The following is a 57671-nucleotide window of genomic DNA, read 5'->3' as shown; positions in this document are numbered from 1 at the left end:
GAGTGCGGTATCGCGGATCGCCGAAAAGAGTTGGTTTAATTGATACAGCGATAGTGCGCCGATATTTTTCCAATGTATGACTTTATTATTTTCATAGAAAAAGGATGTTGTATTTTCCAGCCATTGGCGCAGCTCTTTATCCGTTACTTTCGCGCAGTCGATCTCATACCAAGTGTCGTTTGGATACAGGCTTTGCCGGTGCACTAATTCTGCTACATAATCGATCCCTGTTCCTCTTTCACCAGTAATGAAGACGATGTCGTCGCGCACACTATAGGAAGCGATCATATTAAAAAACGGCTCCGTTTCTGTGATTCGATAAAACAAATCAAAGGAAGAAAAAGAAGCATGTTCGGTCTCTCGTTCGGCAACCGCCCCGGAAATACTTAAAAAGGGTTTCTGCGTAATAATAAGCAAACATTCTGACTCGGAAAGTGGTTGTTTTTCCACGATATAAATTTCTTCTGCGTCCTGGATCACCTGTGTTTTCATTGTTTCAAAATGAATCTTTCGCTGCAGTTTTTGAACCGCGGCATGATGAATATCTGAGAAAGTTACTTTCCCTGTATGATAGTGATAGAGCAACAAAGAGTATTTTTTATGCTGCAGCAGTGCTTGATAATAAGCGATCATTTGCTTTTTTTGCTGTAGTTGATGACCGAGCAGACGTGCAAACATCAAGCCACGCTCAATGCTTTCGCTACTTGAAACGACTTGTACGTAATTGAGTCCGACTTCTTTCGCTGCTCTAGTGGTGATCATATCGCCTAAGACCGTATCAAATCCTTCACTTTTAAGTACTTGTAGTAACCCGCGAACTTCATTTTGCTGATGGATCGTAAAAATCGCGATGTCGTCTTGCAGAATCTCAGCGACTACTCCGGCACTCGTCGTGATACTTTGAAATCCGACTAGTGCACGTTTCCCCATATACTCCCGGCTGGACTGCAACATTTGCATAATATCATATTGGGAAACGCCGACATCGATGACCGGTAGCGTCATATGTTCCTTCAATAAGGTTGCCGTCCCGCCTCGCGAAATGATGATATCAAAGTCGTGCTGCTCGATTTCCCGAACGGCAATATCGAGCCCTGCCTCTAAATCCCCGACAAAGCATGTCAGCTGAATATCCGGTTGCTGTCTGGCTGTTGTTTCCAATAATTTTTTCAATCCTAAATAAGGTGCAATACCGAGAACTTTGATGGCTTTCATGGATTTATCCTTTCCGTTCAAATTTGAAACATTTTTATGAAAATCTGTACTTTTATTTTTAATTTTACTATTAACTTCCAAACGTTTCAAATTTAAACGCTTTTCTTTTTATAAAGCGCTATCATTATCTAGCTAAAATCTTTATCATCAGTTTTGTAATCGATAACAAAAAGGAGAGAATACAAATGAAAAAACCAATTATTGCGATCACCATGGGAGATCCTGCCAGCATCGGACCGGAAATCTCGATCCGCACTTTATTAAATCCTACTTTATACGATACGACAAAGCCACTCATTATCGGTGATCTAAATGTACTGGAAAAAGTGCAACAACTTTTAAAAATCGAACAAGTCACTTTTCATCGAATCACCTCTGTTCAAGATGCCTTATTCCAACCTGGAACGATCGATGTTTTTGATATGGAACTCGTCGATATCGACAAACTTACTTTTGGAGAAGTTTCTGAAATGGCTGGAGAGGCTGCTTTTCAATATGTTGTAAAAGCAATTGAACTGGCAAATGAGAACGCTGTAGATGCGACGGTGACAAATGCGATCAATAAAGAATCAATTAATTTAGCGGGACATCATTTTGCCGGCCATACCGAAATCTATGCGCATTATACAAATTCTGCCAAATACACGATGATGCTCGCACACGATAATATGCGGGTGGTCCATGTTTCCACGCATGTTTCCTTGCGTCAAGCTTGTGATCTGGTAAAAAAAGAACGGGTTCTTGATGTTATCCGCATCGCAAATGATGCGTGTAAACAACTAGGCATCGAAAAGCCAACTGTCGCAGTCGCTGGCTTAAATCCGCACAGCAGTGAAAACGGGCTGTTCGGAACAGAAGAAGCTGCCGAGATCATTCCAGCGATTGAAGCTGCCGAAGCGGAAGGTATTTCTGTCGCTGGGCCTGTTCCTCCCGATACATTGTTCCCGAAAGCGATGGGCGGTTGGTACGATATTGTGGTCGCTATGTATCATGACCAAGGTCATATCCCGCTGAAATTAGTCGGTTTCCAATATGATCAGGAAGCGCAAAAATGGAATAATGTTTCCGGCGTCAATATCACACTTGGGCTACCGATCATTCGTACTTCTGTCGACCACGGTACTGCGTTCGATCAAGTAAACAAAGGCACCGCCAACCCGATCAGCTTGGAAAACGCGATCGACTACGCAGCTACATTAGCCAATCATAGACTCGCACAATAACAGAGAAGAAGGAGAAGATAACATGCAAATTTTAAAAACGATTCAAAAAGTCCCAGGTGGGCTGATGGTAGTTCCTTTGTTAGCCGGTGCTGCGGTCAACACCTTTATCCCCTCTGCACTTGATATCGGCGGATTCACCTCCGCCCTTTTCAAAACTGGAACCACTACGATGCTTGCCTTTTTCTGCCTATGCAACGGCGCGCAGATCAGCATCAAACAAGCTGGCCAGCCTCTACTTAAAGGTGGGGCGCTGACCTTATTCCGGCTTATCCTCGGAATCGTACTTGGCTGGCTGATCGGAACATTGTTTGGCGAAGCAGGTATTTGGGGTATCACCCCGCTGGCTTTGATTGCAGCGATGACAAATGCGAACGGCGGTCTGTATGCCGCACTTGCCGGGGAATACGGTGATTCCAGCGATGTCGGTGCGATTTCGATCACGACATTGATGGATGGTCCTTTCTTTGCGATGGTAGCACTTGGTCTTACCGGAACAGCCAAGGTTCCGGTGGAATTATTTATCGCTTGTCTTGTTCCGATTGTAATCGGTTTCATTTTAGGGAACTTAGACAAAGATATGCAAACTTTTTTGGAAAAGGGAACCGTGCTTCCGATTCCATTCTTCGCTTTTTCATTAGGCGCAGGGCTTAATTTTGCGCAAATCATCAAAGCTGGTCTCCCAGGTATCGTACTTGGCTTAGCGGTAACCGTCATTGCTGGTTTCGGTGGCTATTTTATCATGAAATATTTGATTCGATCAAAAACACCAGCAGTTGGTGGTGCGATTGGAACAGTGGCCGGCAATGCCGTGGCTACTCCAGCCGCCATTGCCGCTGTGGATCCAAACTTTTCAGCCATTGCTGCTGGATCAACGGTGCAAGTTGCTGCTTCGGTCATCATCACCGCGGTGCTTTGTCCGATATTAGTCAGCTTTTTGGTGAAACGGGAAAACAAAAAACAACTTTTGAGTAGTAAGGAATGAGCCGTTATGAAACGATTTTTGATTATTGCCGATGATTTTACCGGTGCGAATGATACTGGCGTACAATTAAGCAAACGGGGGATCTCGACAAAAGTATTTTTAAAGACGCTGACAAACCAGACGGCAGATTCTTATGTCATTGATACTGAATCACGCAATATGCCCAGCGAAACAGCTTACTCACATCTTGAAAAAATCATTGCCCCGATCGATTTTGAGCCATTTGATTTTGTCATCAAAAAAGTAGATTCGACATTGCGGGGAAATATTTTGGAAGAGCTGCAGGCAGTAGATGCCGCCTATCAAAGTGAATTGATCTTGTTTATGCCCGCATTGCCAGACCTTGGCCGGACAACTGTCGATCAGATTCATTATATCAATGGCCAGCGCCTACTCGACACGGAGATCGCAAACGATCCTGTCAAGCCTGTAACCACAGATAATATCCAAACATTGCTGCAAAATGCGTTTCCGGATGAAACGGTACATGCCCTTTCCCTTGATGCTATTTCTGCTGATGCAGAAGTCTTTCAAAACGGGCGTCTCTGGGCTGTGGATGCCCAAACGAATCATGATATGCAGACGATCATCCAATTGGCCCTGCAAACGCAGAAAAAAATCTTGTGGGTCGGTTCGGCGGGAATCGCGGACAACCTCATGGCACTTGAGATGCCGACCGCTCCTGCTTTGGCGCTAGTTGGCAGTGTCAGCGAAGTTACCAAGAAACAGATCCAATATGCGGAAAAACATAATATCGCTGTCATCCAAGTACCGATCCATGAGATCCTGCTTCATAAAAACCGTAGTCAATATGCAGCCAAAATCGCTCAGTCGCTAGCAGCAGGCAAAGATACGATCGTCCTTTCTTCTGCGAGTTATCACCGTTCTGAACTGGGAAAAACGATGGAGACCTGTGCTAAGTTGGGGATCAAACCGGAAGATGTCAATTTTACAGTACAGAGTATTTTAGGCGATATTACTAGACGCGGCATGCAGGATCAGAAGATCGCCGGTATTTTTCTGACTGGCGGTGATACCGCGATCGGGTTCCTCGATCAGCTGGCATGTAGTACTGTGGAGATCTTAGAAGAAGTGTTGATCGGAATCCCGCTCATGCGCGTTTGTGGGACTGAAAATGATGGTCTAAAAATCATCACAAAAGCCGGTGCATTCGGGAATGAAGATGCCATTTATTTTGCCATGAAAAAGTTGAAATCCTTATAAAAAAACGTTGAAAGTAGGTCTTGAGCCAACTTTCAACGTTTTTTTTCTATTCTTTTATCACTTCATTTTCCAGATACACCCGTCTCGTTAAAATACTTGTAATGATGAAAACAGCGCCGACAAAGAGATAAATAAAAATCATCGAGCCTACACCTGCGATCATTAGTATGTTGCTTGCCCGTTGATAATATCCTTTAAATAAATAGACCGTGCCGACAATCAAGAATAAGTAAACCACGAAACCAATAATTAAAAGTGTTACATGAACGGCATTTAGTTTGCCCTCTTCTTTTAATTTTAATATGTTCATTACCGTGAAGATTTGGATCAGCAAGCCAAAAACCAGACCAGCCGATGCCGCTATTTTTGCCCATAAAGCAATTTTCATCTTAAACTCCCTCGTCTCTACTTTGACTCATTAAGATCAGCCCGCTTTGAAAGGAAAACTCGCCTTCCGTACCTAGAAATTCATTACTGGATAAAGCGACTCCAAATGGAAACGCGGCGTCAGTCAATGGATATTTAAAGCCTTTCAGTGTCAGCCCGTCTACATTCCCCATTGTTGTAAAGGCGACATATTGCATATCTTGGATTTTAGTAATGGTATGAGTGCCAGGTGCATACATTTTCAAAAAATTATAACGATCGATCAACTCTACCTTTTCGATTGCTTCGCGAAACTGCGGTTTTGTCAACATCATCAGGTTAGCAAGCAAGTGATCGATTCGACCGCCGCTTGTTCCGAAGATTCGGATCACATCCGCGCCTTGATCGATCGCCCATGTTAAACCTAGCTCCGTGTCTGTCTGGTCTTTTTCGGCTGGAAACTGTTCGATAGTTGCTACCTTCGCACGTACCATTTCGAGTTCAGCGGCAGTCAATGAATCGAAATCTCCTAACGCATGATCAGGTACGATGTCGTTTTCCAGCAACCATTTTGCGCCGCCGTCTACACCAAGCCAGATGATCGTTGGTTGATTGTATGCCTCTAGATCCGGTATTTCTCGCTGTGGTCCGCCGACCATGATATGAATAACCTTCATTTTCTCACCTGCCCTGACCTTTTAGTCCCCGACCACATTTCGCAGTGTCTCGATCGGAATGCTGCGATCTTTGCTTCCATATACATAACTTCCGGCAACAAAAATATCTGCGCCAGCTTCCTTACATAATCTAGCGGTCTTTTCATTGACGCCACCGTCTACTTCAATTTTGATATCCAGACCTCTTTCAGTGATCAGTTGCTTGAACGCTTTGATTTTTTCTAAGACTTCTGGAATGAATACTTGACCGCCAAAACCTGGATTGACTGTCATAAACAGTACCATATCAAGCTCATGAAGGACATGCTGAAGGGTATCGATCGGTGTTGCTGGATTCAATACTGCAGCTGCTTTGACGTCATAAGAACGAATCAGCTGCAGGGAGCGGTGGAGATGCCTAGTCGCTTCCACATGTACGGAAATGAAGTCGGCACCTGCTTTGGCAAAAGCCGGGATATATGCATCCGGATCCTCGATCATCAAATGGACATCCAGCGGTAGTTTTGTAATCGGCCGGATCGCTTCCACCATAAGTGGTCCAAATGTGATATTCGGTACAAAATGCCCGTCCATTACATCGACGTGCAAGTAATCTGCTCCAAGTTCTTCTACTTCCTTAATATCTTTTGCTAGATTCGCAAAGTCTGCGCTTAAAATAGATGGTGCGATTTTCCCCATTTTTTAATACCTCGGCTTTCTATTTTTGATTTCTGCTAGGATCTGAAGATAGTGTTGATAGCGAAATCCTGCGATCTCGCCAGCTTCTACAGCTGTTTTCACGGCACATTTCGGCTCGGAATCATGCAAGCAACCGCGGAATTTACAGCTGCTGCCTGCTGCTTCGATCTCAGGAAAATAAATCTCGACTTCCTCTGGTTCCATTTCTTGCCACTCGATGGAGCTGAATCCCGGTGTATCCGCCACAAAACCATCGCCGATCGGTAAAAATTCTACATGTCTGGTCGTATGCTTGCCTCGTCCCAGACTTCCGGATATCTCCGCCGTTTTAAGACTGAGATCCGGATTCAGCCGGTTTAGGAAAGTGGATTTGCCGACACCGGATTGCCCCGCGATGACTGCCGTTTTTTTGCTGACAAGTTTTGTCAACTCACTTAAACTATCTGGCTCATCCAACAACAGGAATGGATACCCGATAGTTTGGTATATTGCCTGATACTGCCGAACCTCTTTTTGCACATCATTATCTGCCAGATCCAGTTTACTTACGCAAATGATTGGCTGGATCGTCTCTTTTTCGATCGCGACTAAAAAGCGGTCCAATAGATTTGTCGAAAAAGCTGGTTCCACCGCGGAAAACACCAAAATCGCGATATCTACATTGGCGATCGGTGGTCTGACCAGTGCGTTTTTGCGCGGTTCTATGTCAAGTACATAACCATCTGTCAGATTTTCCGCTTGGAATTCAACCTCATCCCCGACGAGCGGTGTGATCTTGCGTTTACGAAAGTTCCCGCGGGCGCGGCATTGATAGGTGACGCCGTCCGCATAGACATAGTAAAAACCGCTTAATGCTTTAATAATTTGTCCCTTCAGTTGAAGCCCTCCTTTACTCTGGATAATCTACTGTTCCTTCATCGACCGTTTCCTTTTCCCGTACGATCCGATATTTTGCTTTCGAACCTTCTTCGATATCAAAATTGATGGTTACCGAAGTATCTTTTGTGATGTCTAGCTCACGGAATACGGAGGAATACGTGTGATTCTTATCCTCAATGAAAATTTGGACATGCTCTTGTTTTGGTTGATCGTCATCTGCTTCGTCATCGCTGTTATCTTCCTCTTTGTATGGGATCGTAAAGTCCTTGCTCACAGTCTTCACTTGTTTTTCCTTCTCGCCTTTGGAGATCACGACGGAAATGTTATCGCCTTTGGCCATAGATGTTCCGGCAGAAGGTTTTTGTGAAATGACTTGTCCTTCTGGAACAGAGTCCGAGTATTCTTCTGAACTGGAGATTTCCAGCTGATTGGTTTTGGCATAGTCTTCCGCCGCTTTTTTCGTAAAGCCGGATAAGTTGGCAAGCAAGACAGGTTCAGGCCCTTTGCTGACAACGAAAGATATATCTGTATCTTTTGCCACGACATCTTGGTTTGCCAGTGGATTTTGCGAAATGATCATTCCTTTGTCTTGTTCATCGCTGTATGCTTCCTGGCTGGAAACCGAGCGGAAACCCTGTTCATCCAATGTCTTTTTCACCGTATCGTAAGACTTGCCTGTATAATCTTCTAGTGTGATCTTTTTCGAGCCGACACTGATATATAAATTGATCCGGGAACCTTTTTCTACTTTCTTGCCTGCTTTTGGATCGGTACTGATAATCTTGCCTTCCTCGATCTTATCACTGTTTTTCTCTATTGTTTTATTGACGTTGAAGCCTTGTGCTTCCAGATTGGAGATCGCGCTGGACTCCGTTTGATTGCTGACATTCGGAACTTCCACTGTCGTAGGTTGTTTGCCTAGATACCAAAGCACACCGATCAGAGCGGCAAATAGGAGAATCACGATAAAGGTGATCCAGAAAACTTTTTTCCGGTTCTTCTTCTTTTTCGGCTTTTTCGGTGGTGTTTTAGCAGCTTCCGGTTCCGAAACCTTTGTATCCTCGATATTTTGCATGATGTTTGCAGGGATGATCGGGATCGTTTTTGTCACTTCGTTATCTTCTTTGAAGACAAACGGTGCTTCGTTCTTTCGCTCTGGGTCAAGTGCCGTCCGCAAATCTTTTTCCATTTCTTCAATGCTTTGGTAGCGAAGGAACGGATCTTTTGCAGTGGAGCGTAAAATAATATTATCAATACTTTGCGGAATGTCGGGATTTTGTTCTTTCACAGAAGGAACGGTAGTCTGCAAATGTTTGATGGCAATCGATACGGCTGATTCTCCGTCAAAAGGAACTTTTCCCATGATCATTTCATAAAGTACGATACCAAGTGCATAGATATCTGATTTCTGCGTAGCCATTCCACCTCTGGCTTGTTCTGGTGACAAATAATGGACAGAACCAAGCAATGAATTGGTTTGAGTGATCGATGTTTCCGATAATGCCATTGCGATTCCGAAATCCGTGATTTTGACGTTGCCTTGTTTATCGATCAGGATATTTTGTGGTTTCAGATCACGGTGAATGATTTGATGTTGATGCGCCACTTTTACTGCGGAAAGAATCTGCAGCATGATGTCGACGGTTTTTTCATACGGGATCGGATAATGTTCGTGTATGTATTGCTTGAGGTCCATTCCTTCCACATATTCCATGACGATATAATGCAGGTCATTTTCTTCCCCGACATCATATACGCCTACGATATTCGGATGAACTAAACTGGTAGCAGATTGAGCTTCTCGCTGAAAACGTCGAATCAAGTTGCTTTCATCCGCAAGGTCGATACGCAGGATCTTCACTGCTACATCTCTATCTAAGATAATGTCATGTGCTAAATAAACATTTGCCATGCCACCACCGCCAATAGACTCTAGGATCTTATAGCGATTACTGATCCGTTTACCAATCATCATATGGATTCACCCCTTCCCGTCAACTTTCGCTTCGCCAGCAAAACCGTGATATTGTCTTCGCCGCCTTTGTCGTTTGCTTTCGCAATAAAGATATTCGCTTTTTCAGCAAGTGTCCGTCCACTTGCTAGGATCGCTTCGATCTCTTGTTCGGATAACATATTCGTAAGTCCGTCTGAACACAGTAGCAAGATGTCGCTCGTCTGAATCGGAAATACAAAGGTATCAGTCACAACATCCTTTTCCACGCCCAGAGCACGTAATAAAATATTTTTGCGCGGATGGTTGAAAGCATCTTCTGCCGTTATTTCTCCTTTGCGCATCAATTCATGAACAAGTGAATGATCTTCTGTCAATTGAGTCAGCTTATTATTTTGGAACAAATAGCCCCTGCTGTCGCCAATATTGGCAACTACGAGCTGAGAATCGATCACGATCGCAGCAACGAGTGTCGTTCCCATTCCTTTTAAATCTATTTCTCTTTGCGCACGTTCCAAAATCGTTTGGTTAGCTAGCTCGATATGCGTTTTGAGCCATTGTTCGATCTCTTGCACCGTAAACAGCGAATCTGTCTGCTGCCAAGCTTCACTCAATGTGTGGACCGCCATTTCGCTAGCGATATCACCGGCCTGATGACCGCCCATACCATCTGCAACGATGACGATCGAGATCCCATTTTTATTTTGAAAAACGCCGCCGTTATCTTCATTATGTTGTCTGATCCTACCTCGATCTGTACGAAACTCTACTTGCATCTGTTTCACCTCTTTTAGATTCTGCTATTTTTCCGAATACTCGAAACGAAGAAACCATCGCTTCCGATCGCAGTCGGAAGCAGCTCTAAGTAATCTTCTGTCAATAGCTCCGCAACTGCTTTCGGCACTTGTACACGCTCTAGCTGAAATTCGGGATGATTGGCTAAAAAGGTTTTTAAAACAGTCGCATTTTCTTCTTTATCGATTGTACAAGTACTATATACTAATATACCATTTTCTTTTAATAACTGGCTAACTTCTTCTAAAATTTCTAGCTGGATCGCAGCAAGCCTTTGAATATCATTTTCTGTCTTGCTGTATTTGATATCCGGTTTACGGCGCAGTACGCCAAAGCCGGAACAAGGTGCATCCACTAAGATCCGATCAAACATTTCCGGTTCAAAGACTTCGCTTGCTTTTCTCGCGTCATAAGCTTTGGTCCGAATATTCATCAAACCAAGCCGGTCAGCTGCCTGCTCGATCAGTTTGGTTTTTTTCTCATGGATATCCAGGGCATAGACGATCCCGGTACCGTTCATTTTTTCAGCGATGTGGGTGGTTTTCCCCCCTGGAGCGGCACAAGCATCGAGAACGGTCATTTGTTCTTCTAATTGGAGCGCGTATGCTGGCAACATCGAACTTTCATCTTGGATGCTGATGATCCCCTTTTGATAAAGTTTTGTCTGTGCGACTGTTCCTTTTTCGACAATCAACGCTTCATCAAGATAGGGACTAGGGGTCGTTTCAATGTCGATTTGGCCTAATTCCTTCGCAGTCTGTTCGCGTGGCTGTTCCAAGCGGTTGACGCGGATCGTTTGATGCGGTGGCACTAGAAATGCCAGACCGATTTCCCGAAGCTGAGTCAAGCCAAATTGTTTTTCCCATCGTCTTGCCAGCCAAAGCGGCAGACTTGTCTCGATCGCTACTTGTTCCACTGGATCGGCAATATCAGTAATCGCTGGGATGCCCTGACGGATCAAATTACGAAGCACGCCGTTGACAAATTTCGTTACTCCTTGGTGACTACGTTGTTTGGCGATCTCGCCTGCTTCATGCAGAATCGCGTGTTCAGGGACTTTGTCTAGATAGACAAGTTGGTAGACAGACATCCGCAAAAGTTCCAGCACCCAATCTTCTGGCTGTTTTTTTAAGAAAGGTTGCAAATAGTAATCCAATGTCAAGCGACGTTGTAATGTCCCATAAACTAGTTCTGTCAATAGATTACGATCCAGTGCTTCTAGTTTTGTTTTTTTAAGTGCGTCATTGATAAGTAAATGACTGAAAGATTGATTTTTTTCGATTTTGAGTAAGATTTCAAGTGCTGCTTCTCGGACACTTTGTGTTTTTTTCATTTATTCACCAAACCTTGCTTCATTTTTCAAACTCGCCAGCGCACCCGCTAGATAAGATTGGATCGTCATTTTCGGCTTACCGGCCGGTTGGATCACTGTTGGGAAAATCACTGTACCGTCTCCGGCTGATATCCCCAGCTGATCTTTTTGAGCAATGACGATCGTACCAGCTTCTGCTTCCACATGCTGATTATCATCGATCGTCGCTTCCCAGATCTTGAATGTCTTTCCAGCCAGCAGCGTGTAAGCGACAGGCCAAGGGGATAGACCGCGGATCTGGTTGAAGATCGTTCTTCCCGATTGCGACCAATCGATTTTTTCTTGTTCCCGGCTGATATTGCGGGCAAAGGTGACCTGTGATTCGTCTTGCGGGATCGCTTTCGTGCGTCCTGCCAAGAAATCTGGCAATGTTTCCATCAGCAAGTCGGCTCCTAATTGGCTTAATTTATCAAATAGAATGCCCGTATTATCGGCGTCTGTGATCGGAATAGCACGGCTGGCGATCATGTCTCCCGCATCCAGCGCTTCTTCCATATACATGATCGTTACACCTGTTTCTTTTTCACCATTCATTACCGCGTAATGCACTGGTGCCCCGCCGCGGTATTTTGGTAGCAGCGATGCATGGACATTGATAGCACCATGTTTTGGAGCTTCTAACAATGCTTTTGGCAAGATCTGACCGTAAGCAGCGGTCACCAATAGATCCGCTTCTAGATCGATCAGTGTTTGGAGTTCCTCAGATGTACGCAATTTCTCAGGTTGATAAACGGGAATGCCATATTCTTCTGCTGCAACTTTCACCGGCGGCGGTGTCAAAACCCGCTTTCTACCAACAGGGCGATCCGGCTGGGTCACAACAGCGATACAGTCATATCGCTCGGCTAATCTTTTTAGGACAGGAACAGAAAATTCAGGAGTTCCCATAAAAATAATTTTTGTCATTCGTTCGCACGCTCCTTACATCATAATATAGGGTTGGACATCGATCGCGATAACAAGCCCTTTTGCTTGTTCTTTTTGGTAATGCGCTATAATTTCTTTTAAATCTTTTTTTAGTTCTGGCTCCGATTTATATTTGATAATACTTTGATAGCGATATTTATTTTTGATTCGAGTGATCGTGCTTGGTACTGGGCCGAGGACAATACTCTGATCGGATAATTTGGAACGTAAAAATTGGCTGATCTCTTGAATGACTTGGATCACTTGGCGTTCATTCTCGCCGCTGACATTGATAAGTGTCAGGTAATAAAACGGCGGGTAACCACCTAATTTTCGGATGCGCATCTCATGTTCATAAAAACCGTGGTAATCATGTTCTTTCGCAAATTCAATGCTATAGCTTTCCGGATTGTAGGTCTGGACGATGACTTCTCCTGTTAAATGACTACGTCCAGCCCTTCCACTTACTTGCGTCAACAACTGGAAAGTTCGTTCCGAAGCGCGGAAGTCAGGTAGATTGAGCATTGTATCTGCGTTGAGCACACCTACCAATGTGATCGAAGGGAAATCCAGACCTTTCGCGATCATTTGTGTACCAAGTAAGATGTCGGCTTGTTTCTCTTTGAATTTTGTCAGTAACTTTTCATGCGCGCCCTTTGTCCGTGTAGTATCTACGTCCATCCGAATGATTTTCGCTTCTGGGATCAATTTATTAAGATTTTCTTCCACTTTTTGAGTCCCGGTACCAAAGTAGCGGATATGTGGGCTCTCACAACTTGGGCAGTGCTGCGGCATTCGTTCTTCATGACCGCAGTAATGACATTTAAGCTGATTGCTTGCTTGGTGATAGGTCAATGAAATATCACAGTTCGGACATTCCGCCACATAGCCGCAGTCCCGGCACATCACGAAGGAGGCATAACCACGTCGGTTCAGCATGAGGACGATCTGTTCTTTTTTCGCTAACCGATCTTTGATTTTTTCAAGCAATGCGGTGGAAAACATTGTTCGGTTGCCGCTGCGCAGTTCTTCACGCATATCGATGACTTCTACACTTGGCAAGGCTTGTTGGTTCACTCGCGCCTCTAGTTCCAGCATCTGGTAGCGGCCTTTTTTAGCCCGGGCAAAACTTTCCAGTGAGGGTGTTGCACTACCGAGCACGACCGGACAACCATGCCGTTTGGCGCGCCATATAGCTACATCGCGAGCATGATAACGCGGATTTTCTTCTTGTTTATAGCTGGATTCATGTTCTTCATCCATAATGATCAAACCAAGATTTTCAAACGGAGCAAAGATCGCGGAACGAGCACCGACCACGACTTTCGCTTCTCTGCGCTCGATCTTGCGCCATTCGTCATACTTTTCTCCCGCTGATAGAGCGCTGTGCAGAACGGCTACTTCTCCGCCGAATCTGGCTTTGAAGCGCTCGACCATTTGCGGAGTCAAGGCGATTTCCGGCACTAAGACGATGGCTTCTTTTCCTTCCGCCAATGTGGCTTCGATACTTTGTAAGTAAACCTCGGTTTTTCCGCTGCCGGTAACACCATGCAATAGAAAAGTTTCCGACCGGCTGTTTTGGCTTGCTTCGATGATTCGCTCACATGCCTCTTTTTGAGCAGGTAGTAAAACCAGCGGCTTGCTTGCTTGAAATTCTCTGCCTTGATAGGGATCACGATTGATCTGACGGTCTTCAATCTGGATAAATCCTTGTTCCGCTGCTTTGCGGATCGTTGCATCGGTGGCGATTTTTTCATCTTTTAAATATTTCACACGGACTGGTTCCGGGTTCACTTGTAGGTAAGCAAGCAACCTGGCTTGTGCTTTTGCTTGTTTGGGCAGCTGTTCGATCTGATCCGCTAGTTGTTGAATAGATAAGTTAGTGACCACGTATCGAGCCGTTTTCTTTGTTACTTTATTTTTGACTTGGTAAACGATTTCGACGCTACCGTCTTGCAACGGCTTTTTCAACTTCGGTAGCAAATTGTTAACTTCTGCTTGTTTGAAATCGAGCGTTTCTAGTCCATCAAATAATTGCCACAGCATCTCATCACTTTCGTCGCGGATCACAAAATACTTCTCGTATTTAGCACGCATTGCGGCTGGCAGCATGGCTTGATAAGCTGTAACGCGAAATGCCAAGGTGTCTTCAGCCAAATAATCGCCCAGTTCCATCAGTTCCGTGTTCAAGACGGGTAAAATATCCATTGTTCGCTCGATCGTTTTTAATTTCGGATTTGGTTCGGTTTCCGCTATTTCAACGACAAATCCTTGCACTTGCCGATTTCCAAAAGGAACGGAAACGCGCATCCCGGGCCGCATGACTTCAAGCAATGCCTCCGGGATCATATAATCAAAGGGGCGGTCTACTTGAAGCGCAGGCACATCCACGATAACTTTTGCTATTGGTATCATTTATTCATTTTCACTTCGCTTTATAATGAGCGCGATGATCTTTTGTGCTACCTCTGCTTTTGCAAGGATCGGCAGCTCATGGACAGCTCCGTTGTCTTCGTAGATAGTAACGATGTTTGTATCTGTTCCAAAACCTGCGCCGGATTCCGCTACGTTATTAGCGACAATAAAATCAGCATTTTTTTCTGACAATTTCTTTTTCGCATTTGTTTCTAAGTCCTGCGTTTCAGCAGCAAATCCGACCACTACTTGTCTTGGTCGTTTTTCGGTTCCGATCGTTTTTAGAATATCTTTAGTACGCTTCATGCTAACGGTAAAATCACCCGGTTGTTTTTTGATTTTATGGGCATGGACTTCAAGTGGCGTATAATCGGCAACTGCAGCGGTGAAAATAAAAATGTCTGTATCGGCTTGGTGTGTTTGTACGGCCTGATACATGGACTCCGCAGAATCAACGAGGACATGCGTCACACCATGTGGTACTGGCAAGGCATTCGTTGTAGCGATCAGGGTTACTTCCGCACCGCGCAAAGCAGCAGCTTCCGCGATTGCATAGCCCATTTTACCAGTCGAATGGTTGGTAAAATAGCGTACTGGATCGATTTTTTCACGCGTTGCTCCAGCAGTGACAAGTACTTTTTTGCCTGCTAGGTCATGCTGGCGGGCTCCGAAAAATTCTTCGATCCGAGCCACAATCTTCTCGGGTTCTTCAAGGCGACCTCTACCAACATACCCACATGCTAAATAGCCTTCTTCAGGTTCTATAAAGCGGATGCCGTCAGCATATAGTTGTTCGATATTCCGCACAACAGCAGGATGGCTGATCATATGGACATTCATGGCTGGCGCGACCCAGACTGGCGACTCTGTTGCTAGCAAGGTGGTGGTGATCAGATCATCAGCGATCCCGTTTGCCATTTTGCCGATCGTATTGGCAGTGGCTGGTGCGACGATAACGAGATCTGCCCAGTCTGCTAGATCGATATGTGCGACAACGCGAGAATCTTTTTCATCAAATGTATCGGTATAAACGTCATTACGCGACAATACTTGGAAAGACAAAGGCGGTACAAAGTTTGCGGCATGTTCAGATAACATGACTTTCACATTTGCACCGGCTTGAGTTAATTTGCTAGTCAGCGCCACGGCTTTATACACAGCGATACCGCCAGTGACTGCTAATAAAATGTTTTTTCCGTTCATCATAAACTTCCACCTCATTCATAAACTCTTCCATCCATTATAACATGACAGGCCCTTATTCTTACACAAAAAAACCGTAACGGCAAAAGAAATAGATGTACTCCACTCTTTTACCACTACGGTCTTTTAGATCCGGCTTAGTCTTCTTCCGAAAGTACTAAATTACCAGAATAAATCTCTTCTAGCGCTTTACCGACATATTTATCGGATTGATAACTTTCAAGCGTGCCGTTATCATTGTCCTGCTGCATTTGACGAGCTCGTTTCGCTGCTACTGTAACCAGCGAATACTTCGAGTCGATTTTTAATAATAGATTGTCAATTGACGGATATAACATCATTTTAACCCCTCCAACATTTTTTGATAACGATGAATCACGCGCTCCGTTTTCAGATGCTCGGTTTCCACGATACCTTTTATTTTTGCAACTGCATGTGAGACTTTATCATTTACAACCGCATAATCGTAAGAAGACATCATTTCGATCTCTTTTTTGGCTGTTTCCATCCGTTCTTCCACAACCGCCATTGATTCCGTCCCACGACCGACGATACGATTTTTCAATTCGGCAAGGTCAGGTGGTGTCAAAAAGATGAAGATCCCTTCCGGCATTTTCTCTCTGACTTGAAGTGCGCCCTGCACTTCGATCTCCAAGAAAATATCTACGCCGCTCGCAAGTTTTTCTTCCACATAGTCCAGCGGTGTCCCATAGTAATTGCCCACGTACTCCGCGTATTCCAGCATTCTCCCAGCAGCGATCGCTTCTTCAAATACTTCTCGCGTCCGAAAATAATAATCTACGCCATCTTTTTCTCCCACGCGCGGTTTCCGCGTCGTCATCGAGATCGAATACTCGAATGTCGTAGCTTCATCTTTAAAAATCGCTTCTCTGACAGTACCTTTCCCCACTCCAGAAGGACCAGACAATACAATCAAAAGGCCACGTTCTGCCATTACTTCCCCTCCTGCCATTCATTTCGACGCTCTCACTTTTAACGTCCTTGTCGCATGTATGTTTCATTATAGCAAAATAAGCAGGAAAATCATATAGATTACGGAAATTTTTACAGCAGGAAGTTGGTTAGCACAAAAATCATCCAGGAACATCTGGCTACAATTCTGCTAGATAAAACTATGCGTTTCTTCTGTGTGTTTATGTTTGTAGATCGCGATGGAAGCAAACAGCAGACTGTAAGCAAATAAGACAAAAATGGCAAATAATAAGCGGCCGCTAAGCGCATCATGCTGCATTTCTCCAATTGCATCCATGACCCAGTACTGCGGCATAAAGACTGCAACTTTCTGCATGAAAGCTGGCATGATCGAAACCGGTATCAACGCCCCTGATAATAAAGAAGAAAGCGTGAAAACAATCATTTGCAGCGCACTGACACTTGTCCTGTTTTTCGCCATAAAACCAAATACTAACGATAAAAGCACCGCCATGATCGCATAGATCAGCAAGATAGCGAACAATTCTAGATAAGAAAAACCAGGCTCGATATGAAAAACGAATTTCATCCCCACTAAGCATAGCATGATCTGGAAAACTAATGTGGCGAGCGCGAACAAGGAATTACTCGTTAAATATTGTCTGCTGGTAAATGGTGCAGCCATTAAACGGTAATAAGTCCCGTCTTCTTTTTCTTGGAAGATAAGCTCCCCGAGATTTCCAGCTGAATACAGCAGCATCATGCAGAAAAAGCCAATGATCGCACTAGTCATCATGATCGTCGTATCCTTTTCTACTCCTACTTGTTGCTCTTTGATCGTCACTTTCGCGTGTTCATACGCCTCTTTATATGTTTGGAAAGAATGATCCGGATCACTCAGCTGGACAAACTTGACTGTTCTGCTGATTTGATTATTGAGCAATGCCTTCACTTGATTGGAGATTTCTGCTCCGCGAACAGTCTGTATCTCAAAACCGCGTGGCTTTCCCTCTTTTAGACTGGCATTGCTTCCGGGATGAAAAACAATCAGCCCATCGATATTGCCATTAATAACTTTCTTCTTCCCGGTTTGATAATCCAGCAATTTCGTGTCGCTATCCGCTTGTAAGCCTTTAACCACTTCAGCAGTATAGACGCCATTGTCCTGATTGACGACACCGATCCGAAGGTGACTGATATTATCGCTGGATTGATAGGAGAAAAAGTAAATAATAATGCTGATGATCGGTGTACCAACCAAGACTAGCAGCCGAAATTTATTTTTCCAAAGAACTTGCGCGTTATGTTTAAATAACCAGCCGATTGCTTGCATTTAGTACACTTCCTTTCGATTTTGCCAGAGAGTCATTAAAATGATCAACCCAATACCGATACTTAGATTCAGTAAAATCGGCAACATGGCTGCATTTGGTTCATGATTATATAAAATTTGCTTAACACTGTTGCTCGCCCAACCCAGCGGTGAGAATTTTTCCATTGCTGCTCCGTTCGTTGGGAAATAGGCGCCGCCCATAAAAGCAAAGACTTGGATCAACATGCCGCCAGCTCCGGTTATCACAGGGTTCCCGTTGCTGATCATATCGACTGTCATCCCTAGCAGTATCGCTAAGATCCCCAATGTGAAATAAGTCAAAGAAACGATCAATATATGATTGCCCCATTCCACGTGGAAAACAAACTGAGAGACGATCATCAGTATCGCTAAAATAAGCGCTAAAATGACTAATTCACCTAAAAAGTTGCCGACGATCAGTGCTTGCTTTTTGACAGGTGCGGTATAGATCCTGCCGATCGTATGACGAGTCTTTTCCCCGCGCATGACATATGTGCCGCTATAAAAGTTGAACATCATCGACAGGGCGATCAGCGCGATCGCATAGTATTGGAATGAACTGACATTCTTAGAAGAACTTAATTTGTGGACCGTGATCGCATTTTCGTCTACTTGTGCGGATTGCAACGCTAGTTTGATTTTACTCGGATCAACACGCATGACGCCATTTACTACTTGATAATTGGCTGTGAAGGCTTGGAGATAATTTTGCAATACACTATTTTCCACAACATCGGGATTGTTAGTAACCACATGAAGCGTTTTTGCGTCCGTTTTCACTACTGCAGTCACCTTGCCATTTTTCACAGCCCGTTCCCCCGCTTGCGCTTCCATTGGTCGGAATCTGACCCTATTACTGTCCGCTTTTTTCGCAAATGTTGCAAATGCTTTTCCCATTTGGGTTTTAGTATCTGCTTGATAAGCAATCGTTAGCTTATCTAACTTGATATTTTCGCTAAAACTGTTTTGAAGCGCACTACCGAGCACAAACATTAAAGCAAGCGGGAAAAGCAGCATGTAGATCACGTAGCTGCGGTCGCGCATTCCAAGTTTTACACTCTTTTTGAGGATATGCCAAATCATATGCCGTTCTCCTTTCTAATCTCGTAATTTTCGGCCTGTTAAATTTAAAAAAACAGTTTCTAAATTCAGCGTTTGCTGATTCACTTCCATGATCTCGATCTTTGCAGCGATCAAAGTCGCTAATACTTGATTGAGATTATTGACTTCAGTAGAAGAAGTCACACTGATTTCCGAATTCCCAATCAATTCTACGGTTTGAACACCCTTGATCTGTTTCAGGGCTTCTATGTCGATCGCATTACCATTAGCATTTATTTGGATACGCATATCTTTGACGTCCGTCACCAGTTGGATCAGTTCTTCTTTTGTCCCCTCAGCGATGACTTTCCCATGATCTACAATCGCGATATAGTTGCATAATTCTTCTACTTCTTCCATGTAATGGCTAGTGTAAATAATCGTGGAACCACGGCGATTGAGCTTGTGGATCGACTCCAAAATATAATTACGCGACTGCGGATCGATCCCAACAGTTGGCTCATCCATAATAATCAATTCCGGCGAATGCGCGATCGCACATGCAATATTTAGCCGTCGCTTCATCCCTCCCGAAAAAGTTTTCGGACGCTCATTTAAATTATCAGCTAATCCTACGAATACCAACGCTTCTTTCGCGGCATCTTCCAACTTTGCGCCCCGAAGACCATACAGTCCGGCAAAAAATTTTACATTTTCTAATGCAGAAAGATCATTGTAAAGCGCTATTTCTTGAGGAACAAGACCAATTCGCTTTTTGATAGTCAGAGGGGCCGCATCCAATGATTCACCAAACACACGGATGTCTCCGCTAGTTCGCTTCATTAAACCGCTTAAAATATTGATTATCGTACTCTTTCCCGCCCCATTCGGACCGAGCAGACCAAAGCTTTGCCCTTGTTCTACAGTTAAACTGAGATTATCCACTGCAGTTTTCTTTTGGAATTTTTTTGTTAACCCCTCGATTTCGATAATATTCATTTCACTGCCTCTTTTCATTTTTCGTGATAGTTTCATTATAAAAAAGAAGTGAGAAATGCAGTAGTGCATTTTCTCACTTCTTTTCCATGAGTTTCTCATGATGTTGTTTCTTCCGTCGGTAATAGAGTCACGATCCCAAAACCGGATCGTGTATCAATGACAAGATTTCCTCCTAGTTTGGATGTTCGTTCTTCCATACCGATAATGCCCAGGTGCTTCTCAAAGTGAGCCGTTCCTAACCCATTATCTTGGATCTTAAAGCGCACGATCTTATTCAAGACGGTCAGTTGGATATTCACTCGTGTGGCTTTGCTGTATTTCAGCACATTGGTCAATGCTTCATTTAAATTATGGTAACAGACATACCACATCGCTTGGGTCACCCTGCGTAAATCACCTTCATAATGAAAAACCGTTCTGATCTGATAATCATTTTCAAATTCTTCTAACTTTGCCTTCATCTGACTGATTGCAATACTTTCCTGCGCTGGTTTGGTTGCTTGGAGTGTTTTACGAATCGAATCGATGCCATTTTTATTGATCACGATCGCATTCCCTAATAGTTCACTTGCTTTCTCTGGATCTTTATAGAGAATCGCCTGCGCGGCTTCTAGCTGGATCAGGCCGCCTGTCAATGCGTGTCCGAGCTGATCGTGGATCTGATGCGACAAATGATTTCTTTCCTCTAGTTTTGCTAGTTGTGTTTCCCGGAGAAACTGTGCTTTTTGCTGTTCCACTTTTTGCGACAGTTCTTCCATGTGTCTCTTAAGTGCTTCGTTAGCTTCCTCTTTGGCTTTCATCAAATGGTAGCCGCGTCCAAGCAAATGATAAAACAGCGCCAATATAACAGTCAAAAAGACATATGCTAATCTTTCTGTGAAATTTGGTAGAAAAAACACGCAACTATTCGCAAGTAACAGATATAGTAATGTGTCTCTCAACCTTTGCACTTCTTTTTCTAAGATCAAAGAAAGCAGCGGAAATGGGGCGAAGAAATATAGATAAGGTAAAGCAAGGCCAGCACTAAACAAAATTATAACAAGCAATGTGATTTTCCAGTAAAAAGGCTTTGCCAAGCACTCGATCAAGAGCGCCGCACTCAAATAGAGAAGCACACTCACTAGATAATAGCCAATCTGCATGTGACTGAGAGGCTGTTGTGTCAAAAATAATAAGAAAAATAGCGTGAAATAAATATCGAACTGTAATTTATAAAACACCATTACTCCGTTCCCCCCGCCTTACCTGTCAAATAAAAGATCGCCAATTGAGTTCGATGTTCTAGTCCTAATTTATTTAATAATGCCGAAATATTATTGGCAACGGTTCCTTCCGAGATAAACAGCTTTTTCGCGATTTCCTTATTCGACAACCCACTCGCTACAGCTTGGATCACATCTTGTTCCCGCGAGGTAAGCGGTAATTTAGCCATGTGCGCTTTCGTTTGGTTACCCGACAAAGCTATCTTCACCTTTTCCCAGATCTCCGCTTGCATGATATTTTGGTTTTGAACGACGCCTCGAACTGCAGCAATGATGATTTTAGGATCATTGTTTTTCAGCAGGTAGCCTTCCGCACCATTTCGGATCGCATCGATAATGTAGGCATCATCATCAAAAGTAGTTAGGATAATCACCTTCGTCTCTGTTTCCGCAGTTATCCGCTTCGCTGCCTCGACCCCATTCATGACTGGCATCCGAACATCCAGTAAAGCTACATCGATATCATATTCCAAACAATAATCCACGGCGGCTTGTCCATTCGCCACCGTGGCTGCGACTTCGATATCCGCTTCCATATCGAGAATAATCTCCAAACCACCTGTGATAAAAGCATTGTCATCCGCTAGTAAAAGTTTTATCATTTACGCCCGCCCCTTTTCATTTCCTCTTCATTCTAATCGAACCAAAAACAAGTCGTCAAGGCTATTCTATGCTACAATAGATGAGGATTACAGATAAAGGAGAACTGACCTATGTTTGATGCAATGTTTTTAAAAGCCTTAACAAAAGAACTAACGCTTGGAGCTGAAAGTGGCCGAATCATGAAAGTTCATCAGCCCTTCGCCCACGAATTAGTTCTTTATATACGAAAAAATCGTGAAAATAAACGCTTGCTGATTTCTGCACATCCGAGCTATGCCCGTGTTCAATTCACCGCAGACATTCCCGAAAATCCTTCTACGCCGCCCATGTTTTGTATGTTGCTGCGAAAATATCTAGAAGGCGCGGTTATTGAAAAAATCACCCAGCTTCCAAATGAGCGTATCTTAAAACTAGAGATCCGCGGGAAAGACGACATCGGCGAAAACCGCTTTTGCGAACTTTATATTGAGATCATGGGCCGTCATAGTAATATCGTACTGGTAGACCGGGAAAAAGGAACGATCGTTGATACGATCAAACACATCTCTCCTGCTCAAAACAGCTACCGTACATTACTTCCCGGTGCAGCGTATCGCTTGCCGCCACAGCCTGAAAAGCAAGATCCCTTCCAGTTCGACAGCAGCCAATTTGCCAAAAACGAACTTCCTTCCACGAAGGAACTTGTCAGCCAATTTGCCGGATTCAGTCCGCTTCTTGCCCAAGAGATCCGCTTGCGTGCCCAGGAAAGCAGTCTCACGCAGGCTTTTGATCAGGTGATCACCGCGGTTCGCTTGCATAGCGAAGAACAACCAAAAGCACTCTACTTCCGAAAAAATGAGAAAGAAGATTTCTACTTCATGCCACTAGAGAGCATGACGGAGATCCTTGGCAGCTATGATTCGCTTAGCGAGCTGCTCGATGCATTTTATCTCGGCAAAGCTCGCCGTGATCGCGTCCATCAAGTCGCAAAAGATCTAGAGCGTTTGCTGACCAATGAGATCCAGCGCAACAAAACAAAGATCGAAAAATTAAAGCAAACATTGATAGAAGCAGACGAAGCCGATAAATACCGACACTACGGTGAACTTTTGACAGCGAACCTTCATCAAGTAAGCCGCGGAATGACCACGATCACAGTGGAAGATTTTTATAATGACATGAAGCCAGTAGCCATCCCGCTCGACACACGAAAAAGCGCTTCGCAAAATTCCCAAGCGTACTTTGCGAAATATCAAAAATTACGCAATGCCGTCGCTTATGTCAATGAGCAACTTACATTGACCGCGCAAGAAATCGAGTATTTGGAAACGATCCAGTCGCAGCTAGAGCTCGGCAATTCAGCCGATGTGGAAGAGATCCGTATCGAGCTTGCTGAACAAGGCTATCTGCGCTATAAAAACAAAGCTGGAAAACGGAAAAAACCGACCAATCCAACTCCTGAAAAATACCGTTCCAGTACCGGCCTTTCGATATTAGTCGGCAAAAACAATAAACAAAATGATTATTTGACGAATAAATTAGCGAAAAACAACGAACTTTGGTTCCACGTAAAAGATCTGCCCGGTTCCCATGTAGTCATCCAATCGCCAGATCCAGACGAAACTGCTATCGAAGAAGCTGCGATGATCGCCGCTTATTTTTCCAAGGCACGCTTGTCAGGAAGTGTTCCTGTTGATGCGACGCTGGTGAAGCATGTCAAAAAACCCAACGGTGCAAAGCCGGGTTATGTGATTTATACAGATCAAACGACTTATTTTGTTACACCGGATGAAGAAAAAGTGCGAAGTTTGCGTCAATAGTGGAAAAACCTGCTGTAGAGCGGGTTTCAGACTGAAGAAAAACACCATTTCAATCATTTCCTAGCTATTCCCAGCTTGGCGAAAAATGATTAGATTCTAGGCAAAGTCGAGTACCGAAGCGGAGCGTACATAAGTACGTGAGCATCGAAACGCAGACTTTAACGACGAAGATGAGCGTTTTTCGCCAAGCTGAAACCTGCTGTAGAGCGGGGTTTTTTGTTATATAGAAGGTATTTGGATGGTTGCTGATATTGTGGAAGAAGGATATGGTTTTGAAAAGCAGACTTGGCAGCTGCTTTTTTATTTTTGCTTGCTATAATAGCTCATGGATCTGATATTCTATCGTATACGCTTCTGTTCCCGCCTTTTCCAATCCAGACTCCTGCTCTAACAAATAATCAGGCAGAAGCGCTATTCCTTGCGATGCTTTGACCAAACTGATGATATTCCGTATCGAATCGATTTCGTGAACAGGATTTCCAGTGTTGATCTCGTCCAGCGACTTTTTCCGAAAAGGACACGTTTTATCTTTATTTACAAATAATGGTAGCGAGTTAGGTTGTTCTGCAGCAATTGCAATCATTAGTGAAGCATTCATTTCACCTTTTGCTATTACTTTATATGGACTTGTAGTTGGCAATTCCGTATATGAGAAAATGATGTCGTGTTGCGCTTGATCGGCTAATCTATTTATCTCCGTGGTTTTAACAATGGTAAAATCATATTCTGCTAGCGCATACCGTTCTTGATAAACGATCAAATAGTCAAATAAATTTTCTGATGTGACGATAGAAGCTTTTTGCTTGTTTTTTAATGCTTTTTTTATATTTTCAGTCTCAATAAGGATCTTGTTAGTATGTGTATAAAATTTTTCCCCGGCTATCGTAGGGGTCAAGCCTTTGGAAGTCCGAACAAATAATTGCGCGCCATATTCTTTTTCGATCTGCTTCAAGCGCATGGTAACATTGGATTGTGCATAACCAAGTACTTTCGCAGCTTTATTCGTCGACTTTTCTTCATAGAGCTTTTGGTAAATCAAGAAATCATTGAGATTCATTTTACTGTCTCCTGTCGTTATCACTTTTTACGATAATAGTATCACATTTCGGTATTATTCAGGTAATAGAAAAGCGACTATACTTGTTGGTAGAAAGGATTGTGATAGCGATGATAGGCATGCAGTATCAAGTACAGCTTCCTGCTGATTATGATATGGAGATAATAAGAGAACGGATGCGGACAAACGGAACTAAGACAGATGGACTTCCGGATCTCCTATTTAAAGCATATTTGATCAGTGAGAAGAAGAAAAACCAATTTAACAGCTATAGTCCGCTTTATGTATGGAAAAAGACAGAAGGAATGACTAAATTTATTTTTGACGGTTTTTATGATAATATTCTACGATCATTCGGCTGGCAGCATATCGAAATCGGGATAACACAAAATGTGATCCTCAAAGAAGATTTTTATCAAAGCCAATATCTAACCGAAGAATATGTGGATATCCAGCCAACTAGCTCGTTACAGCAAGTTGTTTTTCCAACGCAACCACATCCAGATTCTACGGGACAGGTCATTATTTATAATCCGGACAAATGGAAATATGTATGTTATACCTTTTTTAAAACCGTTCCACCTCAGCAATTTGAAAAAACCTATGAAATCCTTCATTTATCTACAGAAAATTAAAGAGCTGTGCCTGATTTATAGTCAGGCACAGCTTCTTTATCATTTCCCCCAATTTTCCGGGTCCTTGTTCCATTGCTTCAGCGTCTCGATCTCTGCTTCCGCTATGTATCCTTCTTGAAGTGCTGTATCGATCAACGTTTCGTAATCGGTCAATGTTCTAAGTTCCACTCCGGCCTCGGTAAATAATGCTTTCCCTTTGGCTAATCCGTAATTGAAGATCGCGACAACGCCGAGCACCTCAAGTCCGGCTTCTCGCAATGCTTCCACAGCTTTCAGCGAGCTTCCTCCTGTGGAGATCAAGTCTTCGATGACTACGACTTTCTGTCCGGGGGTGGCGACACCTTCGATCTGGTTGCCTTTGCCATGCTCTTTTGCCTTTGAACGAACATAGGCCATCGGTAATTCTAATTGATCACTTACCCAGGCTGCATGCGGGATTCCGGCTGTTGCTGTTCCGGCGATCAGCTCTACTTGTGGAAAATTTTCTTGGATCAGTGTGCTTAATCCTTTAGCAATAAACTGTCTCACTTTCGGATACCCTAATGTCAGACGGTTGTCGCAATAGATCGGTGATTGGATCCCAGACGCCCACGTGAATGGCTCGTTTGGCTGTAAAAAAACGGCTTTGATATTCAATAATTGTTTAGCTGTTTCGGTTTGCATATTTAGTTCCTCCACTCTTCCAAAATTTGCTGATACGCTTTTAGCGGTGACTTTGCTTTCGTGATCGAGCGCCCGACAACGATACTTGATGCGCCGAGTTCTCTAGCTTCTTTTGGTGTAACGACTCGTTTTTGATCATCAACGCTATCGGACTTCAGCCGAATTCCTGGTGTAACACATAGGAATTCCGGATCGGTCGCTGCTTTGATCAGTCCGGCTTCTTTCGCAGAGCATACCACACCGTCAAGTCCGGCTTCTTGGGCTAATCGGCTATAGTGAACGACGGAATCGTTTAGACTTGCGCTTATCAGTTGCTCTTCCTGCATCGCGGCTTCACTCGTGCTAGTGAGTTGTGTGACGGCGATTATTTTCGGGACCTTGGTTCCAGAGCCGCTGATCAATCCTTCTTTTGCTGCTTCCATCATTGCTCGTCCCCCAGCGGCATGGACATTGACCATATCTACTTCAAGTCCTGCCAATACTTTCATTGCGCTCTTGACTGTATTGGGGATATCGTGCAATTTCAGATCCAAGAAAATTTGGTGTCCTTGTGTTTTTAGCTCATACAATAAATGCTGTCCGCCGGCATAAAAAAGTTCCATGCCGATTTTCACATATAAAGAGTCATCCGTCTGCATCTGCGTCAAAAAATGATCGATCTCTGCTTTAGTAGCAAAATCAAGCGCCACAATCGGCTTGTCTGTCATTATTTCATCTCCTCTGCAAATCTGCTAGTTTTTCGATCCCCAGCTCATCCATCCGGGCTGGCAGATCACGAATCAAATTTGGGCAAATATAGGGTTCGGTAAAGTTCATCGTTCCGACTGCAACTGCATCCGCCCCTGCGATCAAGAATTCCAGCACATCATCTACGTTTTGGACACCGCCCATCCCGATAATAGGAATATTGCTCACTTCCCGTACTTGATGAATCATCCGGATCGCTACCGGCTTGATGGCTGGTCCTGATAGGCCGCCAGTTTGATTGGCTAGAATCGGTTTTCTGGTTTTCAGATCGATCCGCATGCCAAGTAGTGTATTGATCATTGTGAGGCCATCCGCACCTGCTGCTTCGATTGCTTGTGCGATCGAAACGATATCTGCCACATTTGGCGAAAGTTTCACATAGACGGGAACTTTTGCTACTGCTTTAACAGCTTTTGTCAGATCATGGGCAATCTGCGGATCCGTGCCGAAAGTGATTCCTCCTTCTTTTACGTTAGGACAGGAGATATTCAGTTCGATGGCTTTTACCACCTTTGAATCACCAACGCGGGCGCAAACTTTGACATAATCGTCTACGGTCGTCCCAGCGACATTGGCAATGATCGGGGTATCGTATTGTTCCAAAAATGGCAATTCATGCGCCATAACATGTTCTAAGCCTGGATTCTGTAGACCGATCGCGTTCAGCATTCCTGCGCTCGTTTCGGCAACACGTGGGGTTGCGTTTCCCTTCCGTACTTCTGGCGTGATCGCTTTGACCATGATGGCTCCCAGCTCATCAAGATCATAATATCGGCTGTATTCTTTCCCGAAACCAAAACAACCGGAAGCGGGCATGATCGGGTTTTTCAAAGAGAGTCCTGGGATCTCTACTTGTAATCGGTTCATAATTCCACCTCATCTGCACGAAAAACGGGGCCGTCTTCGCATACTTTCAGCCAGCTGTCGGTATCTTTTTTAGGGCAGACGCACGCATAGCATGCTCCTATCCCGCATGCCATCCGTTCTTCTAATGAAAGATACGTCTTACTCCCAGCGTAGCTTGACTTGACTGCTTGTAGCATCGGTCTCGGTCCGCAACTATACACCCGGTCCGGTTCTGGAAGCTTTCTCGTGATATCTGTGACAAATCCTTGTGTCCCGTAGCTACCGTCTACCGTGGCAATGTACACGCTGCCGTAAGCAGCCATTTCTTTCTCGTAAAAGATATCTGTGTGGGACTGAAATCCATTCACAAACGTGACTTCTATCCCTTGAGCAGCGAGTTCTTTTCCGAGCTGATACATCGGCGGGACACCGATTCCGCCGCCGATCAATAATGCCGATTTGATGCCGGCTGTTTGTGCTTCGGAAACATCGAAGCCCGTTCCGAGCGGGCCTAGGCAGTCGACCGAATCATTGCTTTGTAATTTACTGAAGTCTTTCGTGCCTGCTCCCTCTACACGATACAGTAATGTGCAGGTGCCCGCTGCTTTATCATAGGAGCAGATACTGATTGGTCGGCGCAGCAGCAGTTCTGTCCGCACGGGACGCACCATCAAAAACTGACCTGGCTGCATGGTTGCTACATTTTCACCTTGCAGTACCAATTCATAAACATGTCTAGCGATTTCGGTTTGTTTGACTACCGTCATTGTTGTTTGCAGCATGATTTCACCCCGTTTCCTTTTAAACTGTTGCTGTCGCTGGATTGGTCTTCGTATTCATTGCTTCCATGCCGAACGATCTGGATTCCAGAACACTTAGGATCGCTGCTGCTGTATCGAGCGATGTACAGACCGGCGTACCGTTCTCTACAGATTCACGGCGGATCTGGAAGCCATCCCGTTCTGGCCGTTTGCCTGTTGTTAAGGTATTGACCACGAGCGTTACTTGACCGCTGCGAATATAATCGATCAGTGTTTCTGTGTTCTCTCCGATTTTCTTCACTTGGGAAACTGGCACACCGGCTGCTTCCAGAACACTGGCTGTTCCTTGCGTTGCCATGATGGTAAAGCCGATATGGTTGAAACGTTTGGCAAGTTCGATTGCTTCTTCTTTATCGCGGTCGGCTACTGTCAGTAAAACTGTGCCATAATCGTGCATTTTTGTTCCGCTAGCTACAAAACCTTTGTAGAGCGCTTTTTCGAGTGTCAGGTCTTTTCCCATCACTTCGCCGGTGGATTTCATTTCTGGGCCGAGTGAGGTATCGACGCTACGCAGTTTTGCGAAAGAAAAGACCGGGACTTTGACGAAAATCTCTTGTTTTTCTGGAGCTAGTCCGCTTTCATAACCTAGTTCCCGTAGTGTTTTGCCTAAAATGATCTTGGTTGCTACATTTGCCATTGGGATGTCGGTGATCTTACTTAAAAATGGTGCGGTCCGGCTCGAGCGCGGGTTGACTTCGATAACGAAAACTTCCTCGCCAGCAATGACATATTGGATATTTAGCATGCCAATGATATCCAGACCGATTGCGAGTCTTGTCGTATAATCCACGATCGTATCTTTTACTTTCTGACTGATTCGCTGTGCAGGATAAACCGCGATCGAGTCGCCGGAATGGACACCGGCACGTTCGATATGTTCCATGATTCCAGGGATCAAGACATTTTCTCCGTCGCTGATGGCATCCACTTCTACTTCTTGGCCTTGTACATAACGGTCAACGAGTACAGGATGTTTTGGATTTACTTTAACTGCATTATTCATATAATATTTCAAGCCTTCTTCCGACTCGACGATCTCCATGGCCCGGCCGCCTAATACATAGGAAGGTCTTACAAGAACTGGATAGCCGATTTGTCGAGCAATCGTCAATGCTTCTTCGACGGAAGTGGCTGTTTTTCCTTCTGGTTGAGGAATAGCTAATTTTTCTAGCGCTTTTTCAAACTCATCGCGGTTTTCGGCACGGTCGATGGCTTCTAAACTTGTGCCGAGGATTTTCACGCCTTTAGCAGCTAATCCGTCTGCTAAGTTGATAGCCGTTTGACCACCGAATTGGACCACGACACCGATTGGCTGTTCTAAATCGATGACATGCATCACGTCTTCTACCGTCAATGGCTCAAAGTACAGCTTATCTGAGATACTGAAATCGGTAGATACTGTTTCGGGATTATTATTGATGATAATGGCTTCGTAGCCTGCCTGCTGGATCGCCCAAACGGAATGGACGGTCGCATAGTCGAATTCTACCCCTTGGCCGATCCGGATCGGACCTGATCCAAGGACGATCACACTCTCTTTTGCTGTCGGTACGGATTCATTCTCTTCTTCGTAGGTGCTGTAAAAGTACGGCGTGGTCGATTCAAATTCAGCGGCACAGGTATCTACCATTTTGTAGACTGGTCTGATTCCTGCTTCTAATCTAACTGCCGTAACTTCGTCTTCGGAAGTCTGCCATAGGCGCGCGATCTCACTGTCGGCAAAACCATTTTGTTTCGCTTTTAGTAAAAGTGCTTTGTCCTGTGGGGCTTCTTTCAACAAGTTTTCCAGCGCGATCAGTCGCTCTAATTTATATAAAAAGAATAAATCGATTTTCGTGATCGCATGCAGTTCTTCGATCGTTTGACCTTTGCGAATGGCTGCTGCCAAGAAGAACAGGCGGTCATCTTCTGGATAAGCGATTTTGCTTGCCAGCAGTTCACTTGTCGCTTGTTCAGCTTCTTCTAAATAAAGATGGCTAGCGCCGATCTCAAGAGAACGAACTGCTTTCAAAAGGGCTTCTTCCCAGCTTCTACCGATCGCCATGACTTCCCCGGTCGCCTTCATTTGTGTACCAAGTCTACGATCAGCTTGTTCAAATTTATCAAAGGGGAAACGAGGGATTTTGGCTACTACATAATCGAGTGTTGGCTCAAAGTGCGCATAAGTGGTTCCAGTTACTGGATTCTTGATCTCATCGAGTGTTAATCCCACCGCGATCTTAGCTGCCAATTTGGCGATCGGGTATCCTGTCGCTTTCGATGCGAGCGCTGAGGATCTGCTAACGCGTGGGTTGACTTCGATGACATAGTAATTGTAACTGTCTGGATCAAGTGCTAGCTGAACGTTACAGCCGCCTTCGATTTCCAGTGCGCGAATGATTTTCAGAGAAACATCGCGTAAGAGCTGATATTCCCGGTCAGAGAGGGTTTGGCTTGGTGCTACAACGATAGAATCGCCCGTATGGATACCTACTGGATCAATATTTTCCATGTTGCAAACGACCATCGCATTATCATTAGCATCACGCATGACTTCATATTCTACTTCTTTGAAACCGGCGATGCTTTTTTCAAGCAGACATTGCGTGACTGGACTTAATTTCAAGCCACTGGAAACGATCTCCTGTAAGTCTTTGTCATCATGACAAATGCCGCCACCGGAGCCACCGAGTGTATAAGCTGGACGGACGATCACTGGATAGCCGATTCTTTCGACAAACCGTTTCGCTTCTTCTAAGTTGTGGATAATATCGCTATCTGGAACCGGTTCACCAAGTTCATTCATTAAGTCGCGGAACGCTTCACGGTCTTCTGCTTTTTTGATAGCCGTTAGGTCTGTGCCCAACACTTCTACGCCACATTCTTCTAAAATGCCGGCTTCTGCCAGTTCCATGGCCATGTTGAGCCCGGTTTGACCGCCGAGTGTCGGCAAGATTGCATCTGGCCGTTCCTTGCGGATGATCCGGGAAACAAAATCCAGTGTAATCGGCTCGATGTATACTTTGTCAGCCATTTCCGTATCGGTCATGATCGTCGCCGGATTGGAATTGACGAGTACCACGCGGTATCCCTCTTCTTTTAGACTAAGGCAAGCTTGCGTACCTGCATAATCGAATTCTGCCGCTTGTCCGATGATGATCGGGCCAGAGCCGATTACAAGTATCGTTTGAATATCCGTTCTTTTAGGCATGTTCGATTTCCCCCTTTATTTTTACATCCATCATTTCCATGAAGCCATCGAACAAGTAGTTGACATCACTTGGTCCCGGATTTGCTTCCGGGTGGTATTGGACGGTATAGGCAGGATATTCGCGGTGCGCGAGTCCTTCGACCGTTTCATCATTCAATTCGATATGTGTGATTTCTAAATCTGTGTCTTGGAGAGACGCTTTATCAACAGCGTAACCATGGTTTTGTGCAGTAAAGTCGACCCGACCCGTTTTCAATTCTTTCACGGGATGATTGGCGCCACGGTGACCGAATTTTAGTTTGAATGTGTCTGCCCCATTGGCAAGCGCGAATAGCTGGTGGCCTAAACAGATCCCGAATAAAGGAATCTTCCCTTGAATGCCGCGGATAAATTCGAGCGCTTCCGGTACATCTTTTGGATCTCCCGGTCCGTTGGAGAGCATAACGCCATCCGGGTGCATTGCTAATACTTCTGCAGCTGTCATATTGTAAGGGACGATCGTCACGTGGCAGCCTCGTTTGTTTAGTTCTTTCAAGATCGAAGCCTTTACGCCGTAATCAACGAGTACGACTCTTTTGCCGCTGCCGGGGCTGGCGAAAGCTTTGGAAGAAGATACTTGGCTCACTTGATCACTCGGCAGCCGTACCGAACGCAGATGGTGCAGTAGTGCTTCTTTATCTGCATTTGCATCTGTCAAGATCCCTTTCAGCGTTCCTTCTTTTCGAATCAATTTCGTCAGCTTTCGTGTGTCGATCCCTGCGATTCCCGGAATATCTTTTTCTTTCAGAAAGGCATCGAGTGTCATTTGGTTGCGCCAGTTTGACGGGAACTCCGCTGCTTCTTTTACAACTACGCCTTTTACAGAGGGCTGGATCGATTCAAAATCATCGCGGTTAATGCCGTAGTTGCCAACTAATGGATAAGTGAATGTAATGATCTGCCCATAATAAGATGGATCGGTAAGGGTTTCTTGATAACCAGTCATTCCTGTGTTGAAGACTACTTCACCGATCGATTCCTTTGTACTACCAATTGCTTCTCCGATAAAATAATTGCCGTCTTCCAGCATCAAAATCCGTTTTGCCATTTAAGCTTCCCCCTCTTGATAAACCAGCTCACCGTTTGCGAATGTCATCACTGGATAACCTGCACATGTCACGCCAGCAAATGGTGTATTTCTTCCTTTTGAGTAAAAGGTATTTGGGTCGATCGTATTTTCTTTTTCCAGATCAATGACTGTGATGTCGGCCACTGCGCCTTCTTTCAATTCTCCATAGGGCAGCTGGAACACTCTAGCCGGTTTCGTTGTCATCCAGTCGAGCAATTGCTTGAGTGTCCATTTATTTGTTTTGACAAAGTTTGTATATAATAATGGGAAAGCTGTTTCGAGGCCGACGATCCCGAAGGCTGCTTGTTCCATAGGTACATCTTTTTCTGCTTCACTGTGCGGAGCATGATCTGTTGCGATGAAGTCGATCGTGCCGTCAAGCAGTCCTTCCAGTAGTGCTTCTTGGTCTGCCTTGCTTCGAAGCGGTGGGTTCATTTTCCAATAACCATGATTTTCTGGAATATCTTCTTCGTTCAGCAAGAGATGATGCGGTGAAACTTCGGCTGTCACTTTGATTCCGGCCCGTTTCGCATCACGAACGACACGCACAGATTCTTTCGTGGAAATGTGGCAGACATGATAATGGCAGTTTGCGGCTTCTGCTAAAAGAACATCACGGGCGATCTGAACAGATTCCGCAATGTTCGGAATACCTTTGATCCCCAATTCTTCGGAGATTTTCCCTTGATGGACGACGCCTCCGTAGATAAGCGAGTTATCTTCACAATGGGCAACGACCGCCATATTTAATTTTGCCGCTGCTTGCATCGCTTCATACATTGTTCCAGCAAGCTGTACGCCTACGCCATCATCGGTAAAAGCGAATGCACCTGCTTCTTTTAATCCTTCAAAATCAACAAGCTCTTCGGTTCCAAGTGCTTTTGTGATGGAAGCATATGGTAGGACGCGAACAACTGCTGTTTCTGCAATCCGTTTTTGGATACTTTCCATGATTTCTTTCGTATCCGGTACTGGTTTTGTATTTGGCATGGCGCAGATCGTTGTGTAGCCACCTTTTGCAGCTGACTTGGTGCCGCTTGCGATCGTTTCTTTGTATTCTCCGCCAGGTTCGCGCAAGTGGACATGTACATCGATGAAACCAGGCGATACCAATTTCCCCTTCACATCGATCACCTTTTCATCAGCAGCTTCGATCGTACTTGCAATTTTAGTGATTCGTCCTGCTTCGATCAAAATATCTTTTTGTTCTTTTTCTCCAGATTCGCTGATGATTGTTCCGTTTTTTAAAAGGTACATGCTTTTACCCTCGTTTCTTTTTCTTTTAAAACCATTGCTAGAATCGCCATGCGTATGAATACGCCATTTGTCATTTGTTCCACGATCCGTGATTGTTTTGCTTCTACTAATTCACCTGCGATCTCGGCATCGCGGTTGACTGGACTTGGGTGCATGATGATCGCATTTGGTTTCATTGTCTTTGCAAGATCTGTCGTAAGCCCGTATTTGCGATGATACGTCTCTTTGGAAAAACCGGTCGGACTATCGTGGCGTTCGTGCTGGACCCGAAGCAGCATGATCACGTCTGCGGTCTGGATACATTCTTCTGTCGATAAATGCGGACCGTATTCTTTTGCTGTTTCATCGAGCCATTCGATCGGACCGCCGAAGCAGACTTCTGCGCCGAGACGATGCAAGGCTTTCATATTAGAATGAGCGACCCGACTATGCGAGATATCCCCCATAATTGCTACTTTTAATCCTTTAAAGGTGCCGAATTGTTCTCGAATGGTGAAGAGATCAAGCAGACATTGGCTAGGATGTTCTCCGCAGCCGTCGCCACCGTTGATGATTGAAATATCCAGTTTACGAAGCGGCTCATAGTATTTTTCTTCAAAGTGACGGATCACTGCCACGTCAACTCCAATCGCCTGCATCGTCAGCAAGGTATCGTAAAGTGTTTCACCTTTTGTGATACTGGAATGTCCTGGATCGAACGAGATCTCCCGCATCCCCAATTTCTGCTCTGCCATTTCAAAACTATGATGAGTACGGGTACTAGCTTCAAAAAACATATTGACGGCATATTTCGGTTCTGATAGTGAGGCTGTCTCCTGATGTTTGAATGCTGCCGCTCTGTCTAATAATGCTTCGATTTCTTCAATCCCTAGTTCTTCCATCGTGAGCAAATGTTTCATTTACATACGCCACCTTTTCCGAATTTTATTGATGTGTTTTTTTATCCGCAGGGATGATCAAGTTAAGAAGGATCCCTACGATTGCTGCCATTGCCATTCCTGCGATTTTCACAGTATGGATCTGAACGAAGAATCCGCCGATCCCAATCACTAGTACGACTGATACGATGACAAGGTTGCGATTGATATTCAAGTCGATTTGGCTGTCGATCAGCATGCGGAGACCGCTCGAAGCGATAACACCGAACAGTAGCAAGGAAATCCCGCCTAAAACCGGTGCCGGTACAGAAGTTATGACTGCATTGATATAACCGACGAAGCCGAATAACACCGCGAGAACTGCTGCGCCCGCAATGACGAACACGCTGTAAACACGTGTGATCGCAAGCACACCGATATTTTCTCCATATGTAGTTACTGGTGGTCCACCGAGTAAGGATGCGACGATCGATGCTGTTCCGTCTCCTAAAAGGGAGCGATGCAGACCAGGTTCTTTAAAGAAGTTACGGTTGGTGATTTTATTTAATACGAGCTGATGTCCCATATGTTCTGCCATGGTCACAAATGCGAGCGGCGCCATGCTGAGAATGACGGTCAAGGTTACGATTGGATCTGCGTCTTTGAAGGGGATCGTGAAATCCGGTACTGCGAAAAGCGAGGCTTGTTTGATCAGTGTATAGTCAACCAAACCAAGCGCCATGCTCGCTACATATCCAGCTGCAAATCCGAACAAGATCGGGATCAGTCCGAAAAATCCTTTGAATACCAGCATAGCCAAAATCGCTACGCCTAGTGTGATAAGTGCAACTGCGATTGCCTTACCGCTGTACCCTCCGCTAGTTACCCCCATTGCCATATTCGCAGCATTTGGTGCTAAACTAAGTCCGATAACCATGATCACTGGACCAACTACGACCGGCGGCAATACCTTTTGAATCCAGTCCACCCCGGCGTAATACACGATCAACGAGACGATCGCATAAACTACGCCGACCGAGAATGTTCCGACCATGACGGAGCCCGGCGAGTGCTCTTGTTTGATAAACATGGTAAGCGGTGCAATGAAAGCAAAGCTCGATCCGAGATAAGCCGGTATTTTCCCACGGGTGATAACGAGGTAGGCAAGGGATCCTAATCCGCTCGACACTAACGCGACACCCGGACTCATTCCGGTAACACTCGGTACAAAGATCGTTGAACCGAACATGGTAAATAAGTGTTGTAGGCTCAAGATAAGCCAGTTATTCCATTTTGGTCTGTCTCCGATATCTAAGATCGGTTTTCCTGCTTGCATGTGATTCTCTTCCATTTCTCCACTTCCCTTTCTTGAATAAAAAAACTCTTTGCTAGAGGGCAGCAAAGAGTTTTGGTTAGAACGGTGCCTGGGTATCACTTTAGGCCTCGTTTCTCCTATCTTGCACTCTTTGTCAGCCTCTCTGGACTGCTTTTAAAAAAGTGTTACGAGCTTGGTTGAAAACACTTGTTTTCCATCAAGCTGAATCTATTAATGTGTGGGGCTTATTTATTTTGAAATAATGACTGCGTCACTTGCAGCATCACTTTCTTCTAAATGAACAGCGATTCGTTCTTCTTTGGAAGTCGGTACATTTTTCCCGACAAAGTCTGCACGAATCGGTAATTCCCTGTGGCCTCTGTCCGCGAGTACGGCCAACTGGATCTGTGCCGGTCTGCCGATATCCATGATCGCGTCCATTGCGGCACGCACGGTTCGGCCCGTATAAAGTACGTCATCGACAAGGACGACTGTCTTCCCTTCGATCGAGAAATCGATTGCCGATCCATTTACAGAAGGCTCTTTTGTTGCTTCGTCTTTAAATGACAGATCGTCTCGATATAAGGAGATATCCAATTCTCCAACAGGAACTTCCGTCGATTCGATTGCCTGCATTCGTTCGGCAAGACGTTTCGCAATAAATATCCCGCGGGTCTTGATACCGATCAGCGCTAAATTCTTTGTCCCCTTATTTCGCTCGATGATCTCGTAGCTTACCCGGGTCAAAGCACGTTTTACAGCAGCTTCATCCATCACAATAACTTGCTCTGGCATAACTTATAACTCCCCTCCAAATAAAAAACCCCTCACCAGAAGCGGCAAGGGGGTAGAACGACATTGTAGACCAGTGGCTATACCTATACTACCACTGTCAAACAAACTCCGTTACCTTCTTAGCCTCTCTGGACTATGTTAAAGGACTATTTAATTTCTTTCTTCACTTTACTAAAAAAGCATCCATCTGTCAACCAGATTGGCGAAAAACGATCTATTCTTTTGTTCTCAATTTTTCGAGTACTTCTTCAAAATCAGCAGGCAGCGGTGATTCAAATGATAGTTCTTCCTTCGTCCGTGGATGCACGAAGCCTAACTTTTTCGCATGCAGATATTGACCGTTACCAGGCAATGTGTTTTTTGGTCCGTATTTCGGATCGCCGGCAAGCGGATGTCCGATATATTTTAAATGGACACGGATCTGATGTGTTCTTCCTGTGTCTAATTGACAAGTAATCAGCGTGAAATCCCCAAAACGTTCCAGCACTTCAAAATGGGTGCGTGCTTCTTTACCATCACCAACGACGGCCATTTTTTGACGATCATCTTTTGCACGGCCGATCGGTGCTTCGATCGTTCCTTTTTGATGCGTGATATCACCGTGGACTAAGGCAACATATTCGCGATGTGATGTTTTCGCCTTCAATTGGCTTGCGAGTGATTCATGAGCCGCATCATTTTTAGCCACCATCAGTAAACCGGATGTATCTTTATCGATCCTGTGAACGATGCCAGGTCTGATTTTCCCATTGATCCCGGACAGATCCTTACAGTGGTATAGCAGCGCATTGACAAGCGTGCCGGTATAATGCCCGGCAGACGGATGCACCACCATTCCTTCCGGTTTGTTCACGACTAGCAGATCTTCATCTTCATAATAAATATCGAGCGGGATATCTTCGGCTTCGATCTCGATTACTTCAGGAGCACGTTCCTCCATTTCAACGATATCGCCAAGCTGACATTTGTAATTCGGCTTCACTACTTCCCCGTCCACCGTAACTTGCCCATCTTTCAAGAGTTGCTGCACGGAAGAACGACTTTTCGAAGCTTTTTCAGCCAAAAACTTATCGATCCGCATACCTTTTTCTGTTTCTTTTACTTCCACTTTAAGAGATTGCATTATTTTTTTCCTTTCGTTTTGCGATCATCAAGGAACACAAAAATGAGCATACATACGACACCAATACTTAGTGCTGCATCTGCCAAATTAAAAATCGGGAAGTAGTAGTTTCCCCATACAGTTTGCACAAAATCAACGACCTCATGACGCCACAATCGGTCGATAAAATTACCAAGTGCTCCGCCAAGGATCAGTGCCAAGCTGATACCAAACAATGTTTTTCCTTTAGCATAACGCTGCATGATATAGATGATCACTGCTACCACGATCACTGTAATGATATAGAAAAAGCTCATATGTCCTTCTAATATGCTCCAAGCTGCCCCATTATTTCGGAAACTAAACCAATATAAAAATCCTGGTATGACCTCTACTTGCTGACCGATCGTCAAATGTTCCACGACGAGCCATTTTGTAAACTGATCAATGCCGACCACAACGAGTGCGATCAAATAATAATAGATCAACGCTACTCCTCTTTTCTTACCCATTTTTTATAAAAAAAACCAGATCCTCCGTGCACGCGGCACAGAAACGATCTGGTCCTTTTATACCGCTTTTTTTATTGTATGATAAATTGCAATAAAAATAAAGCAGCAATGATGTACATGATCGGCGATAACGCTTCCGCTTTTTTTGTAAAAATACGTAAAAGCGGGTAAGCAATGAAGCCGATCGCGATTCCGTCGACAATACTATAGCTGAATGGAATAATCACCACGATCAAAAATGCAGCAAATGTTCCGGCTGAGTCGGAAAAATCCATTTCCTTGAGTTCTTGGACCATCGAGATCCCAATGACGATCAAGATCGGTGCGATCGCGCTGCTTGGGATGAATCCCAAAAACGGCATGAAGAACAATGAACCTAAAAAGCAGATCGCCGTGACGATCGTTGCAAGTCCTGTTTTAGCACCACTTGCAAACATCGAACCGCTCTCAAGTGCCGAAACTGTTGGGCTCGTTCCGAAAATACCGGAAAAGAAGACCGTGATACTGCTCGCCCGCAAAACGCGCGGAAGAGCCTGTTCTTGTTTCAGCTGTCTCGTTTGGCCGTTTGTCAGTCCTACCGTTTCAAATACGATCACCATTGTCATCGTAAAGACAGCACTCCAAAAAGAAACGTTTCCGATATGAGAGAAATCAAGATGCCCAAAAACCGTGCTGATCGGTTTCAAACTGATACCACTGACAGTACTTGTGCTGCGGATACCAAATGTATAACCAATCAAGCTCCCAGCTAGCAAGCTCCATAAAAAAGCACCTGGAACTTTCCGGATCACTAGGATCATCGTCAGTAAAAGCGTGATCAGTGTCGAAATAACATACGGATCATGCATGGAACCGAGCTGAAGCACGGCATGCTCTCCTCGCATGATGACCGCTCCTTTTTCAAGCCCTAGCAAAACTAGAAACAATCCTAATCCGACAGTGATCCCTTGTTTAAGGATCAACGGGATCGCTTGATTCAGTTTTGTTGCAAACGGCGTGAAACAAAGGATCATAAATAGCAGACCACTGATCGCACAACTAGCAAGTGCTTCCTGCCAGCTGAGCCCCATATTTCCGACAAGCGTATACGCAAACAACGCATTGATACCCATTCCCGGCATCAAAATCAGTGGGACATTTGCATAAAATCCCATGACTAAACAGCCGAAAACCGTAATAAAAATCGTTGCTAGTGCCGCGCCTTGAGCCGGTACACCGGCTTCGGCCAAAATGGAACTGTTTACGACGATGATGTAAAAGACTGTGAAGAAGCCGATGATACCTGCCAGCACCTCTGTTTTCACAGAAGAACCGCGCTGATCAAGCGAAAACTTCCTTTCTACAAACTTTTTCATTTTTGTTTCCTCGATATGAAATTGTCCCTCTCCCAACCCGCAGAGTATTGCCCCTGCCACAGACCTTCATTATACCAAATCTTTCCTGATTTACAAAGCTATTTTTGTAAATACAAGCGAAAAAAGATATGCTATACTAAATCCGTAGTACGCAATTTAAAGAGAGAGGACGCTTCCATTGCTATTTGAATCCTACATCGCTAAGAGCAGACGCTTTTTGACGATTTTCACACCAATCGTCATCACCCAACTAACATTATTCTCGATGACTTTTTTCGATACAACGATGTCTGGTCATTATTCCAGCGGAGCTCTCGCCGGCGTCGCGATCGCCAGCTCATTGTGGGCGCCTGTCAACGCCGCCCTTTCTGGACTATTGATGGCGATCACCCCGATTATTTCCCAATTGATCGGCGCAAAAAAAGAATTCCAAGTGCGCTCCTTTGTGCATAATGGTTTTTATATCGCCCTGATAGTAGCACTTTTGTTATTTTTTGTGCAGTTTGCATGTGTTCCTTCGATTTTGGAACACCTAGGCGTCACAGCAGACGTAAGAAAAATCGCGCATTCGTTCTTGATCGGCATCTGCATCGGACTGCCGGCATTTTTCCTGTCAGCCGTTTTGCGTTCCTTTATCGATGCGCTCGGCTTGACGCGCGTAACGATGCTGATCACGATCACCACCGTACCTTGCAATATCCTGCTCAATTACTTGCTTATTTTCGGAAAATGGGGTTTTCCAGAGCTTGGCGGAGCTGGGAGCGGTTTTGCTACAGGGATAACGTATTGGATCGTTTTGCTAGTAACGGTCATTTTGACGCTGACTCAGAATCGAATTCAAACCTTTCAGATCTGGAAGGCGCTCTCACCAATTAGTGCAAGTAAAATGAAAGAGATCATTCAGATCGGGATCCCTAACGGACTAACGATTTTATTTGAAACGAGCATTTTTTCTGCGGTAACCATATTAATGAGCCGATTCGGTACTTTCACGATCGCAGCTCATCAATCCGCCAACAGTATCTGTACATTGCTTTACGCATTTCCGCTTAGTATCGCTTCGACACTGACGATCTTAGTCGGCTATGAAGTCGGGGCGAAAAAACGGGCAGCTGCCCTTGCCTATCGGCGAATCGGATTGTTTTTTGGAGTCGGGATCGGTGTAATAAATGGTATTATACTGTTTTTGTTCCGCGATACGATCGCTACGTTCTATTCCACAGACAACAGCCTGCAACAATTGATCGCGCATTTCTTGCTCTATGCCATTTTGTTCCAATTCGCTGACAGCGTGCTATCCCCGGTACTTGGAACGCTACGTGGTTATAAAGATGTCTTGATCACTACGATCGTAGCCTTTATCGCTTATTGGGCAATAGGCTTGCCGGTCGGGTACTTCCTATCGTTCACACCACTTGCTGCATTCGGTTTTTGGATTGGTCTCAGCACGGGGCTTGGAGTAGCCGCAGCAGCCTTGTATTTGCGGATGCGATGGACGGAGAGACGATTTTCATTTGATTAATTCGTGAAAAAACACGTGGATCAACCTTTTGGAAAGTGGTTGATCCCGTGTTTTTTTGTTGTTTTAGTCATCAATTGGTCTTGAATTTATCCAATATTCTATAGGAAAAATATTCTTGAATTTGTTGTTTTGTTGCCGAATTTTCTCCATATATATAATCTACCTCTACAGACTTACTGCGTGCGCGGTAAGTAAAATCATAGGTTATTTCACAATTTTTTACTGAATTAACTGCATCTTTATTTTTTAGCTTATGCCCATTTAAATACCTCTTATTTTTCAAAACTATTTTTTTCCATGTCTCATAATCTTTTTTTGTTGTGATCGTTTTCGGAAACCATTCTGCGCTAAATAGCGGTTGTGCGTTATAAGCCGTTTTCTTTAAAACAACAATTTCATTTTGAGGGATCCCTAACTTTTTAATTGCTTGATCAATTTGCGTATTAGCTTGATGAACCCGAATATAAATATAGCTTGTATACCCAACTATTGGAACAACAACGATAACTACAAGGATGAAACAAATCAACTTCCATTTCTTCAATCATTCCACTTCCTTACTTAATATGTTCCAATTTTTTTCGGAGCATACTTACTGGTAAATGTATTTGGCAGAGCTGAAGGCGATACAAATGTTAATCCAATCAGTTGAGGTTGTATAACATTAGCGTTGCCTGTCCCATAATAATAAGCTTGAAATACTAACTTTGAGCAGTAATTTGGATTTTTTGTTGATGTATAGGTGGTCACACGATAATCGATTTTCTTATTTTTTTCATATTTATGGTTACTATTCCAAAAAATTTTATCCGCATAACTTGCTGCTTTATTCGCTATACTTTTATTGGGGACTCGCCATAACTGGATCCAATAAGCGATATGTTTATCCGGCTTTATTCCCTGTTCACTCTTTCTACCAAATATCCAATTATCCTTACTAAATTGATGATTATTGTTTTTGATTGCTTTCACTGTCCAATTCACAATGTTTCCTCCCCCAGTCATTTCTAAAATATAGTTATCACTCGTTGCAATAGCGGCGTGACCCGTTCCCCCACTATTAACAATCAAAATATCACCTTTCCTAATTGCTTTTTTCAATTTATTCCCATTTGAAGTTTGACTGCCGCGAAGCATGCTACTTGTCTTAGCTTCAGACGGCGAGTGGCCTTCTCCATCTGGAAAAGCCCCGTAATTGGCAATTTCGCCAAACCAGCTCTTATAATCCAATCCAGATCCGACTATATTTTTCATTGCAAAGTAATCTGCCTTCCCTAAGTTATAGTTTTCTTGAAAGGCTTGAAAGGTATACCTATTTGGATTCACTTTCTTTTCACTGATTGCTTTTTGATAAAGCATTTGAACATCATTCGTGGTTGCCTCTGCGGATACATCGCTACTGTCAAAATGGATGAATACGAGGATAGAGATGATGACTGTTATCGTGCTAGCGATTCTTATTTTCATGTTGTCTTCCTCCTTGATGTGTCTATCGATTTAGGTATGTTCATTCATTCTCATTGTATTGTATGCGCTATCATAAGTAAACAGAACGAACTTTTAAAATTTGTTAAAGCTTTCCAAACCTTCATACTAATTACTCATGTTAATAGTTAATTATATTTCTAAAAATACCATTATGCGGTAAACTTTCACTATTTTTAATCATCCCATAAAAAAAGACAACAAATCAAGTGGATTTGCTGTCTCCTTATTTTCTTACGCTCAACTTTTCTCCTTTAACTTGCCAACAAGTGGTTCTTCTGGCTTCGCAAGCAAGGCACGAACATCGTCCAGTTCCACCTCTACATTCCACAAGAGCACACCTTTCAACTCTCCTTCTTGTAAATAAAAGACGATTTTCCCGTTTTCGCGGTCATCGATCACGGTATCAAGCGAGGCATCTAATGCGCCGATCGCCTGCCAAGAAATATCGAAGACGACGGAGTATAAATACGGGGTGTAGGTATAAAGTACGCTTGCTCCCGCCATTGCTTCGCCGACGACTTTACCGGAATTGCGGGCATGATCAACGTGCTCTACGCGTTGTTTTCCTAAAATAGCATCTGGATAAAAAGCAATATCGCCTGCTGCCCAAATATTCGGGTCACTTGTTTGGAATTGTTCATCGACGATCACGCCGTCATCCACTGCCAAACCGCTTTTTTCAGCTAATTCGATGCGTGGTTCTACGCCCAGTCCGATAACAAGTGCGTCTGCACTCAAAACATCTCCGTTATCCAAAGTAACCTGAAGTCCATCATCTGTTTCTTCATACTTGTCTGCTTTTCTGCCAGTCACGATCTCTACGCCATTTTTTTCAAAAGTTTGGTGATATTCGCTAGCCAGTTGATCAGGGAACATGGAACTTCCTAATTTCTCATCGCTAACAACAAGCGTTACCTTTGCGCCATTTTGTACGAGCGCCGCGGCAATCTCTGTTCCGATATACCCTCCACCGACAACGATGAAATGTTTTTGCTCTTTGACAAGCTTGCGTAAATGCCTATAATCAGCAAAAGTACGAAAAGCAATGACACGGTCGCTCGGTTCGCCTTTGATGCGGTTTGGTTCTCCGCCAGTGGCGAGGAGCAACTGCCCATAGCCGATTTTTTCTCCGCTACCAAGTTCGATTTGCTTCGCCTCGCGGTCGATAGCAGTTACTTTTGTTTCCAGTGCGATGTCGGCTCGTGTTTCCTTTTTCGTGTTCAATGGGACTTTATCTTCTGTGAAAGATTCATCGGTCCATAGTTTTTTACTTAGAGCCGGACGTGTATATGGTTCATCCGTATCTGTGGAAAAAATACCGATCGAGCCCTCCTTATCATGTTCTCTAATTCCTCTCGCCGCGTAATCAGCGACCATCCCGCCGCCGACGATCACATATTGATATTCTTTTTGCATGATTGGTTCCCCTCTCTTCTTTAAAATGTGGCTACTGAACCGGAGTCAACGCGATAATTCGACCCGTTGACAAACGAAGCCTTATCCGAACATAGAAAAGTGATGACACTCGCAACTTCTTCTGGTTCTCCTCGGCGCTTCAACGCCATAAACGGCCGTTTTTCATCTAAAAAGGATGCAATGGCTTCTTCTTTTGTTACAGCTAGTTCCTTTTTCCGTTTATCCATCATTGCATCGGTCATAGGAGTGTGGATAAAAGCAGGAGAAACACAGTTCACAAGTAAACCTTCTTTGGCATAGGTCCGCGATAAGCCTTTGGCGAACGCCAAGATCCCGGCTTTTGAACAGCAGTATGGCAGCTCATCATCATATGGCTGCACGCCATCTTCTGAAGCCAACAACACTAATCGACCCCAACCGCCTGCGCGCAAATCTGCTAAAAATTCTCTGACCACTCGTACTGGTCCTAACAGATCCACTTCGATCGTATCGACCCAGCCAGCGTCGTCGATTTCATGGAACAATCCTTGCGCTCCAGTAATACCAGCTGATTGGACCAAGATATCGATCTTCCCGACTTTTTCGGAAATAAATTGATGAAGTGCTTCTAGATCGGACACTTTGGTAATATCCGCAGGGTGGTAAAACACCTTAGCTCCCGAATCAAATTGATCCGCTGCTTCTTTCAAACGCTCTGTTTCTTTATCCGTCAAAATAACGGTCGTTCCCTCTTTTACTAATTGTTTCGCTGTCGCAAGCCCGATTCCTGAATCAGCGCCCGTTACTAAAGCGATTTTCCCTTGTAAACCTAACTCCATGCTGTTTCCTCCTTCTTGGATCGTTTTCATATGGTTACTTTTTCCACTAAAAACAGGGAGGTAAACGTACGCATGCAAAAAAGCCCCTTATTTCGTTTGAAATAAAGGGCTCGCTTTTACTTAGAAACAAGATGGAAATGGTTTTTAGTCTAGCGGTGCTTCTGCCAGCTTTTTCAATAATCGTTTGAACTCCATTTCTTCTTCTGGTGTAAAAACCGAGAAATGCTTCATCATGATCGCACGCTTTTGTTTTTCAATATCCGCAACGAATGCTTGGCCAGCTTCAGTCAGGGATAATTCAATGATCCGCCGATCTTTCGTAGACCGCGAACGCGTGATAAAATCATTTTCGACTAACGCGTCCGTGATCGCTGTGATATGACTCGCCGAAACATCTAGCAGTTTTGCGAGATCAGACGTTTTTGTTACTTGGTTCGCGATCAAGTTTAGGATACGATATTCGCTACCACTCAATTTTTTCTTGAGAACACCTTCGACTTCGTGGCGCATGCTGTTGAAAATTCGTTTCGTTAACGTTTCAATCTCTAAATAGTTTTCCATCGCTACCACCTCATTTTACAAGTTCTTTTGCTTTTTTCAATTGAGGATCTGTTTTTTGCAAGTGTTTTTGGATCGCTTCGATCAATTTCGTTGTGGTCTTTCCAGTTACTTTACCAGTTTGTTCCAAATCATTTTCCGCTTGGAAACGGCTGACCGCATATTGCGTATCTAAGTCATAAAGGCCATCCACTTTGCCGACATTAAAACCAAGGGCTTTTAGATATGTTTCAATGTTTTTGACTTCTTTGCCGAAATCATTGAGTTGATACGTATTCTTAGGAGAAGGAACCGCGCTTGTTGCATAAGCTGGCATCTTCACTTCATAATCTGGTTTGATTCCTTTTTCATGGATCCATTCGCCATCGGGAGTAAGCCATTTAGCGATCGTAAGTTTGATCGTTGAGCCGTCTTCTAGTGGTTCAGCCGTCTGAACGGTTCCTTTACCGAATGATTTTGTCCCTACTAATTTCACATTGCCGGATTCTTTTGCTGCTGCTGCAAGGATCTCCGAAGCGCTGGCACTGCCGCCGTCGATTAGAATCGTTGTCGGAACAGTGACTTTGTAATTGTCATGCTTCGCGCTGTCTGCTGCAATAACTACTTTTTTGCCGTCGCGTGGTTGCTCTTGCACAACGGTCTTGCCATTATCGATGAACAGACTGCTGATGTCGACAGCTTGATCAAGCAGGCCGCCGGGATTGCCTCGTAAATCTAGCACTAAACCTTTCATGCCTTTATCGTCTTGTTCTTTTAATGCCTTTTCCAGCTCATTATAAGTGTTTTCAGAAAATGTGCTGATCGTAATGTGGGCGATCTTGTCTTTGCCCATCGTGCTATAAACCGTTTCTACCGGGATCTTGTCACGAGTGATCGTTAGGTTGAAAGGCTTTTCTTCACCTGGACGCTGGATCACTAAGTCTACTTTTGACCCTTTTTCACCGCGGATCTTTTGCGTTGCTTCGGTTGCCGTATTCCCTTTCAACGCTTTGCCGTTGACTTTAACGATCACATCTTGCGGTTTCAGGCCTGCTTTTTCCGCAGGCGAATTTTTGATTGGCGACACAACGACGATATTACCGTCTTTTTCTTGGATCTCTGCGCCGATACCTTCAAAACTGGAAGAGATCGTATCATCAAATTCCGATGCTTCTTTTTTAGACATAAACGTGGAGTATGGATCATCAAGAGAACCGACCATTCCTTTGATCGCACCATCGATCATTTTGCTGGCACTCGGTTCCTTATAGTATTTTTTAGCGATTTCATCATAAACACTATAGAGCTTCGTAAATTCTTTACGCTCTGGAATGCTTACTTTTACTTGTTTATCCGCACCAAGTGACATGACGATCGTCGTCACCAATGCTGTAACGAAGACAAAAGCAAAAATCAGCATGATAAACGGAAATAATTTTATTTTTATATAGCCTTTTCCAAGCTTTTCATCTTTGTCTTGGGGATTTTCTTCACTCATATTTTCACCGCTTCTTTCTTTAAAAAACTATGCACTATGTATCAAAATTGCATTTAACTCCCTCATTTTACCAGTTTTTAGATAATTTGGGTATCTTTTTGTAGGAATATAAAGAAAAACACTTCTGTCAGTGGATTATTCACTAACAGAAGTGTTCTTTTTATACGATCTCATACCCCGCATCTTCCACTGCTTCCTCCAAAACATCGCCTGTAACAGCTGCTTGTAAATGAAGCTTTGCTGTGCCGGATTCCAAGTCGACCTCAGCGCTCGTCACGCCAGCGACGCCTTCTAATGCACTTTTTACACGAGCGACGCAATGCGCGCATGTCATACCTTCGATTTCTAATACTTTTTCCATCATTCTCTACTTCCTTTCTGATTTCCATTTATATTTTTTAAGGCGAAGGGCATTGCTGACTACAGAAATGGAACTTCCTGCCATCGCAAGACCTGCTACCCATGGTGCTAATAATCCTAGTGCGGCGATCGGAATGCCAGCGCAGTTATAAGCCAATGCCCAGAAAAAATTTTGCTTGATATTACGCATACTAACACGGCTGAGTTCAATGGTTTGCGGAACAAGGGTCACGCGTTCGCCGATCAATGTGACATCGCCAGTTTCGATCGCAATGTCTGTTCCGGTACCGATGCTGATCCCGATATCTGCCCCCGCTAATGCTGGCGCGTCATTGATGCCGTCGCCGACAAAGCCGACCACTTCGCCTTTTTCCTGTAAATGGTTGACTAGCGTTTGCTTCTCTTCCGGCGTCTGTTCACTGTAATAGGTGTCCATGCCAAGCTGTTTGGCCATATTTTGGACGACGATCGTTTGATCTCCAGATGCTAAGATCGTTTTGATTCCTAATGCATGTAATTGGTCGATCGCGTCTTTGGCCTCTTTGCGGACCGTATCGCTCAGTGCGAATGCCCCGGCATATTTTTCACCGATCGCCATTGCGATAACCGTTTTGCCTGCTTGTTCCCAGCTTTGTAATACCGTTTGTTTATCAGCTGGGATCGACGCTGCCGCTTGGATCGTTTTGAGCGAACCAACCACCACTTTCTCGCCGGCTTTCTTCGCATGGATCCCTTTACCAACACGGCTGCGGATTTTTTCGAGGTTCACGGCTGCTTGTACATCCGGATGATGAGCGGTCACGTGTTTGACGATTGCTTTGGCGATTGGATGCTCAGATGTTTGTTCTAACGCAAGAATGTCTGATAAAAAGTCGGCGTCGGCTTGATCTGTCTCACTTACTTGCAGTTTTCCCCCTGTCAACGTCCCAGTTTTGTCAAATACGACTGTCGAGATTTTTGAGGTACGTTCTAAGTGTTCGCCGCCTTTGAATAAAATACCTGTTTCGGCGCCCTTTCCCGTTCCTGCCATGATAGCGGTCGGAGTAGCGAGGCCAAGGGCACAAGGGCAGGCAATAACCAGAACAGCGATCGTTGCTTCTAATGAGCTCCCAAAATCGCCTGTCGCCAGTATCCACACGACAAATGTCAGTGCGGCGATCGCAACGACGATCGGGACGAAAATACCGGAGATCTTATCTGCTAAACGCTGGATCGGTGCTTTGCTGCCTTGCGCCTCTTCTACTAGACGAATGATCGATTCCAAGACCGTTTCTTCCAAGCGTTTGGTCATTTTAGCATCGATGGTACCGTCATAATTGATCGTTCCGCCGATCACTGCATCCCCGACTTTTTTCTCTTCTGGAATTGCTTCGCCTGTAATCATGGATTCATCGACGCTCGTTTCGCCGTGAATGATCTCCGCATCGACGGGGATTTTTTCGCCTGGCAATATACGGACGGTATCACCGACTTTTAATTCATCGATATCGACCTTCACTAAGTTTTCGCCTTGCCAGATCAATGCTTCTTTGGGTTTTAAAGCTAGTAGATTACTGATCGATTCTGTGGTTCGTGAGGTGGCATAAGATTCCAGTAACTTCCCAAGCAAGATCAGCGTGATAAGGGCCGCGCTTGTTTCAAAGTAATAATGCGGCATCGCCATGTGATCAAGCATCGCTAGCACATACATGGCCAAACTGTAAAAGTATGCTGCCGAAGTTCCGAGTGCTACGAGTACATCCATATTTGCCATTTTACCACGAAGCGATTTGTAAGCGCCGTCGTAGAAACGATAACCGATGAAAAATTGAACGATCGTTGCAAGTATCAGCTGCACAGTCGGTGAAACGATCTTCATCGTCTGTTCGGCAAAAGCAGTATGTTCCACAGCTGGGATATGGCCGATCATCGTCAGCAATAATGGGAGTGACAAAACAGCCGAGATAACAAACCGACGTACTTCCTTTCGGTAGTTGGCTGCCAACATGTCGTCTTTCTCTTTTTTGGAAAGTAGCTCCGTTGCATCATAGCCGGCATGCTCCACGATCTCAATCAGTCTTTCTGTCGTCACGACCTCTGGATCATAGTAAACAGCCGCGTTTTCTGTTACTAAATTGACATTGGCTTTTTCGACTCCTTCTGCGCCATTCAATGCTTTTTCCACCCGGGTCGCACAGGCTGCGCAAGTCATGCCAAACACATTTAGATCCTGTCTTTTGGATTCTTCCATGCTTATTCCCTTCTTTCTTATGTCTTCGAAAATTGGCGGATCGCTTGAAGCAGATCGTCCATTGCCTCGCCTTTATCTTCTTCTGTAGTATGTGTCATACAATGTTCCGTATGGTGTTCCAATACTTCGAGTCCTACTTTTTTAAGGGCCTTATTCGCGGCGGATATCTGTACAAGAATATCCGTACAATAGCGATCATCTGCTACCATTTGCTGGATTCCCCGGACTTGGCCTTCGATCCGGCGTAACCGATGTTGGATTTGTTTCGTTGCCTCCTCGTCACGTGGGACGATCGGATGTTTTTTATCCATGCTCACGACCTCCTTTACTTTTTATTATACCCCCCCAAGGTATTTAAGTAAAGAAAAAAACACCGGAAATACCTTCTTCAGGAAAAAACAGTTTGCTAGTTCCGAAGATCCGTATTTGCCGGCGTTCTTTTATTTTTGTAACGCATTTATTTTTTGTTCCAACTCATGAACATGCTCGAAAAATTCTTCCAGCGTCCAATCGTGCTGGTAAATAATTGTGGCAGCATCTTTACCTACATAGCGATAATGCCACGATTCATATTCATACTTCGTAATAGCTTCTTTCCCTTTCATATAGCGCAGGATGAAGCCGAATTTATGGGCATTTTTCATCAGCCACTTGCCTTCTGGCGTTTCTCCAAAGGCAGAAGTGAGTTCGTAGGATTGGCTTTCTGAAGAGATATCCATTGCGAGTCCGGTCTGATGTTCACTGGTTCCTGGGAATGCGACAGCTTCTCGTGCTGCTTTATCGCCTTTGCTGCTAACTTCCGCTTGAAAAACTTGCTGCTGGCGTTTATAGGAGCGATAGCCTGAAACTGCAAACAACGTATGTCCGTCTTGTTGTGCTGCTTGGAACATCTCTTTTAAATGGTCGGCTGCCGTTTTACGCATGTGCGCTTTTTCGATTTTTTGATCTCCAAATGAAAATTTCACATCAGGAACGACTAGATCCGTAGGTGCGTAGGTGGGCTGCAGCGAAAAGTCTTTATTGGCAAGGACGAGTAAATTAGCTTCGTTCTTGATATACGTGATGTCGTTTTTTTCCGTCAGCTTATTTTGTTTAGCAATGAATGGATAGAGCGGATCTTTTTTAAGCGTGGCAAGTTTCTCTTCTTTAGCAGAAGTTTTACTTTCCGTAGCGCTATTTTTTTCTGTCCCTTCCTGCTTGTTCTGGTTATAGTGGCTATTCACTGTCCCGGTGCAGGCGATCATGATCGCGACCGTGATGGAGATGAACGTATTCATAAATCAACAACCTTCCTTACTTCAAAAGCTTATTTTACTGCTGCGTCTAGCGCAACTTCGATCATATCATTAAACGTCGTTTGGCGTTCTTCTGCACTGGTTTCTTCGCCAGTGAAGATATGGTCGCTTACTGTCAAGATCGCCAATGCCTTGCGTCCATATTTATGTGCCAAGGTATAGAGAGCTGCTGCTTCCATTTCGATTCCTAAAATTCCGTAATCTGCTAATTTTTGTTTGTCCAACTCGTCATTGTAGAAACGATCTGAGGAAAAGACATTACCGACTTTCATCGCTAAACCTTTTTCTACGCCTGCATCATAGGCACGTTTCAATAGATCAAAATCGGCAACCGGTGCAAATTCTACGCCCGGGAACGTATTTGTATTGATCTTGGAGTCAGTTGAAGCTGCTTGTGCGATGACAACGTCGCGAACTTTTACATCCTTTTGCATACCGCCCATTGTGCCGACACGGATCAAGTTTTTCACATCATAGCTTTGGATAAGTTCATTCACATAGATAGAGATCGACGGGATCCCCATTCCAGTTCCCATGACAGAGACTTTTTTGCCTTTATATGTACCTGTATAGCCCAACATGCCCCGCACTTGATTAAATAATTTAGGTTCTTCTAAAAAGGTTTCGGCGATATATTTGGCACGTAGTGGATCGCCAGGAAGTAAGATCGTTTCCGCGATTTCGCCTGGTTTTGCTTCAATATGGATACTCATTTAAGTATTCCTCCTCATTTGTGTTTTTCTTCGTCTAACAAATAGCTTTCCCAAAGTTCGTCAAAAATGCGCATGCTTGGCAGGTAAGTTACGTTGAATTCCAAGTAATCGCATAACTGATGATAATTCGTAGACTGTTTCGGAAAGCCATGATCTCGGTAGGCATGCCTTGCAAATTCTGTTTTTTCATCGGATAATTCCGGATCGCGATAGGTCATTAAATAATGATAGAATGATCGGCCCACGGTTATCACCTCTTTCATTGTTTCTGTATTTAATATAGTTGATTTTTCGAAAAAAAGAAAGTTACGATTGGATACTTTCTAAAATTTTTTCACACCATTCATGAGTGGCCAGTGCTTCCTTCATTGGTATAATAGGTTCTTCGCCTGTTTTCACCTGCTCAATAAAAGCAGTGATGATGGATTCAAAGCCCCGTTTGTAGAGCGTCGTATCCCAATCAGGGAAACGGCTAGTCGTTTGTTCGATCCCGACTTTGTGTTTTTTTACATCTAAATTTTGGACGGTCTGCTTCCCAGTCTTGGAAATGACCGTCAGTTCTTCTTCTGCCACGCCGCTATTGCGGTTCATACTGGCAGTGGCTACTTTATTCTTCGTTTGGAACTGTACCGTGATACTTGCCAGCTTTTCCGCTTCCCACTGCGGAATAGCGTGGAATCGTTCGATTGGTTCTGCTAAATGGAACAGCACCGTATCTACTACATGGATGAAATCATCAAAGATAAAATTGCGTGCTTCTGCAGGCTGGTTGGCGCGATTTTTCTGCATCGTGATCATATTGACATCTGCCGTTTCTTTCAAAGCTTGATAAAAAGGGGCAAAACGCCGATTGAAGCCAGTGATCAACGCTACTCCTTTTTTGCTCGCCAACTCTGTCAATTCGCGTGCTTGCTGATAATTATCTGCCAATGGCTTGTCGACATAAGTCGGTACGCCTGCTTCCATCAATTCGCGGACGATCTCCGGATGCGAGACGGTCGCGCTGTGAACAAAAACTGCTTCTACCCCGCTATCGATCAGGCTTTTTACAGAGTCATGCTCCGCAGCAAAGCGATATTTGGCTAATAGTTCCTTACGTTTCACTTCATTGCGCGTGTAAAGGTGCACTTCCACATCACTACGTCCTGCTATCACCGGTAAATAAGCTTTTTGTGCAATACTTCCAAGTCCAATAATTCCTAAACGAAACATTTGCGATCCCTCCATAATAAAAGCTAGAGACCACGATGTGGATCTCCAGCCTTTCTTTTTCATTCAAACAAAATATGATATTCGCCGTATCCTTCTTTTTCCAATTGGTCGATCGGAACAAACCGTAATGCCGCGGAGTTGATGCAATACCTAAGTCCGCCCTTGTCGCGCGGGCCATCAGGGAAAACATGCCCTAGATGTGAATCCGCATCTGTCGAACGAACTTCGGTCCGAATCATCCCAGCTGAGATGTCACGTTTTTCTTGCAGTTCTTCTTCATTGATCGGCTTTGTAAAACTCGGCCAGCCACAGCCGGCGTCATATTGATCCGTTGAGCTGAAAAGCGGCTTCCCGGAAACGATATCGACATAAATACCTTTAGCGGCGTTATCGTAAAACTCATTTTGAAACGGTCTTTCGGTAGCATTTTCTTGTGTCACTTTATATTGTAGGTCTGTTAGCTGTTTCAGTTTATCCTTCTTTTCAGATTCTTCCATAGCTATTCATCCTTTCCAAATGGACTCAATATATTGATCCCGACCAGATGCGCTTCGATAACCTTGATAATGCGCCGGGTTTTTCTTATAAAAATCTTGATGATAATCTTCTGCCGGATAGAAAGTTTCAGCCGGCTCGATTTGAGTGACGATCTCTTTTTTGAAGCGACCGCTGTTTTGTAAAGCTGCTTTGGATTTTTCAGCGATTTCTTTTTGCTTCTCATTATGGTAAAAAATAACAGGACGGTAAGAATCACCGCGATCGACGAACTGTCCGGCACTATCAGTCGGATCAGTTTGCTGCCAGTAAACTTCCACTAGATCTTCATATGGAAACAACTCCGGATCAAATGTGATTTGCACTGCTTCTGTATGTCCGGTCGTTCCGCTGCATACTTCCTCATAAGTTGGATTTACTGTATGTCCACCGGTATAGCCGGAAATGACACTTTCGATCCCAGGAATAGAATCGAACGGTTTGACCATGCACCAAAAACATCCGCCTGCGAATGTTGCTTGTTCGAGATTTTTTTCTGCCATGTTGATTGCCCCCTTATTTAACTGGTACTAAGAGTGTAAACGATATATCATCTTTCTTCAAATCTAGCGTATCGATGCTTACTTTGGTATCACCTTTTAATTTCAATCTCGTCAAGTCCAAGTAGATCTCTTGTTTTTTAGGAATGATCGTTACCCAGTCTGGGAATGTAAAGGACTTGCTGACATAGCGCATGACATAAGAGACCGGCAGTGGCAATGCGCCAACTGACATGTCTTCCAGTTTCAACTGCACATTCCCATCATCGACTACTGTCGGCAAGAAGGAGAGTCTAAGTTCGATCGGATGGTCAAAAAGATGCCCTGTCGCTTTAAAGTAGACTTTATTCCCGACAAAAATATCGTAACCGATATCCTGCTCATTACTGAAATCCTGCAAATAAGTGGCTACTAATTTATTTAGATCCGCTTTAGTAGTCGTGGTATGAAACGGAACGGCTTTTTTGTTGGAGATCAATTTCGCTGGTTCCGGCTCACTTTGCGGACTGAGGATGAAAATAGAAACGAAGATCCATGCCAAAAACACGAGGATGATCCCGATCGTGATCCAAAAAGCTAATTTCCAAGGGTTTCTTTTCCCTTTATTTCGATTTATTCGTTCACTCACTGTTCTAACACCTTTCTATTTTACTGCGTATAATGGGATTTTATTCGCGCGTAATTGTTTGCGAATCGATTTTTCAAGCGCTGTGGCGATTTTTTCATATCCTTTGCGATTCGGGTGGAAATGATCTTTCGCAAGCAGCGGATTTGGTTTGTTCTGCCATTTTTTATCAAAGATTTCGATCTTATCTGCGATCGGTATAAAATGCGCATTCGGAACTGTTTGGAGCGTTTCCTTTGATTTTGCATTCCATGCCGAGATGATTTCTTCAAATTCTTTGATATCGCCGAAATAGGTCGTATATGGATTATAGATACCGACCAGATAGATCGGCGCTCGGCTATTTTCTTTGCGGATCGCCTTCAGCAAGTCTTTCAGTTGTTTTTGAAAATGCTTGTTTCCTGTTGAAAAATCACTCACTTTTGTATTCAGCAACCGGCTTTTTAAAATCTTCATGACGTCATTGCCACCGATCGTGATGGTGATGATATTTGCCTGTTTGACATCTTTTTGGAAATTTGGCTGCGTGTTGAAGCGTTTGCTCAGCTGATCGATCTTGTTGCCCATGACGCCATAGTTTTTTGTGGTTATTTTTGTCACTTGCTTATCTTTCGCCAAGTCTTCCTTGATGATACCGACATAGCCGCCCGCTTTCGTCTCATCACCGATTCCTTCAGTCAGCGAATCGCCCATTGCTACTAAGTGGATGGGTGTTTTTTTCGGGGCTACTTCTTTTTTCAGCGGCTGCTTCCAAAAAGAAAAAGCTATCGCGGCGGCCGCAAATATCAAGATGACTGCCAATAAAACGATGATTGTTCTCTTTTTCAACTTCTTCACTCACTTTACTCGGTATAATACATAACTGCAAAGGCACCTTTTCCGGCATGTGTCGCGATAACCGGGTCTGCAAATGAGATTGGCAATTTCAAGTGATTGATCCATTCTTTGGCACTTGTTTTGAAACTTTCTGCCAGCTGCCAACCATCTGCATGGACGATATCCAATGCAACGATCTTTTCTTTTTCTTCTTTTATTTTGTCTACTAAATACGTAATGATTTTTTTATTGCTGCGTACTTTGGCTTCTTCGGCTAATTCTCCATTGGAAAGCTTTGCGATCAGCTTGATTTGTAGCAAGTTCCCCAAAAGACCTTTCATTTTCCCGACACGTCCGCCTTTGATAAGGTTGTCAAGACTGACCACGACGATATACAGGCTCGTTTTCGCGCGGATTTCGGCAAGTCGTTGTTCGATGGCTGAGACGGTTTCAGTTTTTGCCAATTTTGCTGCTTCGATGACTTGAAAAGCAAGTCCGCGAGCAATGTAATCGGAATCGATCACGGTAATATCACCGCCTACGATCTCACTTGCTTGTCTGGCCGTCGCCACAGTTCCGCTTAGTTTTTCTGTCAAGTGGATGGAGATGATCTGATAGCCTTCTTGCACATACTTTTCGTATAGTTCCACAAATTTGCCGATTGCCGGCTGAGAAGATTTAGGCAATTTTTCGGCATGCTCCATTTTTTCCATAAAGCTCTCGGATTCGATATCTTCCCCAGGTACATACGTCGTGCCGTCTATTTCCACCGTTAGTGGAAGTACGTCAATATTGTATTGCTCTGCTTCCGCTTGTGTGATTTCTGCTGTGGAGTCTGTAATGATTTTAATTTTTGCCATATGCCTTCACATCCATTTCTTTAATTAGCCGTAACATTGTAAAAAATAGTAGTTCCATGCTGACGGAAAATTCAAACCTCAGGAAAAGCCAAGTTTCGAGACGATGCGTACTTTGGACGCATGAATCAAGCAAAGGCTTTAGTATAGTTCTCGCCATGTTGGTTTTATTTCTTCTATTATACAGGAAGTAAAGCTAGGTAGCCATTCATACACTTAGATATCCGTATGTAAAAGTAAAGATTTGCTAAGTAATTCGGCTTTTCCTTTCCAAGTTGTCTGATAAAGCGTATGATAAAGGTAATTAGAAAAGATGGTGATAAAATGGAAACAGGCACGCTGCAATATAATTGGAAAGAAGAGCTCGCAAACGCGATCACGCATGGCTTGGGCTTTTTGCTCAGCATCCCTGCGCTCGTTCTCTTGATCGTTTTTGGCGCTCAGAAAGAAAATCCGATTTATTTAACAAGTTTTTTGATTTATGGGATCTCTCTCATGATTTTGTATATTTGTTCCACCTTGCTACACAGTTTTAAACCATGTAAGGCACGAACGGTTTTTAACATTCTGGACCATTCAGCGATCTACTTATTGATTGCCGGCTCTTACACACCCTTTGTCTTGATCACACTGCAAGGCCCGCTTGGTTGGACGTTGTTCGGCGTTGTCTGGGGACTTGCGATCGCCGGGATCGTTTATAAAGTCTTTATGACAGGCAAATTCAAAACGCTCTCTACCATTATTTATTTGTTGATGGGTTGGCTGGTGATTTTCGCTGCTAAATCCCTATACACGAATTTAAGTCCGGCTGGTTTTTATTTGCTACTGACTGGCGGTATCATGTTTACTGTAGGAGCCATTTTTTATAGCATTCCGCGTGTTCCCTATATGCACGCGATCTGGCATTTGTTTGTCATCGCGGGTACAGCGTTTATGTATTTCTGTGTGCTATTCTTTGTTTAAGATGACTTGCTGAGTGAGTCGTTTCTTGTAACAAAAAAGCTCCGCCGAAGAAATTTTTCGGCGGAGCTTTTTTGTTTATTTTCGTTGCTCTAGATCTTCTAATAATCCAAGATGGGTCGGTTCCCATCCTAAAGCAGCTTTCGTTAGTTC

At 44.2% G+C, this 57671-nt stretch carries 58 protein-coding genes (2 of these 58 running past the window's edge); 7 read left to right on the top strand and 51 right to left on the bottom strand.

Going from position 1 to position 57671, the window contains the following annotated elements:
- On the bottom strand, positions 1 to 1215 hold the 5' portion of the coding sequence (locus EL241_RS04950) for a sigma-54-dependent transcriptional regulator (RefSeq protein WP_126320395.1). Its footprint begins 531 nt before the window's first position; the window shows 1215 of its 1746 coding nt (coding positions 1–1215); the start codon lies at positions 1213 to 1215; its stop codon lies off the left edge, out of view.
- 185 nt (positions 1216 to 1400) lie between these two features.
- Here EL241_RS04950 and pdxA point away from each other — a divergent pair, with 185 nt between their 5' ends.
- From pdxA to EL241_RS04935, 3 genes are read left to right on the top strand one after another with little or no spacing between them, the layout of a single operon-like run.
- Positions 1401 to 2438, top strand: coding sequence for a 4-hydroxythreonine-4-phosphate dehydrogenase PdxA (gene pdxA / locus EL241_RS04945; RefSeq protein ID WP_003758622.1), 1038 nt, complete (start codon positions 1401 to 1403; stop codon positions 2436 to 2438).
- A gap of 22 nt (positions 2439 to 2460) precedes the next feature.
- Entirely contained in the window at positions 2461 to 3420 is a 960-nt protein-coding gene (locus tag EL241_RS04940; protein ID WP_003758620.1) for a 2-keto-3-deoxygluconate permease, read from the top strand.
- A 6-nt stretch (positions 3421 to 3426) separates the two neighbouring features.
- Positions 3427 to 4644, top strand: a complete 1218-nt coding sequence (locus EL241_RS04935; RefSeq protein ID WP_126320394.1) for a four-carbon acid sugar kinase family protein — start codon at positions 3427 to 3429, stop codon at positions 4642 to 4644.
- Between the two features lie 46 nt (positions 4645 to 4690).
- On the opposite strand, the gene EL241_RS04930 is transcribed toward EL241_RS04935, so the two are convergent.
- From EL241_RS04930 to EL241_RS04850, 17 genes are all read right to left on the bottom strand, one after another.
- Positions 4691 to 5032 (bottom strand): hypothetical protein, encoded by a 342-nt coding sequence (locus EL241_RS04930; protein WP_003758617.1) that lies wholly within the window; start codon positions 5030 to 5032, stop codon positions 4691 to 4693.
- Position 5033: 1 nt separating this feature from the next.
- On the bottom strand, positions 5034 to 5687 hold the full coding sequence (locus tag EL241_RS04925) for a thiamine diphosphokinase (protein ID WP_003758615.1): 654 nt from the start codon (positions 5685 to 5687) through the stop codon (positions 5034 to 5036).
- A gap of 21 nt (positions 5688 to 5708) precedes the next feature.
- The gene (rpe, locus tag EL241_RS04920) at positions 5709 to 6365 is read right to left on the bottom strand and encodes a ribulose-phosphate 3-epimerase (protein ID WP_036106937.1); all 657 of its coding nucleotides are present in this window, start codon (positions 6363 to 6365) and stop codon (positions 5709 to 5711) included.
- A 3-nt stretch (positions 6366 to 6368) separates the two neighbouring features.
- Positions 6369 to 7241 (bottom strand): ribosome small subunit-dependent GTPase A, encoded by an 873-nt coding sequence (gene rsgA / locus EL241_RS04915; RefSeq protein ID WP_036106940.1) that lies wholly within the window; start codon positions 7239 to 7241, stop codon positions 6369 to 6371.
- A gap of 13 nt (positions 7242 to 7254) precedes the next feature.
- Positions 7255 to 9219 carry a Stk1 family PASTA domain-containing Ser/Thr kinase gene (gene pknB, locus EL241_RS04910; RefSeq protein WP_036106943.1) on the bottom strand — a complete coding sequence of 655 codons (1965 nt, stop codon included), beginning with the start codon at positions 9217 to 9219 and terminating at the stop codon, positions 7255 to 7257.
- On the bottom strand, positions 9216 to 9971 hold the full coding sequence (locus EL241_RS04905) for a Stp1/IreP family PP2C-type Ser/Thr phosphatase (protein WP_003758608.1): 756 nt from the start codon (positions 9969 to 9971) through the stop codon (positions 9216 to 9218). Before EL241_RS04905 ends, pknB begins: the two co-directional genes overlap by 4 nt.
- Positions 9972 to 9985: 14 nt before the next feature.
- A complete protein-coding gene (gene rsmB / locus EL241_RS04900; protein ID WP_126320393.1) occupies positions 9986 to 11323 on the bottom strand; it encodes a 16S rRNA (cytosine(967)-C(5))-methyltransferase RsmB in 1338 nt (445 codons plus the stop codon).
- Entirely contained in the window at positions 11324 to 12268 is a 945-nt protein-coding gene (gene fmt, locus EL241_RS04895) for a methionyl-tRNA formyltransferase (protein WP_036106946.1), read from the bottom strand.
- A 15-nt stretch (positions 12269 to 12283) separates the two neighbouring features.
- Positions 12284 to 14683, bottom strand: coding sequence for a primosomal protein N' (priA, locus tag EL241_RS04890; protein WP_126320392.1), 2400 nt, complete (start codon positions 14681 to 14683; stop codon positions 12284 to 12286).
- Positions 14684 to 15886 (bottom strand): bifunctional phosphopantothenoylcysteine decarboxylase/phosphopantothenate--cysteine ligase CoaBC, encoded by a 1203-nt coding sequence (gene coaBC, locus EL241_RS04885; RefSeq protein ID WP_077912815.1) that lies wholly within the window; start codon positions 15884 to 15886, stop codon positions 14684 to 14686.
- 137 nt (positions 15887 to 16023) lie between these two features.
- The gene (rpoZ, locus tag EL241_RS04880; protein WP_115346412.1) at positions 16024 to 16224 is read right to left on the bottom strand and encodes a DNA-directed RNA polymerase subunit omega; all 201 of its coding nucleotides are present in this window, start codon (positions 16222 to 16224) and stop codon (positions 16024 to 16026) included.
- Positions 16224 to 16841, bottom strand: a complete 618-nt coding sequence (gene gmk, locus EL241_RS04875) for a guanylate kinase (protein ID WP_036106949.1) — start codon at positions 16839 to 16841, stop codon at positions 16224 to 16226. The genes rpoZ and gmk overlap by 1 nt, the downstream gene beginning before the upstream one ends.
- A 168-nt stretch (positions 16842 to 17009) precedes the next feature.
- Positions 17010 to 18152, bottom strand: a complete 1143-nt coding sequence (locus EL241_RS04870) for an ABC transporter permease (protein ID WP_077912805.1) — start codon at positions 18150 to 18152, stop codon at positions 17010 to 17012.
- Positions 18153 to 19256, bottom strand: coding sequence for an ABC transporter permease (locus EL241_RS04865; RefSeq protein WP_036106952.1), 1104 nt, complete (start codon positions 19254 to 19256; stop codon positions 18153 to 18155).
- 15 nt (positions 19257 to 19271) lie between these two features.
- Positions 19272 to 20213, bottom strand: a complete 942-nt coding sequence (locus EL241_RS04860) for an ABC transporter ATP-binding protein (RefSeq protein ID WP_036106954.1) — start codon at positions 20211 to 20213, stop codon at positions 19272 to 19274.
- Positions 20214 to 20308: 95 nt separating this feature from the next.
- Positions 20309 to 21436, bottom strand: coding sequence for a sensor histidine kinase (locus tag EL241_RS04855; RefSeq protein ID WP_003758586.1), 1128 nt, complete (start codon positions 21434 to 21436; stop codon positions 20309 to 20311).
- Positions 21436 to 22077 (bottom strand): response regulator, encoded by a 642-nt coding sequence (locus EL241_RS04850; protein WP_036106956.1) that lies wholly within the window; start codon positions 22075 to 22077, stop codon positions 21436 to 21438. The genes EL241_RS04855 and EL241_RS04850 overlap by 1 nt, the downstream gene beginning before the upstream one ends.
- A gap of 111 nt (positions 22078 to 22188) precedes the next feature.
- On the opposite strand from EL241_RS04850, the gene EL241_RS04845 reads away from it, so the two are divergent.
- Positions 22189 to 23877, top strand: a complete 1689-nt coding sequence (locus EL241_RS04845) for an Rqc2 family fibronectin-binding protein (RefSeq protein WP_003758582.1) — start codon at positions 22189 to 22191, stop codon at positions 23875 to 23877.
- A gap of 313 nt (positions 23878 to 24190) precedes the next feature.
- Here the strand turns inward: EL241_RS04845 and EL241_RS04840 are convergent, their stop codons facing one another.
- A complete protein-coding gene (locus EL241_RS04840; protein WP_052009236.1) occupies positions 24191 to 24934 on the bottom strand; it encodes a LysR family transcriptional regulator in 744 nt (247 codons plus the stop codon).
- Between the two features lie 110 nt (positions 24935 to 25044).
- Here EL241_RS04840 and EL241_RS04835 point away from each other — a divergent pair, with 110 nt between their 5' ends.
- Positions 25045 to 25569, top strand: a complete 525-nt coding sequence (locus tag EL241_RS04835) for a DUF4865 family protein (protein WP_036107216.1) — start codon at positions 25045 to 25047, stop codon at positions 25567 to 25569.
- A gap of 39 nt (positions 25570 to 25608) precedes the next feature.
- Here the strand turns inward: EL241_RS04835 and pyrE are convergent, their stop codons facing one another.
- The 13 genes from pyrE to EL241_RS04770 all read right to left on the bottom strand — a co-directional run bounded on the left by pyrE (position 25609) and on the right by EL241_RS04770 (position 40137).
- Positions 25609 to 26232 carry an orotate phosphoribosyltransferase gene (gene pyrE, locus EL241_RS04830; protein WP_036106958.1) on the bottom strand — a complete coding sequence of 208 codons (624 nt, stop codon included), beginning with the start codon at positions 26230 to 26232 and terminating at the stop codon, positions 25609 to 25611.
- 2 nt (positions 26233 to 26234) lie between these two features.
- A complete protein-coding gene (gene pyrF / locus EL241_RS04825; protein ID WP_036106959.1) occupies positions 26235 to 26939 on the bottom strand; it encodes an orotidine-5'-phosphate decarboxylase in 705 nt (234 codons plus the stop codon).
- 4 nt (positions 26940 to 26943) lie between these two features.
- Positions 26944 to 27846 (bottom strand): dihydroorotate dehydrogenase, encoded by a 903-nt coding sequence (locus EL241_RS04820; protein ID WP_036106960.1) that lies wholly within the window; start codon positions 27844 to 27846, stop codon positions 26944 to 26946.
- Positions 27843 to 28649, bottom strand: coding sequence for a dihydroorotate dehydrogenase electron transfer subunit (locus EL241_RS04815; protein WP_267879133.1), 807 nt, complete (start codon positions 28647 to 28649; stop codon positions 27843 to 27845). The genes EL241_RS04820 and EL241_RS04815 overlap by 4 nt, the downstream gene beginning before the upstream one ends.
- Positions 28627 to 31836, bottom strand: coding sequence for a carbamoyl-phosphate synthase large subunit (gene carB / locus EL241_RS04810; protein WP_036106962.1), 3210 nt, complete (start codon positions 31834 to 31836; stop codon positions 28627 to 28629). The genes EL241_RS04815 and carB overlap by 23 nt, the downstream gene beginning before the upstream one ends.
- Complete coding sequence (locus EL241_RS04805) at positions 31829 to 32923, bottom strand: carbamoyl phosphate synthase small subunit (RefSeq protein ID WP_003758566.1); 1095 nt, start codon at positions 32921 to 32923, stop codon at positions 31829 to 31831. Before EL241_RS04805 ends, carB begins: the two co-directional genes overlap by 8 nt.
- On the bottom strand, positions 32924 to 34201 hold the full coding sequence (locus tag EL241_RS04800) for a dihydroorotase (RefSeq protein WP_036106965.1): 1278 nt from the start codon (positions 34199 to 34201) through the stop codon (positions 32924 to 32926).
- On the bottom strand, positions 34189 to 35100 hold the full coding sequence (locus EL241_RS04795) for an aspartate carbamoyltransferase catalytic subunit (RefSeq protein WP_036106967.1): 912 nt from the start codon (positions 35098 to 35100) through the stop codon (positions 34189 to 34191). The genes EL241_RS04800 and EL241_RS04795 overlap by 13 nt, the downstream gene beginning before the upstream one ends.
- Positions 35101 to 35125: 25 nt before the next feature.
- Positions 35126 to 36409 carry a solute carrier family 23 protein gene (locus EL241_RS04790; protein WP_036106968.1) on the bottom strand — a complete coding sequence of 428 codons (1284 nt, stop codon included), beginning with the start codon at positions 36407 to 36409 and terminating at the stop codon, positions 35126 to 35128.
- A gap of 213 nt (positions 36410 to 36622) precedes the next feature.
- A complete protein-coding gene (pyrR, locus tag EL241_RS04785) occupies positions 36623 to 37168 on the bottom strand; it encodes a bifunctional pyr operon transcriptional regulator/uracil phosphoribosyltransferase PyrR (RefSeq protein WP_003758560.1) in 546 nt (181 codons plus the stop codon).
- 214 nt (positions 37169 to 37382) lie between these two features.
- Positions 37383 to 38291: an RluA family pseudouridine synthase gene (locus EL241_RS04780; protein WP_036106970.1), complete on the bottom strand. Its 909-nt coding sequence runs from the start codon at positions 38289 to 38291 to the stop codon at positions 37383 to 37385.
- Positions 38291 to 38755, bottom strand: coding sequence for a signal peptidase II (gene lspA / locus EL241_RS04775; RefSeq protein ID WP_036107219.1), 465 nt, complete (start codon positions 38753 to 38755; stop codon positions 38291 to 38293). The genes EL241_RS04780 and lspA overlap by 1 nt, the downstream gene beginning before the upstream one ends.
- Positions 38756 to 38853: 98 nt before the next feature.
- Positions 38854 to 40137, bottom strand: coding sequence for an NCS2 family permease (locus EL241_RS04770; protein ID WP_036107222.1), 1284 nt, complete (start codon positions 40135 to 40137; stop codon positions 38854 to 38856).
- Between the two features lie 178 nt (positions 40138 to 40315).
- Between EL241_RS04770 and EL241_RS04765 the strand changes: the two genes are divergently transcribed.
- Positions 40316 to 41659, top strand: a complete 1344-nt coding sequence (locus EL241_RS04765) for an MATE family efflux transporter (RefSeq protein ID WP_036106972.1) — start codon at positions 40316 to 40318, stop codon at positions 41657 to 41659.
- 70 nt (positions 41660 to 41729) lie between these two features.
- Here EL241_RS04765 and EL241_RS04760 read toward each other — a convergent pair whose 3' ends face one another.
- The 18 genes from EL241_RS04760 to EL241_RS04675 all read right to left on the bottom strand — a co-directional run bounded on the left by EL241_RS04760 (position 41730) and on the right by EL241_RS04675 (position 56561).
- Positions 41730 to 42203, bottom strand: coding sequence for a hypothetical protein (locus tag EL241_RS04760; protein WP_036106978.1), 474 nt, complete (start codon positions 42201 to 42203; stop codon positions 41730 to 41732).
- Between the two features lie 17 nt (positions 42204 to 42220).
- Entirely contained in the window at positions 42221 to 43126 is a 906-nt protein-coding gene (locus tag EL241_RS04755; protein WP_126320390.1) for a hypothetical protein, read from the bottom strand.
- Between the two features lie 258 nt (positions 43127 to 43384).
- Positions 43385 to 44563: an NAD(P)/FAD-dependent oxidoreductase gene (locus tag EL241_RS04750; RefSeq protein WP_036106981.1), complete on the bottom strand. Its 1179-nt coding sequence runs from the start codon at positions 44561 to 44563 to the stop codon at positions 43385 to 43387.
- 20 nt (positions 44564 to 44583) lie between these two features.
- Positions 44584 to 45381, bottom strand: a complete 798-nt coding sequence (locus tag EL241_RS04745) for an SDR family NAD(P)-dependent oxidoreductase (RefSeq protein WP_036106982.1) — start codon at positions 45379 to 45381, stop codon at positions 44584 to 44586.
- Between the two features lie 144 nt (positions 45382 to 45525).
- A complete protein-coding gene (locus tag EL241_RS04740) occupies positions 45526 to 45942 on the bottom strand; it encodes a MarR family winged helix-turn-helix transcriptional regulator (RefSeq protein ID WP_036106985.1) in 417 nt (138 codons plus the stop codon).
- 10 nt (positions 45943 to 45952) lie between these two features.
- Positions 45953 to 47416 carry a lmo1851 family serine protease gene (locus EL241_RS04735; protein ID WP_036106988.1) on the bottom strand — a complete coding sequence of 488 codons (1464 nt, stop codon included), beginning with the start codon at positions 47414 to 47416 and terminating at the stop codon, positions 45953 to 45955.
- A gap of 160 nt (positions 47417 to 47576) precedes the next feature.
- Entirely contained in the window at positions 47577 to 47780 is a 204-nt protein-coding gene (locus EL241_RS04730; protein WP_036106991.1) for a heavy-metal-associated domain-containing protein, read from the bottom strand.
- Positions 47781 to 47783: 3 nt separating this feature from the next.
- On the bottom strand, positions 47784 to 50006 hold the full coding sequence (locus EL241_RS04725) for a heavy metal translocating P-type ATPase (protein WP_126320389.1): 2223 nt from the start codon (positions 50004 to 50006) through the stop codon (positions 47784 to 47786).
- Positions 50007 to 50023: 17 nt separating this feature from the next.
- Complete coding sequence (locus tag EL241_RS04720) at positions 50024 to 50317, bottom strand: metal-sensing transcriptional repressor (protein ID WP_036106994.1); 294 nt, start codon at positions 50315 to 50317, stop codon at positions 50024 to 50026.
- A gap of 129 nt (positions 50318 to 50446) precedes the next feature.
- Positions 50447 to 51283, bottom strand: coding sequence for a M15 family metallopeptidase (locus EL241_RS04715; RefSeq protein WP_003758530.1), 837 nt, complete (start codon positions 51281 to 51283; stop codon positions 50447 to 50449).
- A 29-nt stretch (positions 51284 to 51312) separates the two neighbouring features.
- Positions 51313 to 52014: a purine-nucleoside phosphorylase gene (gene deoD, locus EL241_RS04710; RefSeq protein WP_003758528.1), complete on the bottom strand. Its 702-nt coding sequence runs from the start codon at positions 52012 to 52014 to the stop codon at positions 51313 to 51315.
- A gap of 14 nt (positions 52015 to 52028) precedes the next feature.
- Entirely contained in the window at positions 52029 to 52259 is a 231-nt protein-coding gene (locus tag EL241_RS04705; protein WP_036106997.1) for a YozE family protein, read from the bottom strand.
- Positions 52260 to 52320: 61 nt separating this feature from the next.
- Positions 52321 to 53226 (bottom strand): Gfo/Idh/MocA family protein, encoded by a 906-nt coding sequence (locus EL241_RS04700; protein ID WP_052009238.1) that lies wholly within the window; start codon positions 53224 to 53226, stop codon positions 52321 to 52323.
- Positions 53227 to 53285: 59 nt separating this feature from the next.
- Positions 53286 to 53723, bottom strand: a complete 438-nt coding sequence (msrB, locus tag EL241_RS04695; protein ID WP_003758523.1) for a peptide-methionine (R)-S-oxide reductase MsrB — start codon at positions 53721 to 53723, stop codon at positions 53286 to 53288.
- 6 nt (positions 53724 to 53729) lie between these two features.
- A complete protein-coding gene (gene msrA, locus EL241_RS04690; protein WP_003758520.1) occupies positions 53730 to 54263 on the bottom strand; it encodes a peptide-methionine (S)-S-oxide reductase MsrA in 534 nt (177 codons plus the stop codon).
- A gap of 13 nt (positions 54264 to 54276) precedes the next feature.
- On the bottom strand, positions 54277 to 54888 hold the full coding sequence (locus EL241_RS04685; RefSeq protein WP_003758519.1) for a YpmS family protein: 612 nt from the start codon (positions 54886 to 54888) through the stop codon (positions 54277 to 54279).
- A gap of 15 nt (positions 54889 to 54903) precedes the next feature.
- The gene (locus EL241_RS04680; protein WP_036107005.1) at positions 54904 to 55722 is read right to left on the bottom strand and encodes an SGNH/GDSL hydrolase family protein; all 819 of its coding nucleotides are present in this window, start codon (positions 55720 to 55722) and stop codon (positions 54904 to 54906) included.
- Between the two features lie 5 nt (positions 55723 to 55727).
- Positions 55728 to 56561 (bottom strand): DegV family protein, encoded by an 834-nt coding sequence (locus EL241_RS04675; RefSeq protein ID WP_126320387.1) that lies wholly within the window; start codon positions 56559 to 56561, stop codon positions 55728 to 55730.
- A gap of 321 nt (positions 56562 to 56882) precedes the next feature.
- Between EL241_RS04675 and trhA the strand changes: the two genes are divergently transcribed.
- The gene (gene trhA, locus EL241_RS04670; RefSeq protein WP_036107008.1) at positions 56883 to 57521 is read left to right on the top strand and encodes a PAQR family membrane homeostasis protein TrhA; all 639 of its coding nucleotides are present in this window, start codon (positions 56883 to 56885) and stop codon (positions 57519 to 57521) included.
- A 75-nt stretch (positions 57522 to 57596) separates the two neighbouring features.
- Here trhA and EL241_RS04665 read toward each other — a convergent pair whose 3' ends face one another.
- Positions 57597 to 57671 carry the end of an SDR family oxidoreductase gene (locus EL241_RS04665; protein ID WP_036107013.1) on the bottom strand. Its footprint extends 798 nt past the window's final position, so 75 of the gene's 873 nt are visible here — the last part of the coding sequence; its start codon lies off the right edge, out of view; its stop codon occupies positions 57597 to 57599.

Origin of the sequence: Listeria grayi (assembly GCF_900638015.1) — a bacterium.
GTDB lineage: Bacteria > Bacillota > Bacilli > Lactobacillales > Listeriaceae > Listeria > Listeria grayi.
Note: the sequence above shows the minus strand (reverse complement) of the source record. Positions and strands in the feature narration are given on the sequence as shown.

Excerpts from the sequence above, each read along its gene's own strand:
- pdxA (WP_003758622.1), top strand. The coding sequence starts at position 1,401 with ATGAAAAAACCAATTATTGCGATCACCATGGGAGATCCTGCCAGCATC.
- EL241_RS04940 (WP_003758620.1), top strand. The coding sequence starts at position 2,461 with ATGCAAATTTTAAAAACGATTCAAAAAGTCCCAGGTGGGCTGATGGTA.
- EL241_RS04935 (WP_126320394.1), top strand. The coding sequence starts at position 3,427 with ATGAAACGATTTTTGATTATTGCCGATGATTTTACCGGTGCGAATGAT.
- EL241_RS04930 (WP_003758617.1), bottom strand. The coding sequence starts at position 5,032 with ATGAAAATTGCTTTATGGGCAAAAATAGCGGCATCGGCTGGTCTGGTT.
- EL241_RS04925 (WP_003758615.1), bottom strand. The coding sequence starts at position 5,687 with ATGAAGGTTATTCATATCATGGTCGGCGGACCACAGCGAGAAATACCG.
- rpe (WP_036106937.1), bottom strand. The coding sequence starts at position 6,365 with ATGGGGAAAATCGCACCATCTATTTTAAGCGCAGACTTTGCGAATCTA.
- pknB (WP_036106943.1), bottom strand. The coding sequence starts at position 9,219 with ATGATGATTGGTAAACGGATCAGTAATCGCTATAAGATCCTAGAGTCT.
- EL241_RS04905 (WP_003758608.1), bottom strand. The coding sequence starts at position 9,971 with ATGCAAGTAGAGTTTCGTACAGATCGAGGTAGGATCAGACAACATAAT.
- rsmB (WP_126320393.1), bottom strand. The coding sequence starts at position 11,323 with ATGAAAAAAACACAAAGTGTCCGAGAAGCAGCACTTGAAATCTTACTC.
- fmt (WP_036106946.1), bottom strand. The coding sequence starts at position 12,268 with ATGACAAAAATTATTTTTATGGGAACTCCTGAATTTTCTGTTCCTGTC.
- priA (WP_126320392.1), bottom strand. The coding sequence starts at position 14,683 with ATGATACCAATAGCAAAAGTTATCGTGGATGTGCCTGCGCTTCAAGTA.
- coaBC (WP_077912815.1), bottom strand. The coding sequence starts at position 15,886 with ATGAACGGAAAAAACATTTTATTAGCAGTCACTGGCGGTATCGCTGTG.
- rpoZ (WP_115346412.1), bottom strand. The coding sequence starts at position 16,224 with ATGTTATATCCGTCAATTGACAATCTATTATTAAAAATCGACTCGAAG.
- gmk (WP_036106949.1), bottom strand. The coding sequence starts at position 16,841 with ATGGCAGAACGTGGCCTTTTGATTGTATTGTCTGGTCCTTCTGGAGTG.
- EL241_RS04870 (WP_077912805.1), bottom strand. The coding sequence starts at position 18,152 with ATGCAAGCAATCGGCTGGTTATTTAAACATAACGCGCAAGTTCTTTGG.
- EL241_RS04865 (WP_036106952.1), bottom strand. The coding sequence starts at position 19,256 with ATGATTTGGCATATCCTCAAAAAGAGTGTAAAACTTGGAATGCGCGAC.
- EL241_RS04860 (WP_036106954.1), bottom strand. The coding sequence starts at position 20,213 with ATGAATATTATCGAAATCGAGGGGTTAACAAAAAAATTCCAAAAGAAA.
- EL241_RS04855 (WP_003758586.1), bottom strand. The coding sequence starts at position 21,436 with ATGGTGTTTTATAAATTACAGTTCGATATTTATTTCACGCTATTTTTC.
- EL241_RS04850 (WP_036106956.1), bottom strand. The coding sequence starts at position 22,077 with ATGATAAAACTTTTACTAGCGGATGACAATGCTTTTATCACAGGTGGT.
- EL241_RS04845 (WP_003758582.1), top strand. The coding sequence starts at position 22,189 with ATGTTTGATGCAATGTTTTTAAAAGCCTTAACAAAAGAACTAACGCTT.
- EL241_RS04840 (WP_052009236.1), bottom strand. The coding sequence starts at position 24,934 with ATGAATCTCAATGATTTCTTGATTTACCAAAAGCTCTATGAAGAAAAG.
- EL241_RS04835 (WP_036107216.1), top strand. The coding sequence starts at position 25,045 with ATGATAGGCATGCAGTATCAAGTACAGCTTCCTGCTGATTATGATATG.
- pyrE (WP_036106958.1), bottom strand. The coding sequence starts at position 26,232 with ATGCAAACCGAAACAGCTAAACAATTATTGAATATCAAAGCCGTTTTT.
- pyrF (WP_036106959.1), bottom strand. The coding sequence starts at position 26,939 with ATGACAGACAAGCCGATTGTGGCGCTTGATTTTGCTACTAAAGCAGAG.
- EL241_RS04820 (WP_036106960.1), bottom strand. The coding sequence starts at position 27,846 with ATGAACCGATTACAAGTAGAGATCCCAGGACTCTCTTTGAAAAACCCG.
- carB (WP_036106962.1), bottom strand. The coding sequence starts at position 31,836 with ATGCCTAAAAGAACGGATATTCAAACGATACTTGTAATCGGCTCTGGC.
- EL241_RS04805 (WP_003758566.1), bottom strand. The coding sequence starts at position 32,923 with ATGGCAAAACGGATTTTGATGCTGGAAGACGGCAATTATTTTATCGGA.
- EL241_RS04800 (WP_036106965.1), bottom strand. The coding sequence starts at position 34,201 with ATGTACCTTTTAAAAAACGGAACAATCATCAGCGAATCTGGAGAAAAA.
- EL241_RS04795 (WP_036106967.1), bottom strand. The coding sequence starts at position 35,100 with ATGAAACATTTGCTCACGATGGAAGAACTAGGGATTGAAGAAATCGAA.
- EL241_RS04790 (WP_036106968.1), bottom strand. The coding sequence starts at position 36,409 with ATGGAAGAGAATCACATGCAAGCAGGAAAACCGATCTTAGATATCGGA.
- pyrR (WP_003758560.1), bottom strand. The coding sequence starts at position 37,168 with ATGCCAGAGCAAGTTATTGTGATGGATGAAGCTGCTGTAAAACGTGCT.
- EL241_RS04780 (WP_036106970.1), bottom strand. The coding sequence starts at position 38,291 with ATGCAATCTCTTAAAGTGGAAGTAAAAGAAACAGAAAAAGGTATGCGG.
- EL241_RS04770 (WP_036107222.1), bottom strand. The coding sequence starts at position 40,137 with ATGAAAAAGTTTGTAGAAAGGAAGTTTTCGCTTGATCAGCGCGGTTCT.
- EL241_RS04755 (WP_126320390.1), bottom strand. The coding sequence starts at position 43,126 with ATGAAAATAAGAATCGCTAGCACGATAACAGTCATCATCTCTATCCTC.
- EL241_RS04750 (WP_036106981.1), bottom strand. The coding sequence starts at position 44,563 with ATGCAAAAAGAATATCAATATGTGATCGTCGGCGGCGGGATGGTCGCT.
- EL241_RS04745 (WP_036106982.1), bottom strand. The coding sequence starts at position 45,381 with ATGGAGTTAGGTTTACAAGGGAAAATCGCTTTAGTAACGGGCGCTGAT.
- EL241_RS04740 (WP_036106985.1), bottom strand. The coding sequence starts at position 45,942 with ATGGAAAACTATTTAGAGATTGAAACGTTAACGAAACGAATTTTCAAC.
- EL241_RS04735 (WP_036106988.1), bottom strand. The coding sequence starts at position 47,416 with ATGAGTGAAGAAAATCCCCAAGACAAAGATGAAAAGCTTGGAAAAGGC.
- EL241_RS04730 (WP_036106991.1), bottom strand. The coding sequence starts at position 47,780 with ATGATGGAAAAAGTATTAGAAATCGAAGGTATGACATGCGCGCATTGC.
- EL241_RS04725 (WP_126320389.1), bottom strand. The coding sequence starts at position 50,006 with ATGGAAGAATCCAAAAGACAGGATCTAAATGTGTTTGGCATGACTTGC.
- EL241_RS04720 (WP_036106994.1), bottom strand. The coding sequence starts at position 50,317 with ATGGATAAAAAACATCCGATCGTCCCACGTGACGAGGAGGCAACGAAA.
- EL241_RS04715 (WP_003758530.1), bottom strand. The coding sequence starts at position 51,283 with ATGAATACGTTCATCTCCATCACGGTCGCGATCATGATCGCCTGCACC.
- deoD (WP_003758528.1), bottom strand. The coding sequence starts at position 52,014 with ATGAGTATCCATATTGAAGCAAAACCAGGCGAAATCGCGGAAACGATC.
- EL241_RS04700 (WP_052009238.1), bottom strand. The coding sequence starts at position 53,226 with ATGTTTCGTTTAGGAATTATTGGACTTGGAAGTATTGCACAAAAAGCT.
- msrB (WP_003758523.1), bottom strand. The coding sequence starts at position 53,723 with ATGGAAGAATCTGAAAAGAAGGATAAACTGAAACAGCTAACAGACCTA.
- msrA (WP_003758520.1), bottom strand. The coding sequence starts at position 54,263 with ATGGCAGAAAAAAATCTCGAACAAGCAACATTCGCAGGCGGATGTTTT.
- EL241_RS04675 (WP_126320387.1), bottom strand. The coding sequence starts at position 56,561 with ATGGCAAAAATTAAAATCATTACAGACTCCACAGCAGAAATCACACAA.
- trhA (WP_036107008.1), top strand. The coding sequence starts at position 56,883 with ATGGAAACAGGCACGCTGCAATATAATTGGAAAGAAGAGCTCGCAAAC.